This is a genomic window from Bacteroidota bacterium, assembly GCA_018266835.1.
GTDB lineage: Bacteria > Bacteroidota > Ignavibacteria > Tepidaquicellales > Tepidaquicellaceae > JAFDZO01.
The window spans coordinates 888,146-945,816 of the sequence record JAFDZP010000002.1; the positions used below are offsets into that span (position 1 = coordinate 888,146).

At 35.9% G+C, this 57,671-nt stretch carries 41 protein-coding genes (2 of these 41 running past the window's edge); 24 read left to right on the plus strand and 17 right to left on the minus strand.

Going from position 1 to position 57,671, the window contains the following annotated elements:
• On the minus strand, nucleotides 1-1,033 hold the 5' portion of the coding sequence (locus JST55_05715; GenBank protein MBS1492982.1) for a hypothetical protein. It extends 212 nt beyond the left edge of the window; the window shows 1,033 of its 1,245 coding nt (coding positions 1-1,033); it begins with the start codon at nucleotides 1,031-1,033; its stop codon lies off the left edge, out of view.
• Nucleotides 1,034-1,056: 23 nt separating this feature from the next.
• Nucleotides 1,057-2,490, minus strand: coding sequence for an aldo/keto reductase (locus tag JST55_05720; GenBank protein ID MBS1492983.1), 1,434 nt, complete (start codon nucleotides 2,488-2,490; stop codon nucleotides 1,057-1,059).
• Nucleotides 2,491-2,974: 484 nt separating this feature from the next.
• Between JST55_05720 and JST55_05725 the strand changes: the two genes are divergently transcribed.
• The 9 genes from JST55_05725 (at nucleotide 2,975) to surE (ending at nucleotide 12,761) form a co-directional block, all read left to right on the plus strand.
• Entirely contained in the window at nucleotides 2,975-3,787 is an 813-nt protein-coding gene (locus JST55_05725) for an enoyl-CoA hydratase/isomerase family protein (GenBank protein ID MBS1492984.1), read from the plus strand.
• Nucleotides 3,784-5,418: a trypsin-like peptidase domain-containing protein gene (locus JST55_05730; GenBank protein MBS1492985.1), complete on the plus strand. Its 1,635-nt coding sequence runs from the start codon at nucleotides 3,784-3,786 to the stop codon at nucleotides 5,416-5,418. Before JST55_05725 ends, JST55_05730 begins: the two co-directional genes overlap by 4 nt.
• 173 nt (nucleotides 5,419-5,591) lie before the next feature.
• Nucleotides 5,592-7,355 (plus strand): succinate dehydrogenase flavoprotein subunit, encoded by a 1,764-nt coding sequence (locus JST55_05735; GenBank protein ID MBS1492986.1) that lies wholly within the window; start codon nucleotides 5,592-5,594, stop codon nucleotides 7,353-7,355.
• Nucleotides 7,356-7,388: 33 nt separating this feature from the next.
• Complete coding sequence (locus JST55_05740; protein ID MBS1492987.1) at nucleotides 7,389-8,156, plus strand: hypothetical protein; 768 nt, start codon at nucleotides 7,389-7,391, stop codon at nucleotides 8,154-8,156.
• Nucleotides 8,157-8,195: 39 nt separating this feature from the next.
• Complete coding sequence (locus JST55_05745; protein MBS1492988.1) at nucleotides 8,196-8,906, plus strand: succinate dehydrogenase iron-sulfur subunit; 711 nt, start codon at nucleotides 8,196-8,198, stop codon at nucleotides 8,904-8,906.
• Nucleotides 8,907-9,003: 97 nt separating this feature from the next.
• Nucleotides 9,004-10,251: a hypothetical protein gene (locus tag JST55_05750; protein ID MBS1492989.1), complete on the plus strand. Its 1,248-nt coding sequence runs from the start codon at nucleotides 9,004-9,006 to the stop codon at nucleotides 10,249-10,251.
• A gap of 2 nt (nucleotides 10,252-10,253) precedes the next feature.
• Nucleotides 10,254-11,279, plus strand: a complete 1,026-nt coding sequence (gene obgE / locus JST55_05755) for a GTPase ObgE (GenBank protein ID MBS1492990.1) — start codon at nucleotides 10,254-10,256, stop codon at nucleotides 11,277-11,279.
• The gene (locus tag JST55_05760) at nucleotides 11,263-11,952 is read left to right on the plus strand and encodes an FkbM family methyltransferase (GenBank protein MBS1492991.1); all 690 of its coding nucleotides are present in this window, start codon (nucleotides 11,263-11,265) and stop codon (nucleotides 11,950-11,952) included. The genes obgE and JST55_05760 overlap by 17 nt, the downstream gene beginning before the upstream one ends.
• A gap of 5 nt (nucleotides 11,953-11,957) precedes the next feature.
• Nucleotides 11,958-12,761, plus strand: coding sequence for a 5'/3'-nucleotidase SurE (gene surE, locus JST55_05765; protein MBS1492992.1), 804 nt, complete (start codon nucleotides 11,958-11,960; stop codon nucleotides 12,759-12,761).
• 75 nt (nucleotides 12,762-12,836) lie between these two features.
• Here surE and JST55_05770 read toward each other — a convergent pair whose 3' ends face one another.
• Nucleotides 12,837-14,408 (minus strand): hypothetical protein, encoded by a 1,572-nt coding sequence (locus JST55_05770; protein MBS1492993.1) that lies wholly within the window; start codon nucleotides 14,406-14,408, stop codon nucleotides 12,837-12,839.
• A 187-nt stretch (nucleotides 14,409-14,595) separates the two neighbouring features.
• Nucleotides 14,596-15,876, minus strand: a complete 1,281-nt coding sequence (locus JST55_05775; protein ID MBS1492994.1) for a citrate (Si)-synthase — start codon at nucleotides 15,874-15,876, stop codon at nucleotides 14,596-14,598.
• 723 nt (nucleotides 15,877-16,599) lie between these two features.
• On the opposite strand from JST55_05775, the gene JST55_05780 reads away from it, so the two are divergent.
• The 5 genes from JST55_05780 to JST55_05800 all read left to right on the plus strand — a co-directional run bounded on the left by JST55_05780 (nucleotide 16,600) and on the right by JST55_05800 (nucleotide 20,166).
• Complete coding sequence (locus JST55_05780; protein MBS1492995.1) at nucleotides 16,600-17,274, plus strand: metal-dependent hydrolase; 675 nt, start codon at nucleotides 16,600-16,602, stop codon at nucleotides 17,272-17,274.
• A 32-nt stretch (nucleotides 17,275-17,306) separates the two neighbouring features.
• Nucleotides 17,307-18,155, plus strand: a complete 849-nt coding sequence (locus JST55_05785) for an AAA family ATPase (protein MBS1492996.1) — start codon at nucleotides 17,307-17,309, stop codon at nucleotides 18,153-18,155.
• Nucleotides 18,156-18,340: 185 nt separating this feature from the next.
• Nucleotides 18,341-19,231: a ParB/RepB/Spo0J family partition protein gene (locus JST55_05790; GenBank protein ID MBS1492997.1), complete on the plus strand. Its 891-nt coding sequence runs from the start codon at nucleotides 18,341-18,343 to the stop codon at nucleotides 19,229-19,231.
• Nucleotides 19,232-19,276: 45 nt separating this feature from the next.
• On the plus strand, nucleotides 19,277-19,654 hold the full coding sequence (locus JST55_05795; GenBank protein ID MBS1492998.1) for a RidA family protein: 378 nt from the start codon (nucleotides 19,277-19,279) through the stop codon (nucleotides 19,652-19,654).
• Between the two features lie 44 nt (nucleotides 19,655-19,698).
• Nucleotides 19,699-20,166 carry an SRPBCC domain-containing protein gene (locus JST55_05800; protein ID MBS1492999.1) on the plus strand — a complete coding sequence of 156 codons (468 nt, stop codon included), beginning with the start codon at nucleotides 19,699-19,701 and terminating at the stop codon, nucleotides 20,164-20,166.
• An 80-nt stretch (nucleotides 20,167-20,246) separates the two neighbouring features.
• Here JST55_05800 and rpsT read toward each other — a convergent pair whose 3' ends face one another.
• Nucleotides 20,247-20,504: a 30S ribosomal protein S20 gene (rpsT, locus tag JST55_05805; protein ID MBS1493000.1), complete on the minus strand. Its 258-nt coding sequence runs from the start codon at nucleotides 20,502-20,504 to the stop codon at nucleotides 20,247-20,249.
• Between the two features lie 159 nt (nucleotides 20,505-20,663).
• Between rpsT and JST55_05810 the strand changes: the two genes are divergently transcribed.
• Genes JST55_05810 through JST55_05820 form a run of 3 tightly spaced genes read left to right on the plus strand, consistent with a single transcriptional unit; the run spans nucleotide 20,664 to nucleotide 25,081 of the window.
• Nucleotides 20,664-24,206 (plus strand): hypothetical protein, encoded by a 3,543-nt coding sequence (locus JST55_05810; GenBank protein MBS1493001.1) that lies wholly within the window; start codon nucleotides 20,664-20,666, stop codon nucleotides 24,204-24,206.
• Between the two features lie 42 nt (nucleotides 24,207-24,248).
• Entirely contained in the window at nucleotides 24,249-24,593 is a 345-nt protein-coding gene (locus JST55_05815; GenBank protein ID MBS1493002.1) for a hypothetical protein, read from the plus strand.
• On the plus strand, nucleotides 24,593-25,081 hold the full coding sequence (locus tag JST55_05820; GenBank protein MBS1493003.1) for a hypothetical protein: 489 nt from the start codon (nucleotides 24,593-24,595) through the stop codon (nucleotides 25,079-25,081). Before JST55_05815 ends, JST55_05820 begins: the two co-directional genes overlap by 1 nt.
• A gap of 1 nt (nucleotide 25,082) precedes the next feature.
• Here JST55_05820 and JST55_05825 read toward each other — a convergent pair whose 3' ends face one another.
• From JST55_05825 to JST55_05865, 9 genes are all read right to left on the minus strand, one after another.
• A complete protein-coding gene (locus JST55_05825) occupies nucleotides 25,083-25,460 on the minus strand; it encodes a VOC family protein (GenBank protein MBS1493004.1) in 378 nt (125 codons plus the stop codon).
• 8 nt (nucleotides 25,461-25,468) lie between these two features.
• Nucleotides 25,469-26,926, minus strand: coding sequence for a glycosyltransferase family 39 protein (locus JST55_05830; protein MBS1493005.1), 1,458 nt, complete (start codon nucleotides 26,924-26,926; stop codon nucleotides 25,469-25,471).
• 108 nt (nucleotides 26,927-27,034) lie between these two features.
• Nucleotides 27,035-28,654, minus strand: a complete 1,620-nt coding sequence (locus JST55_05835; protein ID MBS1493006.1) for an Rne/Rng family ribonuclease — start codon at nucleotides 28,652-28,654, stop codon at nucleotides 27,035-27,037.
• 150 nt (nucleotides 28,655-28,804) lie between these two features.
• Nucleotides 28,805-30,127: a transcription termination factor Rho gene (rho, locus tag JST55_05840; protein ID MBS1493007.1), complete on the minus strand. Its 1,323-nt coding sequence runs from the start codon at nucleotides 30,125-30,127 to the stop codon at nucleotides 28,805-28,807.
• A gap of 189 nt (nucleotides 30,128-30,316) precedes the next feature.
• Complete coding sequence (locus JST55_05845; GenBank protein MBS1493008.1) at nucleotides 30,317-31,423, minus strand: MFS transporter; 1,107 nt, start codon at nucleotides 31,421-31,423, stop codon at nucleotides 30,317-30,319.
• Nucleotides 31,424-31,758: 335 nt separating this feature from the next.
• A complete protein-coding gene (locus JST55_05850; protein ID MBS1493009.1) occupies nucleotides 31,759-32,967 on the minus strand; it encodes a T9SS type A sorting domain-containing protein in 1,209 nt (402 codons plus the stop codon).
• 114 nt (nucleotides 32,968-33,081) lie between these two features.
• On the minus strand, nucleotides 33,082-35,541 hold the full coding sequence (locus tag JST55_05855; protein ID MBS1493010.1) for a proprotein convertase P-domain-containing protein: 2,460 nt from the start codon (nucleotides 35,539-35,541) through the stop codon (nucleotides 33,082-33,084).
• A complete protein-coding gene (locus JST55_05860; protein ID MBS1493011.1) occupies nucleotides 35,531-35,737 on the minus strand; it encodes a hypothetical protein in 207 nt (68 codons plus the stop codon). The genes JST55_05855 and JST55_05860 overlap by 11 nt, the downstream gene beginning before the upstream one ends.
• Before the next feature lie 185 nt (nucleotides 35,738-35,922).
• Nucleotides 35,923-38,688 carry a hypothetical protein gene (locus JST55_05865; protein MBS1493012.1) on the minus strand — a complete coding sequence of 922 codons (2,766 nt, stop codon included), beginning with the start codon at nucleotides 38,686-38,688 and terminating at the stop codon, nucleotides 35,923-35,925.
• Between the two features lie 210 nt (nucleotides 38,689-38,898).
• Between JST55_05865 and JST55_05870 the strand changes: the two genes are divergently transcribed.
• Genes JST55_05870 through JST55_05885 form a run of 4 tightly spaced genes read left to right on the plus strand, consistent with a single transcriptional unit; the run spans nucleotide 38,899 to nucleotide 43,914 of the window.
• On the plus strand, nucleotides 38,899-40,374 hold the full coding sequence (locus JST55_05870) for a hypothetical protein (GenBank protein ID MBS1493013.1): 1,476 nt from the start codon (nucleotides 38,899-38,901) through the stop codon (nucleotides 40,372-40,374).
• Entirely contained in the window at nucleotides 40,367-41,821 is a 1,455-nt protein-coding gene (locus JST55_05875; GenBank protein ID MBS1493014.1) for a hypothetical protein, read from the plus strand. The genes JST55_05870 and JST55_05875 overlap by 8 nt, the downstream gene beginning before the upstream one ends.
• The gene (locus JST55_05880) at nucleotides 41,818-42,459 is read left to right on the plus strand and encodes a YceH family protein (protein ID MBS1493015.1); all 642 of its coding nucleotides are present in this window, start codon (nucleotides 41,818-41,820) and stop codon (nucleotides 42,457-42,459) included. Before JST55_05875 ends, JST55_05880 begins: the two co-directional genes overlap by 4 nt.
• Nucleotides 42,460-42,462: 3 nt before the next feature.
• The gene (locus JST55_05885; protein ID MBS1493016.1) at nucleotides 42,463-43,914 is read left to right on the plus strand and encodes a hypothetical protein; all 1,452 of its coding nucleotides are present in this window, start codon (nucleotides 42,463-42,465) and stop codon (nucleotides 43,912-43,914) included.
• Here the strand turns inward: JST55_05885 and JST55_05890 are convergent, their stop codons facing one another.
• Nucleotides 43,915-48,459, minus strand: coding sequence for a hypothetical protein (locus JST55_05890; protein ID MBS1493017.1), 4,545 nt, complete (start codon nucleotides 48,457-48,459; stop codon nucleotides 43,915-43,917).
• A 319-nt stretch (nucleotides 48,460-48,778) separates the two neighbouring features.
• Nucleotides 48,779-53,368: a hypothetical protein gene (locus JST55_05895; GenBank protein ID MBS1493018.1), complete on the minus strand. Its 4,590-nt coding sequence runs from the start codon at nucleotides 53,366-53,368 to the stop codon at nucleotides 48,779-48,781.
• Nucleotides 53,369-53,630: 262 nt separating this feature from the next.
• Here JST55_05895 and JST55_05900 point away from each other — a divergent pair, with 262 nt between their 5' ends.
• Nucleotides 53,631-55,028: a cysteine--tRNA ligase gene (locus JST55_05900; GenBank protein MBS1493019.1), complete on the plus strand. Its 1,398-nt coding sequence runs from the start codon at nucleotides 53,631-53,633 to the stop codon at nucleotides 55,026-55,028.
• Between the two features lies 1 nt (nucleotide 55,029).
• On the opposite strand, the gene kynU is transcribed toward JST55_05900, so the two are convergent.
• Nucleotides 55,030-56,295: a kynureninase gene (gene kynU / locus JST55_05905; GenBank protein ID MBS1493020.1), complete on the minus strand. Its 1,266-nt coding sequence runs from the start codon at nucleotides 56,293-56,295 to the stop codon at nucleotides 55,030-55,032.
• 831 nt (nucleotides 56,296-57,126) lie between these two features.
• Between kynU and JST55_05910 the strand changes: the two genes are divergently transcribed.
• Nucleotides 57,127-57,606 carry a 2-C-methyl-D-erythritol 2,4-cyclodiphosphate synthase gene (locus tag JST55_05910; protein ID MBS1493021.1) on the plus strand — a complete coding sequence of 160 codons (480 nt, stop codon included), beginning with the start codon at nucleotides 57,127-57,129 and terminating at the stop codon, nucleotides 57,604-57,606.
• Nucleotides 57,603-57,671, plus strand: partial view of a hypothetical protein gene (locus JST55_05915; protein ID MBS1493022.1) — the beginning only. 231 nt of this gene lie beyond the right edge of the window; 69 of the gene's 300 nt are visible here — the first part of the coding sequence; its start codon is at nucleotides 57,603-57,605; the stop codon falls past the right edge of the window. The genes JST55_05910 and JST55_05915 overlap by 4 nt, the downstream gene beginning before the upstream one ends.

Sequence of the window (57,671 nt, forward strand, 5' to 3'; positions counted from 1 at the left end):
TCAGAATATAAAAAATCGTTCCTGCTCCGCTTTTAGTCCTGTTAATTATATTTGTAAATAAATCGTAAATCTTTTTCTCGTCAATGTTTGACGATGCAAACTTTGTAAGCATTGTATCTTTATATACTGTGATTTTATACTTCTGAAATTCTTCTTTTATTTTTTGCTCGAAGACAAAATCTTTAACAGGATTTTCAATTATCACTCCGCCGGTTTTTGCAAACTCGTATGAAACACTTTTTATCTTTGCTCTCCATCCACGATTGTTTTCAGTTCCTGATTTAAAATCAGATTCAACATCGTCCTCTTTTCCTATAGAAAATTTAAGAAGAAAATCTTTTTTTGAATTTTCAATCGATGCCTGCATGTCAGATTTATCATTGGTAAGAGGAAGAATAACCGAGAAGCTTTCATTTGAGTTTAGCACATCGTTTAAATCAGAAGATTTAAAATCAGTAATGTTGTTTAATATGAGGCAAACATCCGATGCATCTCTTTTTATTTTATCGGTGTAATTCAGCTTTATATTGCCGACAGTTTTCTTTAAGCTGTCTTTCTTAAAAAATATATCAGCACTGATGTTTCGTGTTTTCGGGTCTTCATTGATAGTTTCTTCAAGTCCGTAAAAGCGAAGCATGTTAGTCAGGTTCGTTGTAACTTCTATGGTGCTGAGGTCAAGCGGAATTGCAACATCTTTCGCAAACCATAAGTCGGGATTTACCTTCTCATTCTTTTTATCATTCTTCTTATCATTCTTCTTATCATTCTTCTTGTCGTTCTTATCCTGCTTTTCGTTCTTGTCATCTTTTATCCACTCTTTCTTAATCCCGAATGAATAAAATATAGTATCAATTTCCGTTGGTATCTTTTTTCTTAACTCTTCATCTGTAAATTTCTTATCGGTTATTTTTGTAATGATAGTTTCGTTTGAACTTTCAGATCTACCTAAATAAAAATACAGCAGTACTCCGGATACAACAACCAGAGATGCTATTAAAATTATTTTTGTTTTCAGTTCTTTGAAAGGTATCATTTCAGTTAATACAGTTAATACAATTAATTTATATGGTCAGCTATTTCGCTTTTTATTTTTTTAAATACGGAAATTGTTTCAGGAAGTTTTTTCAAACCTAAAATTTTCACTGAGTCATCTACATATTTTTCTTTTCTTGCCCCGATTAACACTGTGGATACTCCCTCTGTTGAAGAAATAAGCAGCATTGTTTTTTGCGAGAGAGTTAAGCTGTGATATTCTTCCGGAATAATTGAGTTTATAATCGCGTGTATCTTCGCATTACGGGAGTTTGCATTTATTTTATAATACGTCGAAATAAAATTAAATAATTTATAACTCTCCGCTAAATATTTTGCAAAAAATTCTTTGGCGCTGGCATCCTCGACCTGAGTATTAAAAAAATCAGTGAGAAAGTTTATTCTCGGAGCAAAGTTATATTCTATGTTATCGTTGAAATGCTCCAGCGTTCCGAAAAATTTCCAGTTCTCATCAATAAGTTTTCCGAATGAAAGATATTTCTTAGCCTTTTCTAAATCCTCACTTGCTTCCATATCAACTAATTTTTCATCTATGATATCCTGCTCCATTAACATTACAAGCTTATTCTGTTTTACAAAATCATTTTCAACATAAGCGCCTGTTACTTCAAAGTCAGCTAAACGAAGAAGACCTTTTGCAGTAATAGCATTCAGAGGTCTGTTTATTAATACATCTAAGTTATTTTCTTTTGCGAGTTCAAGAACGGTCTTCGTTCCGCTGTTTTGATTTTTAGTCAGAGCTGCGCCGCTCTCTATTAAATTAAAAGGAAGCTGAATACATTTAAAATTATTTTCAGGACTGATTTCATTGGCAATCTGCAATACTTTCTCCAGTGAAGTAAAGTTATATTCATTATGAAAACCCGGGAAAGAGTTGGAAGAAATTCCGTAAGATTTTATTTTGCCTTCATTAACTTTCTCTTCAAGAAAAGCAAAAGCATTTTTTATTCTTCTGTAATATTCTTCTCTTGCGTCTTCAAGTTTCATATCTGAGTGCTCTGCCCATCCGAGAAAATATTCGGGATTATGAAGCAGGTACACATCAACATAATCCATTTGAAGTCTTCCTAGCTGTTCATCCAACTGATGCTGCAAAAATTCAGGATGAATGCAGTGCCAAAGTCTTTCAGCATACTCAACAACTTCGGGAAAAGGTTTGCCTTCTTCTTTTCTTGTCAAAGCAGTTTTATAATTTGAGCCCTGAATGTATCCTGCTTTTGTTACAACAGTAAGATCTCCACTTTTAATTTTATTCTCTTCAATCAGCTTGGTGACTACCTGACCGACAAGTATTTCACTTTTGCCGTCTGCATAATTTGCCGATGTATCTATTAACGTAATTCCTTCTAAAATAGCTTTTTCAAGTGATTTTCTGTGTTCTTCAACTCTAAAATCAATTCTATAACAGCCGAAGCCGAGTATTGGGAAATTTTTCATTTTTTAAAATATAAAGAGTATTTTGAAAATTAAATTCAAAAACCCGCTTGTTTAAATTTGAAGTATTTAAAAATCAAAGCTGCAAATTTTGTAAGAAATAAATTTTGTAAAAACATGCACCGAAACTATCGCCCCCTCGTAAGTTATTTCTTAAAACATTATTTAAACAAGAACGGCAGTTTTTAAAATTTTTTGAATTTTCAAGTATTGAAAAAGAACTTCATTAATTTACAAATCGTCATGCACTTTTCAAATTCAAACGGACCTATTACTATATATATGGAAACATTTTAAAAATCCTCTTGACAGAAAATTGTAACCCATCCTAAAGGGATGGGGGTACTGTATTAATTAAACCAATTTGAATTTTTTGGGTGTGATGGACTCGTCTATTTCACCTTCTATTCTTCATTGTAATTAAAAATCAATAACCTTAATTTCATTTTTTACAATCATTCCACATTTTTATCTAGATTCTAATATAATGAGCGATAAATCTTACCTTTCAGCTTCTTACAATAATATACTTGTTTCTGAAATTGAAAATAAAAGCGGACTTAAAGTCGGCTTGATACAACTCAACCGACCCGATGTCTTGAATGCATTAAAAGTTGAACTGATGAAAGAAGTTGTAGGCACAATGGAAAATTTTGACAGAGATGAAGAAATAGGCTGCATAGTATTAACCGGTAATGCGCGGGCTTTTGCCGCAGGCGCAGATATAAAAGAAATGGCAGATGCTACTGCAATTGAAATGCAGCTAAGCAATCAGTTTGCACGATGGGATAAAATAAGAAAAATAAGAAAACCTATAATTGCTGCAGTAAGCGGATTCGCATTAGGCGGTGGCTGTGAGCTGGCAATGAGCTGTGATATGATAATAGCTGCACAAAGCGCAAAGTTCGGCCAGCCGGAAATAAACTTAGGTGTAATCCCCGGAGCAGGCGGCACTCAAAGATTAACTAAGGCAATCGGAAAAGCGCGCGCAATGGAAATGATTCTCACCGGAAGAATGATGTCTGCCAAAGATATGTTTGAAGCGGGACTTGTTACCCGCGTAGTTGAAGATGAAGTATACTTAGATGAAGCAATTGAGCTCGGTAAAGAAATTGCATCAAAGCCGGCAGTTGCTGTAATGCTCGGCAAAGAGTGTGTATCACGTTCATTGGATCTTACAATTGAGACCGGTCTTGAGTTTGAAAGAAAAAATTTCTACTTACTTTTTGCAACAGAAGATAAGTTTGAAGGCATGAATGCATTTGTTGAAAAAAGAAAAGCTGAGTGGAAAGGAAAATGATTTTAAATTTCAGATTTAAGATTTCAGATTTAAGATTTACTATTTTAGGAATATTCTTTATTCTTTTCATAGCTACTGGTATTTCGCTTGCTCAGGAAAAAAATGTAACAGATAATCAGGGACCGAAAGACGGAGACTTTAATGCGCAGGAAATTATTGAAAATAATAAGGCAGCGCTGGTTTCAATCTGGTATCATACCTCTGATAACTATAATTATTATACATATACTAACAGAGATACGACTTTATTGAACGGCAGCGGATTTATTTTCCGAGCCGACGGATTAATAGGAACTAACTTTCACGTTGTTGAAAGAATTGACAGCTTAATTGTAAAAACAAGCGACGGTAATTTTTATTACGCTCAGATAGTTTTAATAGATGAGAAAAACGATTTTGCGATTTTAAAAATAGTTTCTGAAGACAGTTTAAATTTTCAGACAATAAATTTTGGGAACTCAGATGATGTAAAGCAAGGACAAGATGTTTATGCAATTGGAAGTCCTTTAGGATTTGAATACACAATATCACAGGGAATTGTAGCAGCAATAAGGAGTAACGAGAAGGTTGATTTCACTGACCCGATAACATATATGCCCGTTGTTAAGACTTTTGAAAAAGTTATTCAGATAACGGCAGCAATTTCTCCCGGTAACAGCGGAGGAGCTCTTTTCAATTCAAAAGGTGAAGTGATAGGTATTACAACTTATACTTACATGGGTTACGGCAATCTTAACTTTGCCGTCGCAATAAATGCTTTTAAAAGAACTGCGGCTCTAATCGGCACAGGTAACATTGCCGATAATGAGGAGTTAAAAGCCAAGAAAGAAGAGAGTCTGTTTAACTCAAATTACAGAATTGCGGGTAATCTGAAATCACAGTTGAGTTACGAATGGTATTACTCCAAATGGAAAGATACTATGAAAGTGATTGATACTTTCGCCGTAAGAAAAGATTCAGCAAACAGAATCAATCTTGCAAAGGCTGAAAGTTATTATTTCAAATGTATTGAAATGCACCCCGATACTTTTTACGTGTACAGAGATTTGCTTGATTTATATGTGATGACGGATTCATATACTAAAGCAGAAGATTTATTTAAGACTGTAAGGGAAAGATTTACATCGGATAGTCTGGTTAACTCATTAAGCTCTTCGCTTGCAAGCGCTTATTCTTCTTCGAAAGATTATAAGAAGGCATTAACCTTCTATGAAAAAATGCAAAGGGCTGATACGTCGGATAATTTTATAAGATATTCCATCGCAAACATTTATGATTTGATGGGCGATTATAAAAAAGCGGAAAAGAGTTATAAAGAAGTAATCGGAAGGGATTCAAGTAATACAAGCGCATATGTAGGACTTGGTAAAATCTATTATGAGAAGTATAAAGATTATGATAAGGCGAAGAAAATTCTTGAGAACGCTTACGACCGTGAAATGACATTGTACGGCACAACACCTTACAATATTGATTTACTGTACTACTTAGGTATGATTGCAGTTAAAGAAGGAAGGAAGTTTGATGCAATACTTGCATATATGGATTTGAAAAGTGTATACGGTTCCGGAATTGACGATAACAAAAAGAAAGCTGACCTTTATAAAGCTATAAAGAATTTAGACGAATAAATTAATTCATCTGTTCTCCTTACGAACAGCCTGTCCCGATTTAGCGGGATCCTCTTTCGTAAGGTAGTTTCCCAACGGGGACGTTGGGAAACAGGAGAAAATTTTAAACGAATAAAATTTATATAAAATATAAAAAGAAATTTTTAAAATAATCACAAAGGTAATTTTATAAAATCATGGTACAAAATTTTGACGTTGTTATAATCGGTGCAGGAGGCGCGGGGCTTCGCGCAGCTGTAGAAATTCCGAAAGAATATTCATGCGCAGTTCTATCAAAAGTTTTCCCGCCGCGTTCCCATACAGGAACAGCCCAGGGCGGTGTCTGCGCAGCGCTGGCAAACATGGAAGATGATTCATGGGAGAACCATGCATACGATACTGTAAAAGGAAGCGATTATCTCGGCGACCAGGACTGCATTGAAGTTATGTGCAAAGATGCTATAAGAGCTATCATGGAGCTTGAACACATGGGTATGCCGTTCTCAAGAAATGAAGACGGAAAAATCGCTCAGAGATTTTTCGGCGGGCACACAAGACCTGTTGACCCGAATGAACCTAACGGAAAAAGAGTCGCTGTAAAACGCTCATGCTACTCAGCCGATAGAACAGGACACGTAATGCTTCACACCCTATATGAAACTTGTATAAAGAATCACGTAAATTTCTTCTCGGAATATTTTGTAACAGATTTAATTGTAGAAGACGGAGTTTGCAAAGGTGTAGTTGCAATGGATATTGCAACGAGTGAAATTCACACCTTCCACGCTAAGGCAGTTATATTTGCAACAGGCGGTTACGGAAGAGTTTTCAGAATTACATCTAACGCTCACGTAGGAACAGGCGACGGTTATGCATTATGTTATAACAACGGATTGCCATTGGAAGATATGGAATTCTTCCAGTTCCACCCGACGGGATTATGGAAGCTTGGAATACTTGTCAGCGAAGCTGCAAGAGGTGAAGGCGGAATATTAAAGAATAAAGACGGCGAGAGATTCATGGCGCGCTACGCTCCGACTGTTATGGACTTGGCACCTAGAGACATGGTATCACGCGCAATTATTTCAGAGATAAGAGAAGGACGCGGAATAAGAGGAAGTGACGGAACAGATTACGTTTACCTTGATGTATCACACTTAGGAAAAGAAGTTATTGATGATAAGCTCCCGGAAATTACCGGCTTTGCAAGAACATACTTAGGCGTTGAGCCGACAAAAGAACCTATTCCGATTCAGCCTACTGCTCACTACGCTATGGGTGGTATACCTACAAATGTAAACGGTGAAGTTTTATTAAATGAAAAAGGCGATACAGTTAAAGGACTTTATGCTGCCGGTGAATGCGCATGCGTTTCAGTTCACGGCGCAAACAGACTCGGAACAAACTCATTACTGGACTTAGTTGTATTCGGAAGAAGAACAGGAAAGGCAGTAACGGAATTTGTGAAGAACAATGATTACGCACCGATGCCTGCCGATGCTGCAGAGAAATCAAAAAAGATAATCAACGATATATTCAATAAATCAGGAAGCGAAAAAGTTGTAACACTCAGAACTGAACTGCAGGATACAATGATGGTTGACTGCGGAGTTTTCAGGAACGAAGCTGACTTAAGAAGAATGGTTGAGAAAGTAAAAGAGATAAAAGAGAGAGCAAAGAATATTTCTATTCAGGATAAAGGAAAAGTATTTAATACGGATTTAATAGAAGCTATCGAGCTTGATAACTTAATTGTTACAGCAGAAGCAACTGTTAACAGCGCTTATGCAAGACAGGAATCACGCGGCGCGCATACAAGAGAAGATTTTCCGAAGAGAGACGATGTAAACTGGATGAAGCATACATTTGCTTTCAAGAATCCTGAAGGCGGAGAACCGATATTGAAATACAAACCGGTTACTCTTACAAGATTTACACCAATGGAAAGAAAGTATTAAAAAGAAGTACTAATAAATTATCAACCCCAATAAATGAAGTTAAGTCTTGTTTTAGTTTTTTTATCGTTCTTTAGCATAACCTTTGCGCAAAGTGATACAGCGTATTTTAAAGTCGGCAATTACAAATTCAGAGCAATTCATGTCGATTCGAATTATACAACGACATTGAGAGTTACCGAAGGTAACGATGTAATTTACAAAGGCGAATTTGAAGAAAGGATTGATACTGTAACTGCAGTAGATTTCAATAAGGACGGGAATAAAACAATTCTGTTTAATGTTTATACCGGCGGTGCGCATTGCTGCAATACATTATACGCCTGTAAAATAAAAAACGACAAGCTGGTTTTTACGGATAGTTTATTTACCGCAGATGCATATTTTGAAATTCAGGATTTGAATAAAAACGGTAAGTATCAGATGATAACTTACAATATGATGTTTGCGTATGCGTTCACAAATTTTGCAGAGACACGAGCGCCTGTTTTAGTTTATACAGTAGAGAACGGAAGGTTCAAAGAAATCACAAAAAATTATCCTGTGCTGGTTCGTTCTCAGATTGATGAATGGCAAAGTGACTTAGAAGTTTTCTTAGACAGTAATTACAAATGTGAAGCAGAAGGTGATGAAACATTCAATACGGATGCAGGCTCGGTGAAAACTATACTTGCAGCTATTACAGCAAATTATTATACGCTCGGAGAAGTTTACAAAGGATATGAGCTGATTGATAAAACGTACCAATGCCCGGATAAAGAGAAATTTATTCAGACGTTAAAAGAAGATTACAAGTTGAAATAAATAATTGAAATAAAAATTTATCATTAATATATTATTATAATGGATATCACAGTAAAAATTTTGAGATACAACCCTGAAAAAGATTCACAGCCGTATTTTCAGGACTTCAATCTTAAGGGCATAAGCGGAGATTGGAGACTTCTCGATGTTCTTCACGAGATAAAATGGAAACACGACGGGACTCTTACGTTCAGGCGTTCATGCGCTCACGGAATCTGTGGAAGCGATGGAATGAAGATCAACGGCAAGAACAGACTTGCTTGCTCACTTCTTTTGAAAGATATGAATACAAACAAGCCTATTACAATTGAACCGCTGCCATCACTGCCGATAATAAAAGATTTAGTAGTGGATATGTCCAGCTTCTTCCAGAAATATGAAGTAATAAAACCATATCTGATAAACAAAACACCGCCGCCGCCAAACAGCGAGAGACTGCAATCGAATGAAGATGCAGAGATGCTGTTTGAATCAGCGAAGTGTATTCTATGCGCATGCTGCACAACATCATGCCCTTCCACATGGACAAATGAAAATTATCTTGGACCCGCAGCATTGCTAAAAGCATACAGATTTGCTTTTGATACAAGGGATGATGCGCATGGGGAAAGACTTGATATCATAGATAACCCTGACGGTATATGGAGATGCCACACAATATTTAACTGTATCGAAGCATGTCCGAAGGAAATTAATATCACGTGGCATATTTCTCAATTGAAGAAAAGAATTTCAACGAAGGAAGCTTAAGAATTACTTTCGTAACGCACTTAAATTTTAAGCCCGTTCGCGGGCTTTTTTATTAAAAAGTATTTGTTTTAAATATTAAGCAATAAGATTAAAAAAGATGTTTGAAAGTCTTGTAAAAGAAAAAACAAATTCGGAAAAAAGTAAAATAAGACTGCTCTCACCTGTATCAAGAAATACAGTAGCGAAGAGCGAGCTATCACCATTCATCAAAAATTTTATTTTTAATGAAACTCAGGAAATAACTGAAAGCGATTATCTTGATGAGCTGATTGAGAAAGGCGTAAAGCTGCAGTTTAATTTTACGCTGAGACCTAAGTGGACTTTATTGAATTACGTTTACGGCAGTATAGAATCAAAGTCCGATAACGAGATAAGACATAAGCTAAAAGTATTTACCTTTTACAAATTTTACCCGGATACAATATTAAATTATCTTGATGAGGAAACTCATTTATATGTATCAAGAAACAAAATCGAATTGTTATTAAAAGATACGAATGAAGTTTTATACAATAAGCTTACCAATGAGATTTCAGGTGTAAAGATAAAGAATTTTCTGGTCAATATTTTCAAGCTTAAGTACGATGATGAAAGCAAAATTAATTTAGAGTCTTCCATTCCCTTTTCATTTATAAAGATTTTTCTGGAAGATAAAGAGTATGATGATTTACTGAAAAAGTTTGATGTCATTCCTAATTTAAAAGATACTACTTTAGTTTCTTATAAGGATATCATAAAAGTCCTTACCGATAAATATACAGTTCACGATGAGAAACATACAGAGAAGCATGAAGAGACAAATGAAAAAAATGTTCAGAGGAAAGAAGATAAGCATGAAGAAATATTTGAGCCGATAACTATTACACAGGATAATATAAAAGAAGAGTTAAAAAACGAAGAAAAAAAGATTGAGATTGATATTCCTAAGAAAGAGATAAAAGCACCTAAGAAGGAAATTAATTATACTAAATACGATATATACTCTGATGATTTAATTAAAGAACGCGACGCGAAAGAAAAAGAAGAGGAAGAGAATATTTCAGAGAAGGATAAGGAAGTTTTTGCAGAGACCCATGATAACGATATAGGCGACCAGTACGAAATAAAAAGACTCTTCACTGAAAAAGAACTGAACGTTATAAGAGATAAAGTTTACGCCGGAAGCAAAACGGCAATGAAGAATTCATTCAGAACTCTTGCCGGAATAAACAACTGGAAAGAAGCGGCTTCTCATTTAAAAGATTTATACAACGAAAATAAAGTACACATTTATCACAAGCCGGTGGTAAAATTTACCGATGCTTTACAGGAGCATTTCACAAATAAAGCAAACAATCAGGGATAACAATGTTTTTAGATCACGCAAAAATTTTTATTAAGTCCGGAGACGGCGGCAACGGAGTTGTAAGTTTTCGCAGGGAGAAGTTCGTTCCTAAAGGCGGACCAAACGGCGGAGACGGCGGAAGAGGCGGAGATATAATCTTCAAAGCAAATGCACAGCTCTCTACTTTAATTGACTTCTCGTACAAAAGACATTACAAGGCAGGAAGAGGAAAGCATGGCGAAGGCGGACTGAAGACAGGCAAAGATGCAGAAGACGTGATAATACAAGTCCCCTGCGGCAGCATAATAAAAGATGAAACAACAGGTGAAGTGCTTGCCGACCTTACAAAAGACGGCGAAGAAAAAATTGTACTCAAAGGCGGACGAGGCGGAAGAGGAAATAATCACTTCAAGACATCGACTGTACAGGCACCGCGATATGCAGAGCAAGGAAGAGACGGCAAAGAAGCTAATGTTATAATTGAATTAAAACTGATAGCTGATGTAGGTTTGGTTGGATTTCCAAATGCTGGCAAGTCAACATTGATTTCTAACATCTCTGCAGCGAAGCCAAAGATAGCGGACTATCCGTTTACTACATTAGTCCCTAATCTCGGAATTGTTCGATACAAGGAATATGAGTCATTCGTTGTTGCTGATATCCCGGGAATTATAGAGGGAGCATCTGACGGAAAAGGATTAGGGATTCAATTCTTAAAACACATCGAACGCACAAAGATTTTATTATTCTTAATAGATACAACTAACTTAATTGAAGCAAGCACTAAGAAAGAATTTTTGAAGGAGTATAAGACTTTATTAAAAGAACTGGAGAATTACTCTGAAGAGCTTATAAAGAAACCAAGAATAATCTGCTTCACAAAAATTGATGCAATCCCCGATGAACTGAAAAAGAAAATACAGAAAATTAAAACCGATGAAACGAAATTATTAATATCATCTGTAAGCGGCGAAGGATTGGACAAACTAAAAGATTTACTATGGACAAAAATTCAGGAACTTAAAGAACACGATGAACAAGCTGTTTGAAATTTATGAAAGTGAAAAGCTCGATGTAAAAGTTGTTTGTGAAGTCGGTGTATATTATCCGGAAACATCAAAACTCAAAGAATTTATTGATAGAGGGATACAGGCAATATTAGTAGAAGCTGACCCGATATGTGTTGAAAAAATTCATTCGTATTTCAAAGGCAAAAATATCAAAGTTTTTCCTTTCGCAGTCTGGGATAAGGAAGAGACTGTAACGCTTTACCGCTCGCAGGCATCAACATTTCTTGAAGGAATAAATGAAAGTCCCGCCATAATAAACGATAATTACAAACCTGATAAAAAAGACAGCTTCACTGCTGAAGCGAAATTATTCAGCACTATGGATGCCGGAGACATTGATATACTTTCAATTGATATCGAAGGAGCTGAATGGTTTGTGCTTAAGCATTTAGTCTCGCGTCCTAAGCTGATTAACATAGAGCTCCGCGCAGGTAAATATTCCAATCCATATAAGAATGAAATTGAAAACTGGCTGAACACTAACAACTATAAACTCTTAATTCACGATGATACAGACAGCATTTTTTATAAAGAGGGAGCATTGCAAATATCATCTACTGATAAAATCTCTAACTCTATTGGCAACATTGGAACTGAGTTAAACCACTCAATACAAAAATTAAAAAGAACAATTTTCAAAAAGGATAAATAAGCTCCATGCAAAAAGTACAGAAGAAAAAAGTAACGAAGAATAAAAAACCTGTTATACTTATTTCAAACGATGACGGAATAGAATCACCCGGCATAAACACACTTGCAAAAGAAATCAGCAAGTTTGCCGAAGTATATGTTGCAGCACCGCATACACAGCAGAGCGCTGCGGGGCACGCGATAACGGTTTCAAGTCCGATAAGAGCAACTAAGATTTACAAGAACAATAAATTTTTCGGCTATGCAGTTGAAGGCACTCCCGCCGATAGTGTAAAGCTTGCAACAAGAAATTTATATGCAGATAAAAAATTTGACCTTTGCATCTCGGGCATAAACCAGGGAGCAAACACTGCTATCAATATAATTTACTCAGGAACAGTCTCTGCCGCTACAGAAGCAACTATACTCGGCATTCCTTCTATAGCTGTTTCACTGGGAAGTTTTTCATTTACAGATTTTAAACCATCGGCAAAATTCGCTGCTAAGATTGCAAAGATTGTCTTGCAAAAAGGACTGCCGAAAGGAACTTTGCTCAATGTAAACATACCTGCCGTTCCTGAAAGTAAAATCAGAGGTGTATTGATTACCAAGCAGGGAAAATCTGACTGGGACGACTTCTATGAGAAACGTTTAGACCCGAATAAAAGACCTTACTACTGGTTAGTCGGCGACCATATCTTATCTGATAAGACAAATGATTTAGACCATAAAGCAATACAGGAAAATTATATTTCCATTACTCCTATACAATACGATCTGACTGATTATAAAATGCTGGATGAACTTCAGGACTGGAAAATAAAAAAGTGACATAAAGAATTAAATTAAAGAAGCAAGGAGAGATGTCTGGACACCTCTCCTAACTTTTGCACGATTCAATTGTTATCAGTGGTCCTTTTTAGGTTTATCGTGCTTATCACCTTTCGGATTATCTTTTGGCCTGTCATTTCCTGACGGCCTTGAATCTCTGTTTTCCTTTTTAGGATTTCCCGGAGACTTATCTCTTTTAAAATCCTTATTAGGATTACCCTTTTGTTTATCTTCTTTGTTTCTCTTCACTTCTTTCTTAGGCTGTTCTTTATTTCCTTTGTCTTTATTACTTCTTTCTTTATTAAAGTTTCCGTCATTATTTTTAGGAGCTTTCTCCCTTTTTTCAAATTTTTGATTTCCTCTCTTTTCACCGTATTTCATTTTAGAATCATCAATCATCTTCTTTCTTTCTTCTTTTTTGTTTTCTTTAAATCCTTCTTTCATCCCTTTGTTATCGTGCTGCTGCTTATCCATATTGGGCACGTTTTGCTTACCGATATCTTCAACTTTGTTCTTATTTCCGGCCGAGTTGTTTCTGTTTTCTCTGTTCCAGACTTCCTGAAAATTATTGAATTTCTCAGGTGAACTTACAACAATATTTCTGTTCTTGTTTCCTTTTACCTTTGTAAAAATCGGTGCAAAAGTATTTATACTGTTGTTTTCAATCCATGTATTCTTAAAGCCTTCATTCATCGTTACAACTTTATACGGAGCAATTGGTCTACCCGAGATTCTTTCTATCTCAGTAAACTCAGGACCATGATTACAAATCACTCTGTCTCTTACAAATATTCCGTTGAGCTTTTTCATGCCTTTAACTTTTATTTTATCAACATAAACATGTTCATAAACAACGGGCTCAACAAAATATCTTTTTTCTACTACTACATAACGGTCTTCGTAAACCGGAACCGGCTGTATTACATTATTGACAACATATACATCAGGCGGAACAGGAGTCCACGCTATATTATCATCGTCTTCTCTCCAGTCAACCCATGCTGGTGAACGGACTCTTCCGGGAACCCATACCCATCCCATTGTTGGTGAGTATGCCCATCTTCCGTAGTGGTGAACTACTTCTTCGTATGGAGTAGGAGCTTTAAAGTACCAGCCTTCGTCAGATGCTATCCATTGACCGTTTGTATAAGGTCTGTACATTGGTGCAGCAGCAACAACAGTAGGTTCATCTGTTACCACAGGAGTACCTGTAGAAATTGAAACTGCCATCGATGGGTCCGGTCTCCATACAAAAAATGCTCCAACATTTACATCAGCTGCTACAGCATCATTCACTCCGAATAATTGGCTGAAAGTCATATGCGGAAATGATGAACTTCTGTCTTTTAATATTTCGTTAAGTTCGTCTGATTGTTCTCCTGCTGAAGTAGGCTCTTCAGATTTCAGATCTTTTGATGTCACTTCAATCCACTCGCCATGCGGTGCAAGTTCATCATAAAACTGTTTATAATCTACGGTCATTAAATCTTCATGGGATTCATTTATATCAGATTGTGCAACCGTATCTTTTGCAACTGCTTGATCATTTTGCTGTTCTGTATAGCTCGAACTTTTACAGGAAAAAGAAATTGCGCAAAGCAGTATGCTTAGGGCAAAGAGAGTATTTTTTAAATTTAGATTTTTCATTAAATCCTCCTTATTAGTACAAATTGGTACAAATAAAGAAGCCATCTATATGCCGAACAAATCGCGGATAATCAATGAAAATTGAATGATATACAGAGAGGTGTTTGAAAGAATGTATAAATTACGACAATTATGACAGAGAGAAAGCTATAAAGCTCTCTCCCCGTCTATAATAATCATAAATTTATTATACAGCTGAGTGTTTTTTCACGAAGTTAGTTGTCACAGATTTCGGTCTTACGATGGAAGCATTCATGCCTCTTGCAAGAATTAACTGAGCTGACATTCCAAGAATTCTTGAAACGCTGAATACTACAGTGTAATATTCGAACTCTTTTAATCCATAGTGATAAAGCATTGAACCGCTGCCTGCGTCTACATTTGGCCATGGATCTTTTGCTTTGCCCTGTTGAATTAAGATCTGCGGAACCAATTCAAATAATTGTTTTACAATTTTGAATATCTCATCATCCGGAATATATTTATTTCCGAAATCTAAGAAAGCAATAAATCTCGGGTCGGTTACTCTTAATACTGCGTGACCGTATCCCGGAATTACTCTTCCGCTTTGTAAAAGCTTATTGCAATAATCTTTTACTTCTTCGTCAGATGGCGAGTGACCAAAATCGTTTCTCATCTTTACGATGAAGTTAAGACATTCCTGATTTGCTAATCCGTGTAATGGACCTGCAAGTCCGTTAAGTCCTGCGCTGATTGCATAGTATGCATCGGATAAAGCAGAACCAACAGTATATGTTGTAAATGCTGAAACGTTTCCGCCTTCATGGTCTGAGTGGAGCACCATATATAATCTCATAAGGTCTGCAAGCTTTCCGTTATCATCCTGAATGCCAAGCATCTTTGCATAGTTTGCTGCCCAGTCAAGATTTTTATCGGGAGCGATCATATCACCCTTATTGAATCTTTTTCTGTAAACATACGCTGCAAGAACAGGAACTCTTGCGATAATGTTTAAGCAGTCTTCAAGCATAAATTCCCATAGGTTTCCTTTTGCTGCGCCTGTGCTGTAAGCTTTTCTGAATTCAGATTCATATTCCATTGCAAGCACACCGGTATTGAACATTACCATAGGATGAGTATCTGCAGGTAATGCGTTGAGCATATCGATAACGTATTGCGGCAGTGTTGCTCTTGAAGATAATTCTTCCTGTAAGTCTTTGAGCTCTTCAGCGTTAGGAAGTTCGCCGATGAGTAATAAGTAAAATACTTCTTCAGGCAGTTTATCCGTAAGTTCAAGAATCGGAATCCCTCTGATAATTAAACCTGTATCTAAACCAACTTCTGATGTATCGCATACTAATCCTTTCACACCGCGCATGCCGCCGTAAAGCTGGTCAATTGTAACTTCACTGATAATTCTCGTACCGTGATCTTTTACAATTGATTTCGCTTCGTCTCTCAATGCAGGGAGTAAAGAAGACAATTTTTTCTTTAATAAATTTCCCATATGATTATTTAATATTAATAGTGTATAGTTTTGTAGACAGCAATAAATATACTCGTTTTAAAAAATATTAAAAAGTTACGTTTTTATACCAAACTTATTCAATTACGGATTACGAATTTCAAATTACGAACTGTTGTCTATACCCTTATAACAACCAATGTTACATTATTGTCACATTCTGGAACACTGATACTGTGTTAATTAAATAGTAGCATTTGATACCGCCCCCTCAATCCCCATCCTTATAAAGGAGGGGGGAAGCTATATTAAAAGGCGGAAAATAGTCGGGTTTTCTATAACTCCGTTGTTGTTTTTTCAATACTTGCATTTTTATTTTTCAAAAAAAGTCGGGTTTTGGTCGGGTTTTTCTGCAAAATAAGAATCCATCTTTGTCAAAACTAATCCAACCAAATTTAATATATCTTTGTTCTCCGTCCCAAACTCCTGTTTGGGACGGAACTGTAATGTCAAACTCTGTTTGACTGCGAAACGGAGTTTCGCGCCCAAAGCATTCCCAAACGGAGTTTGGGAATGAGAACAATATTCTGGCCTGACAGGATTAATCCGCCATGCCGGATTGTCAGGTCGCCAAAACAAAAATACTAACTCTAGATCTATATTCAAAACCTTTCCTCCCTATACCTACTAATAGGGAGAAATAATGTTTTAGACTTTAATAAATTTCAATTTAATGGTAACTTGAAAACCTAAACAATAGAAATTATGGGCAAAATAATATTTCACGGACATTCCTTTCTGGAAATTAAGACAGGAAATCATACTATATTAATAGACCCGTTTATTTCGGGAAATCCAAAGTGCGACGTTAAACCTGATGACGTAAAATGCGACTATATTATTTTATCTCACGGACACGGCGACCACTTTGGTGACTGCATTGCTCTTGCTGAAAAAAATAATGCTACAATAATTGCAACTGCCGAGCTTGCCGATTACGTAGGTGAAAAAGTGAAGTCGCACGGAATGAATTTAGGAGGCGGATATAACTTTGATTTTGGCAGAGTAAAACTTACTTTGGCTCATCATTCTTCTTCAACTCCCGACGGAAAATATGCGGGTGACCCAGCGGGAATAATTTTATCTGTCGAAGGAAAATGCATCTATCATGCAGGCGATACGGCTTTGTTCTACGATATGAAACTCATCGGCGAAACTAATAATATTGATATCGCTTTTCTGCCAATCGGTGATAATTACACAATGGGAATTGATGACGCAGTGAAGGCAGCAGAATATCTGAATCCTAAAATGATTGTACCGATACACTACAATACGTTCCCTGTGATTACCATAGATGAAAATGATTTCAAAAGAAAAATTGAATCCATCGGAAAGAAGTGCACAATATTGGCACCGGGCGAGTCAATCGATTTTTAAGAGAATTTTAAACGACTACCACTTACTATTTAATGACAAAAATAATAGCTATAGCTAATCAAAAAGGCGGAGTAGGAAAAACCACAACTGCAGTGAACCTTGCTGCATCGGTTGCAACGCTCGGAAAGAAAGTCCTTATGATTGATTCCGACCCTCAGGCAAATGCAACTACCGGCGTGGGAATTCAGCCCGTTGATGACGGTAATACAATTTACGAAGTTTTAGTTACAGATAAAAAAGCATCGAACTGCATTAAGGCTACTCCGATTCCGAACTTTGATTTAATTCCTTCAACTATAAATTTAGTCGCAGCAGAGCTTGAACTGATTGAGATTGCTTCACGCGAAAGAGTCCTGAAAAACAAACTGGATAGTTTTCTTAATAGTGATGAAGGCAAAGAAGGTGGACAACCAGACGGAAAACCAAAATACGATTTTATATTTATTGACTGTCCCCCATCGCTTGGACTGATAACTCTTAATGCATTAACGGCAGCTAACTCAGTTATGATTCCTGTTCAGTGCGAGTATTATGCATTGGAAGGATTATCACAGTTACTCAATACAATCAAGAACGTAAAAAATTCTTTCAATCCTGATTTAAACATCGAAGGATATTTAATGACGATGTTTGATTCACGTTTACGATTATCAAATCAGGTTGAAGCGGAATTAAATAAATTTTTCGGAGAGAAAGTTTTTAAGAATAAGATTTTCAGAAATGTAAAAATCGGTGAAGCTCCAAGTTACGGCAAACCGGTTTTAACTTACGACCCGACTTCTACCGGCGCTATGAACTACATAGACTTAGGAAGAGAATTACTTCAGAAAAACGGAATGGCGCTGGAAACAAGCGTGCCGGGATATCAGCACCCGTTTTAGAAAAAAGTATAAAGTAGCAAGTATAAAGTAGTAAGTAGAAAGTAGAATGTAAAATTGCCACGGCTTTTAAGCCGTGGAGGAAAACAAAACTAAAAATAGGCTTTAGCCAAATCTGTACTTGCCCTAAAACGCTTGGCAATTAAAAATAAAAATTTAATTTACACGTAATACAAAAAAGTTATCTTATGGAAAGAAATACAGGATTGGGAAAAGGACTATCTGCCTTATTTACCGAGAGAAATATTGACCCGAATATAAAGCCCGATGGCGGTGATAATAAATCATCCGTGATGGAAATTGAACTGGAGAAGATTAAGGTAAATCCTTTGCAGCCCCGTGTTAATTTCAATGAAGAGAAACTTGAAGAGCTTTCAGAGTCAATAAAAACTAACGGAATTATTCAGCCGATAACCGTCCGCCGCACTAAGGACATGACGGGCTATGAATTAATTTCCGGTGAAAGAAGATTAAGAGCAACAATGAAAGCAGGACTGAAAAAAATCCCTGCCTATGTTTATGAAAGACCGGTTGACTCAGACCAGAACATGCTTGAGCTTGCATTGATTGAAAATATTCAGAGAGATGATCTTAACGCAATGGAATTATCCGATACGTATCAGAAATTGCTTGATGACTATAATTTAACTCAGGAAGATGTTGCAAAAAGAGTTTCAAAAAGCAGAGCGGCTGTAGCAAATTATTTAAGGCTGCAGAAGCTTACTCCCGAAGTAAAAGTTTCTTTAAGGGATAATAAAATCAGTGAAGGGCATGCAAGAATTTTGCTAAGACTTGAAAATCCCGATGAACAAAAACTTCTATGGAGAAAAACTATTGAAGAGAATTTATCGGTAAGAAAACTTGAAGACCTCACCAAAGGCGATATAAAACCTAAAGGAAAAAGAAAAACTGCAAAGATAGATTTCAGTGATTCATATATAAAAGATATAGAAACAAAACTGATGAGATTTTTCGGAACACGCGTAAAAGTTAACACAAAGAAAAATAATTCCGGTGAAATTATAATTGAGTATTACAGCGATGACGATTTAGAGAGAATAATTGATAAATGTAATTAGTACTATTAATTAAAAAAATTCATCCAACAAATTAACCCAACTCTTATGCAAAGAATAATAAATACAGAAGGCGCTCCGAAACCAATCGGACCATATTCTCAGGCAGTAAATTTCAGAAGATTAATATTTACATCCGGCCAGGTAGCACTTAACGAGCACGGAGTAATTGCAACTGAAGATATAAAAGAGCAGACAAGAATTGTAATAGAGAACTTAAGAAAAATTTTACAGGCAGGCGGCTCATCTTTATTTAACGTTGTGAAGACAACGGTGTTCTTAAAAGATATGAATGACTTTGCTCAGATGAATGAAGTGTATGACGAATTTTTCGGAAAGGTTCTTCCTGCAAGAAGCACAGTGGAAGTTGCGCGTCTTCCGAAAGATGCAAAGGTAGAAATAGAAGTAATAGCGTTTATAAATTAATTTTGTAATTTAAAGCAGTACAATTTTTCAATCTAATATATATAATGAGCAGTCCAACTTACAACAAGTTACATGAAAAATTGGGGGAAGGTACAATCAGTTTTACAGTCGGCACAACAATTAAAAAAGATGTGCAGACGGTATGGGAACATATCTGCAAAGCAGACCTGGTAAAAAAATATTTTACAACGGATGCGCAGAGGGATTTAGATAAAGGCGGTGAAGTGATATGGATATGGGGAGATGAAGGCGCATTAATAAACGTGCTGGAAATTTACCCGAACGAAAAAATTGTTTTTGAGTGGAATGCTTACAAAGCGGAATATAAAGTAACGACGGAATTTATTCTGGAAGATATGAAATCTTATACTCGTTTGAAAATAAAAGAAAGAGGATGGTATAATGATGAACAGGGAATAAAAAGCGCTCTTGCAAATAATGGCGGCTGGACTGAATTTGTAAATGCTCTTAAAATATTTTTAGAGCACAACATAGCATTCTTAAAAAGCTAAAATAAATATAGAATAATTTTTAAAAACAAAAATGCCTCAATATAAATATATCGAGGCATTTTCTATTTATAAAATAAAAATTATGCTAATTTGTTTACGCGCTTTGCAAGTTTAGATTTCGCATTTGCAGCTTTATTCTTGTGAATAACGCCTTTTACTGCTGCTCTATCTAAAATAGCTACTGTTTTCTTTAATTCTTCAATAGCTGCAGTCTTATCTTTTGAGGTTACAACTCTTTTTGTTGAACCTTTAATAAGAGCTTTTACTTTTTTGTTCTTATCAGTTCTTTTTACCGTCTGTCTTGCTCTTTTCTGAGCGGATTTATGTCTTAATGGCATTTAAATAAGGTTATTTTTTTGACAAGAAATAATTTACCGATTATTTCAAAATTATTCAATCCATTTCTTTAACCTAAGTTAATCTGTAAAATTGCGATTTTGGAACAAAATACAAAGTAATGTATTGAAAGGTAAACAATCATTGAATATTTTCTTAAAATGCCCGTAAAGCGATTCACTATAATATTATTCACCTTGCTGTGCCTCTCACCGGCTTTTGCTCAGCAAAATAACAATAATAAAGTTTATAACGCAAAGGTCACCTTTCAGGATACGCTTATCAATACCGGCAATAAGTTTCTTATTCAATTTTCCGATATACTCACTTTAGATGACAAAATTATTTTAAAACCTTCCGACGACTACACTTTTAATTTTCGTGAAGGAACCGTTTTACTAAACAAAAATCTTTTTAAGAAATACGCGCTTGATACTTTCAGGGTTTATGATTTAAAAGTCGAGTACGATATCTTCCCTTACAATTTCAAAGATGAATATTCCAATTTTGAATTTACAAATGTACGTGACTCAGTAACAGGTGATACAATTCAGATAGCAACACAGAAAAAAGATTTTGTCGAAAGCTTATTTGAAGGAACCGATTTGGAAAAATCAGGTAGTTTGTTTCGCGGATTTACAGTCGGTTCAAATCGTGACCTAAGCTTAAACTCCGGCTTTCGCTTGCAGCTTAACGGAAAACTTTCCAATGATATAGAAATCGTTGCTGCACTTACTGATGAAAATACTCCTATACAGCCCGAAGGCAATACACAAAAATTACAGGAGCTTGATAAAGTCTTCATTGAACTGCGAAGCAAAAATGTAACTGGAACGCTTGGCGATATCAATGTGGATTTTACCAATACTGAGTTCGCAAATTTTACTCGAAAAATCCAAGGTGTTAAAGGATATCTCGATTACGGACTCGGAGACATTCAGCTTACAGGCGCGATAAGCAGAGGAAAGTTCAATACGAATAAATTCAACGGTATTGACGGAGTTCAGGGACCTTACAGACTCATCGGCAAAGAAAACGAGACGAATATTCTTGTACTCTCAGGTTCGGAAAGAGTTTACATAGACGGAATTGCAATGGTGCGCGGCGACCAGGCAGATTATACAATCGATTACGGCATAGGTGAAATTACTTTTACAAGCAGAAGAATTATTACCAATGCTACGCGTATTACAGTGGACTTTGAATACTCCGACAGGAAATATTCACGTTCACTTATTTCAGGCAGAAACCAATGGAATTTTCTCGACGATAAAATTTTTCTCAAAGCTTCCTATATAAATGAGAATGACAACGAAAACAAAACCATAGATTTTGATCTGACCGATAGCGACAGGCAGATACTTTCACAGGCAGGGGCTGATAAAAACAAAGCAACTAAGTCAGGCGTCACTTATGCAGGAGTCGATTCACTCGGCAACAGTAAGGGATTATATATTCTTGTTGATACATTGGTAAATGGTGTGCGCGATACAGTTTATAGATACGCTCCGGGTAATCCCGATGCACTTTACAACGTTGCTTTTTCACTCGTAGGAAACGGGCTCGGAGACTACATAAAGAAAACAATTTACGAGTATACTTTCGTTGGTGTTAATCAGGGAAACTTTGCTCCGATAGTTTTTATTCCAATTCCCACAGCATATCAGATGGGTGATCTGAACTTAACTTATTTTTCTTCTCCCAAAAAAGAATTTTATATAAATGTTGAGTCAGCGTACTCTTTATTGAACCGGAATAAATTATCGGTTGACCCGTTCATCGATACGAAAGGTACTGCAATACTTGGAGAGGTCGGCTTCAGGAAAGAAAAAGCAAATATTTTTGGAATGAATTTCCATAGTCTGGAATTTGCATTCAAAGAAAGATATGTGAATGAATCATTTACTTCATTGGATAGAATAAATTCAGTTGAGTTCACACGCACTTATGATATTCAGGATTCATCCATAGCAACTGAAGAGCTCCGTGAAGGAAGATTAAACATTCAGCCCACTAAAAATTTTGAAATAAAGGGTTTGTTCGGCCAGCTTAAACGCGGAGATTTCTTCAATGCATTCCGCACTAATGCAGGTTTTGCTTTCAGAGATGATTCGTTGAGACTTCCGGAAATAACTTACAATGTGGATATCGTAAACTCGGATTATTATATAGATAATTCTACCAGCAGATGGATTAAGCAAAATGCTTCAATCAGTTATTTTAAAAATCTCCATCTGCAGAAAGATAATTTCACTAATCTGGAGTTCAAGGTAACGTATCAGGGTGAAAACAGGAACGATGCGTTCAGCCGGGTATTCGGAGACAGTGTAAAATTCGGAAGCTTTGCATTCAATGAAGTTAAGCCGCACATAGGAATTAATAATTTTCATAACTTAAGTTTGTATGCAGAGTATAATTTCCGCAATGATGATTTAACCGATTTGGGAGTGATGCAGAACGAATCAAAAACTTACACTCAGATTTACGGATTGAAATACAACGGGCTGCAATGGCTATCTTCTTCATTCGATATATCTATAAGAGATAAAAAATATTCACAGGCATATATTGATAAAGGAAACGCCGATAATCAGACGATATTAGTAAACTCATTAATGAGAATTGACCCGTTCAATTCAGGGATACAAACGGATTTACTCTATAATATTTCCAGTGAAAGAACTGCAAAGATAGAAAAATTATTTGTAAAAGTACCGGTAGGACAAGGGAACTATGTTTACCTTGGAGATTTAAACAGCAACGGAATTCAGGATGAAAATGAATTTCAGCTTGCAACAAACAACGATGGTGACTATGTAAAAATAAATCTGCCGACTGACCAGCTCTTCCCTATTGTAGATGTAAAAACTTCTGCAAGATTATTAATACGACCTTCAAGATTTTTATCTCTTAACAGCAATAACTTTTTCGGAGATGTTATAAATAATTTATCACTTGAATCGTATTACAGAATTGATGAGAAGAGTAAAAACTCAAATACTTCAGACTTATACTTTCTGCGCACAAGCACATTTTTAAACGACAGCAATACTCTTGCAGGTACGCAGGTCTTCCAGCAGGACGTGAATTTCTTTGAGTTCAATCCCGAGTATTCACTTAAGCTAAGATACATTCAGCAGAAAGGTTTTACTCAGTATACAAGCGGTAACGAAAGATTATTGAATATTCAGCGCTCGGCAAAACTTAAAGTCGGTTTAACGAAAGATGTAACAACAAATGTTGAGTATCTGAATAAGACTGACAGAAACATCGCTCCTGTTTCATCGGTGCGTAACCGGAATATTATTTCAGACGGAATTAACTTTGATTTTTCTTACAGGCCTATACAGGTTATTGAAAGCGGCTTTACGCTTAACTTTACTCGGGCAGATGATTTTTATCCGACACCTTCTAACAGCGCAGATATAAATCAGCAGATATTCAGAGTGATTTATTCCTTTGCTACACTCGGCAGAGTGAGAGTTGAGCTGGAAAGAGATGAGATAAGATTATCCAATTCGCAAATTACAATTCCGTTTGAGCTAACTAACGGAAAAGTTGACGGCAAGAGTTATTTCTGGCGAGGAATATTTGACTACAGCATCAGCAAAAATATTCAGGCATCATTCAATTACGACGGCAGAATAGAAGGCGACAGAAAAGTTGTGCATACAGGAAGAGCGGAAGTAAGAGCATTCTTCTAAAAATTCTCTATATTTTAATTAATAATTTTTGTAATTTTTTATATGAAAACATCCAGCGAAATAAAAAATAAAATTAGAATTACTGCTAAAAAAGCATCAATTCTTGCAATGAAAGAATTGAAAAGTTTCCCTAAATATTCTGATGTAAAAAATTTATTGTTAGAAGAAGTCGAGCTTTCAAGAGATAGATTGTTTTGGAATGTTACTCTTAGTTTCGATCCCTTTTTACCTACAAAACAAGGTGCACTCGGTTTAACAGATGTAATGAAAGTTCTTGGGACTAAAATTCAGGATATAAAATACAATCCACACCGTATATTTAAAATTTTTAAAGTTAATACTCAAACCGGTGAAGTGGAATCAATGAAGACGCGAAAGATAGCTTAATGAGTTATGAAAATATAAAATCTGTTCTTCTAGATACAAACTTGCTGTTCCTTTATTTAACAGGACTATATGATCAAAGTTTAATTGAGAAGGTATCAAGATTAAGCAACCATTTTGTTAATAATGATTACTTTATATTAAAAAACTCTCTTAAACGATATAATAATTTTATTACAACTCCACACATACTCACCGAAACTTCAAATTTTTTATTTCAAGGTAATATTAAGAAATTTCCAGGTTTATTAAAAAGAGTTGTCTCAACCTTGCAAGGATTTGAACAAATAAATCAGGAAAAAAACCAATTGATAAATTCTAAGTATTTTGAATCTTTTGGTATAACAGATACAGGGATTATAGAAATAGCCAAACAAAAAAAGACCATGATATTTACAATTGATTCAAAATTATGGGGAGAATTAAGAAATTTACAATTACCTTACGAAAACTTTAATAATATTAGGGGTAAAAATTATTTCCAAAAATAACTTACTCTTCATTCCTGCTATCGAGATATTGATTGAATGAAATTCTGTTTCCGAACGGGTCATGTACTCTCATTTCCAGTGAATTCCATGGAGTTTCATCAACACCCGGACGATTGTATTTATATTTCTTATCGAGCAATTCCTTATTATACGTTCTCACATCGTTTAGCTCGACAAAAACTTGTGAGCCAGGACAAGCATCTCCGTGATGTTCTGATAAATGTAATGTTACATATTCTCTGGAGACCTGCATATATACGGGAGCGTTACCATCGTCTCCGCGATTTTCCCAGTCAATTTTAAATCCGAGAAAATCAACATAGAACTCAACAGCTTTTTTATAATCAAAAATTCTGAAGATTGGTTTTACTTTATTCACTTATAAATTCAATTTAATTTCAGAATGAAATAGTCAACGTTATCAGCAATGACTTTATATTGTTTTTTTAATTCTTCAAAATTCTTTTTTTCTTCATCATTTTCAAGAACAGATTTTTCACCTGAAATAATTTTAGCTCCATTATTTTTTTTGTCTCTGATATTTTCAGAGTTAATCTTATCGGGATTTACAGCCCAGCCTTTTCTATCAGCCCTGTACAAAAACAGCGGGTCGCCATTGCATACTGTTATAATCAGATCGTTCTTATCAGATGATTTTTTTATTTCTTCAGACATTTTAAATAACGGCGAATCTATATCCTCGTTCTTATAAAAATTACTAATGCGTAAAAAGCTTAGTATAAGCGTAAAAACAAAAAATAAAATGAATACATACGAAAGCCAGTTTTTATTTTCCTGTGATGAAAAATCAGAAAGTTTTATAGGAAAGTATTTAGCAAATGCCTTTCCTGCAAATACTGCTGCCGGAAGTATAAACGGCAGTTGATAATATTCGTGGACCTGATTTCCCTTTGCAAGAAGCAGGATATAAAGCACTATGCTTAGCAGCCATACATCGAACAATCTCTCCCGGAAATTTTTTCTTTTAATAAATAAACCCATTACAAAAGGAATGAATGCTGCATAAGTGAAATGTCTTTCAGCTATGCTTTTAAAAAATACATCGTTATAAAATTTAAAGCTAAGGATTATATTAAGGTTTGACCATTTATCTTTTGAATCCCACACACCAAATGTTAAACCCGTTTCTTTTAACAGCTGGTTTGCATGGTAATACCAGAGTATAACCGGTATAAAAATCATAACAACCAGAAGCAGTAACTTCCAGTTAACAAATAATTTCCATTTATATTTTGTGTAAGCTAAAAACAATAACGGGAAACCGAGATAGAGACATGGAATTTTAATCAGCACTGCAAACACAACAAACAAATACGCATATATAAAATATTTCCAGTTCTCTTTATCAATCCACTCTGAAAAAAAATATATTCCGTAAACAGAGCACATAAGGAATGTTGTCTCAGGCATTACGGCACGATTGAAATAAATATTAAGCGGAATGATTCCGTATATCAATGCAGACCAGAGCCCTGCATTCTCTGAAATAAATTTTCTGACCAGTAAATAAATTCCGTAAAGTAAAAATAAAGAAGTTATAACAGAAAGTATTCTGCCGACTGCATCATTTACTCCTGTAAAATTATAGATAAGTGAAATTATATAGGGATATATATGAAACTCGGATTCAACATAGCCGGGAGTTGTTCCGCGCCAGTCAATTTGCGGATATAAAATATTATGACCTTCTTCATAAAAATTCTTTGCTATTGCAGCGGTATCTGCCTGTCGCCACGCATGCCAGCCCGATACCGGAAAAGCAATGTGATAAAGTCTAATTGCAAAACAAAATGCCAGTATATAAAATATTGTTTTACTCTTCATATAGTTTATCAACTTAAATAAAACAAAAAGGCTTATCAATAATAAAATTGATAAGCCTTTGACGATTATTGCGTTACGAAGCGGGAGCTTCGTAACGAGATCAAAAATCTATTGGTCGTACTCTTCTGTTACGTCCTTATTGTTATGTTTTTTTGAAATGATTTTTATATCATCGAATGCAAGTGATTCATCTGCTTCAAGCTTTATCTTTATAAAATACTTGAGTGACATTCTTCTTACTTTGCTGAACCAGCCTGATTCAAGATAAGTTTTCAGATAAGGATTTACTTTTAATGTAATGAAGAATCCGTTATCACCGCCTTTATAGCGCTGCAATATTCTTTCAAGACGCGTTAAGAATCCTGCGCGTGAAGAAATTCTTCCCGAACCTTTACACATCATACATGTATCCGATACAGAGTGAATGATTGTCTGGCGGATTCTTTGTCTGGTTATCTGGCAAAGTCCGAAATCACTTAAAGGAAGAACAGTTACTTTTGCTCTGTCCTTTCTGAATTCTTTTCTGACTTCTTCATAAAGTTTCTTTTTATTTCTGTCATCGTAAAGGTCGATAAAATCGATTACGATAATTCCACCGATATCTCTTAATCTTACCTGGCGTACAATTTCATTTGCAGCTTCGATGTTTGTTGCAAGTGAGTTCACTTCCTGGTCTTTCGACTTCGCATACTTGCCGCTGTTAACATCAACAACTGTCATCGCTTCAGTGGCTTCTATAATTATATAGCCGCCGTTTTTTAGCCAGACTTTCCTGCGCATGGTTTCCTGTATCTGCTTCTCTACATTGTAGGAATCAAACAAAGGCTGATTGCCGCTGTATAGCTGTACTCTCGGCAAAAATTCAGGTGAAGTTTCTTCAAGGTAAGTAACTATTTCCCTGTGAAGTTTTTTGGAATCAACAATAACTTTGTTAACATCTTCGCGGAATAAATCACGAATTACAGAGTTTAGTGTTGAAGCATCTTTATAAAGAAGCGTCGGTGGTTTTTCTGTTTTTAGCTTTGCGGAAATTTCATTCCAGGTATTGATGAGATTGTTTAAATCATCAAGGATAAGTTTATCCTCATTACCCTGAGCAACTGTGCGGATGATGATTCCAAATCCTTTAGGGAGTGCAGACCTTACTAGTGACCTGAGTCTTCTTTTCTCTTTTGAGTTAAATATCTTTTTAGATATACCTATGCGGCTGCCGAAAGGCATAAGAACAAGATATCTTCCCGGTATTGAAACTTTGGAAGTTACACGGAAGCCCTTCTTACCAACGGGTTCCTTGGTAATCTGAACGACAATATCCTGACCGCGTTCGAGATTAATTTCTTTTTGTGAATGTCTGTTTCCGTTGCGATGATCGTTTGACCTGTTACCGTTTGCACGGTTACCGTTGCTTTTGTTATCTGCCGGCTTTTGTTCCTCTTCTTCATCATCGTCTTCGTCGTCGAAGTCGGAGTCATCTCCGATAATGGAAGAGTATTCGTCAAGCGAATCGCTGATATCTGAAAAATGAAGGAAAGCGTCCTGCGGAAACCCCAAATCAATAAAAGCAGCCCTTATTCCGGGTATTACTTTTCCTGTCTTGCCTAGGTAAATATCACCTACATTTCTTTCTGTTTCCGGTGTTTCTAAAAAAAGTTCGGCTATTCTGCCGTCTTCCGTTATCGCTATCCTTGTCTCATCAGATGTCGCATTAATTAATATTTCTTTTTTCATCGTAAGTCGTGTTAGTTCAAATCATCAAATCAGATTGTGATAAGTAAAAATTGTTAAAAATCATAGTATTGAGGTTTTGTGCAAACCTTCTTTATTTTAGAGAACGATTTTTTTGTCTCTTTGCTTTTTAGAAAGAGATAATAAATCCTGTTAAGAATTCATTGAAGCGAGGAATTCTTTGTTTGATTTTGTTCCTCTCATTTTCTCGAGAAGGAATTCCATTGCTTCAACAGGGTTATATTCAGATAATAACTTTCTTAAGAGCCATACTCTTGTAAGAGTTTCGCTTGTCATAAGAAGTTCTTCTTTTCTTGTTCCCGATTTATTCAAATCGATTGCAGGGAATACTCTTCTATCGGATAGTCTTCTATCCAATACAATTTCCATATTACCTGTTCCTTTGAATTCTTCAAAGATAACTTCGTCCATTCTGCTGCCTGTTTCGATAAGCGCAGTAGCAATAATTGTTAAGCTGCCGCCTTCATCAATGTTTCTTGCAGCGCCGAAGAATCTTTTTGGCTTATGTAATGCGTTTGCATCCACACCGCCCGATAATATCTTTCCGCTGTGCGGAATAACTGTGTTGTGAGCTCTTGCAAGACGGGTAATACTATCAAGAAGTATTACAACATCTTTCTTTGCTTCGATAAGTCTTTTTGCTTTTTGCAGAACGATTTCAGAAACCTGAACGTGTCTTTCCGGTGGTTCGTCGAATGTTGAGCTAATTACTTCAGCATTAACGTGGCGTTCCATATCCGTTACTTCTTCAGGTCTTTCATCAATAAGTAAAACTATAAGGTGAACTTCAGGATGATTTTTTGTTATGCTGTTTGCAATCGTTTGCAGCAAAATTGTTTTACCGCTTTTCGGTGGTGAAACGATAAGACCTCTTTGACCTTTTCCTATAGGAGTAAATAAATCCATTATTCTCATTCCGTATTCACCGGGAGCAGTTTCAAGATTTAATTTTTCGTTAGGATATAAAGGTGTGAGGTTATCAAATAAAATTCTGTCTCTTATTGTATCAGGGCTCTCGAAGTTTACTGCTTCTACTTTAAGAAGAGCAAAAAATCTTTCGCCTTCTTTAGGAGGACGAACCTGGCCGCTGACTGTATCACCGGTTCTTAATAAAAATTTCTTTATCTGTGATGGAGAAACGTAAATATCGTCTGGTGAAGGAAGATAGTTATAATCTACTGAGCGTAAAAATCCGTATCCGTCGGGAAGCACTTCAAGTACTCCCACTGCATAGGCAAATCCGTCGTTCTTTGTTTGTGCTTCGATTATTTTAAAAATCAGTTCCTGCTTTTTGAGGTCGCTGTAACCTGCCACTCCGAGTCCTTTAGCAATCTCGATAAGTTCAGCAACTTTTTTTGATTTTAAGTCAGTAACATTTTTAGATTTTGCATCAGGCGTAAATCCATTTGAAGAAGATGCGGGTTTAGTTCTTGTGTCTGTTGTTTTCGTATCCATTGGTTAGTTTTGAATATCCTTTAGCGGGATTAAAATGATGGGGTAAATATTTATAAAATTATAAAATAGATTTTTTATAGGGCGATTAACAAATCTTAAAATTTAATAAGTAAGAAAGTAATAGATGAGTTAATTGATGTTAGGTTAAAACTATCACAAAACGTTAATAATTTCAAGGGATAAATTACATCAAGCCTCAATTTCCTTAATTCGCAGAAATCCGAAATAAACTGCTATTATAAGAGCGCCGGCTGCAGAAACTGCAAACGTTAATCCGGGTGTAAAGCTGCTCCATAAAAATCCTGCAAGAGCGCTTGCCAGCATCGTGAATATACTATTAAAAGAAAGAAAGAATCCTAAAGCGGTACCGGTTTGATTTTGTGGAACAAGGTTGGTTATCCATGCCTTCGAAATTCCTTCCGAAGATGCAGCAAAAACTCCGTAGATTATAAATACTATAACAATAAATATGAAACTAAGTTCCAGCGACATCATAAAGTACACAAGCGCGAATAAAAATAACCCGCCGATAAAAACTTTTTTCATCCCTAATTTATCTGCCAGTATTCCTATGGGATATGAAGCAATTGCAAATATAAAATTATAAAATATATAAGCTCCGATAACATACGTATCGTTATAGCCCATTGATTTTATTTTCAGCAATAAAAAAATATCGGAACTGTTCATCAAAGCAAAAAATAAAAATCCGATTACTATTTTTTTATATTCAGCGGGAGAGTTCTTCCAGTACTTTAAAAATGCAAGAAAATTATAACTTGGTTTCTCAGCCGGCGGAGGCATCTTCTTTTCTTTTATTAAAAAAGTAAGAAGCAGCCCAATCATTCCAGGAATGAATGCAATAAAAAACATTGTCTGGTAATCATCGGGCCTGTAATAAATATATACAAGCGCAAATATGGGACCTATAAAAGCACCCACTGTATCCATTGCTCTGTGAAGACCGAACACTTTACCTTTATTCTCTTTAGTTGTCTCAGCAGAGAGCATTGCATCACGCGCAGAAGTTCTTAATCCCTTTCCGAATCTATCGAATGTACGCGCAAAGAAAATCCACACAGGATGCACAAAAAGCGCAAACATTGGTTTTGTAATTGCGCTGAGGAAATAACCGCTCTGAATAAATATTAATCTTTTACCTGATGCATCGGAGAGTTTACCGAAATATCCTTTGCTTAGTCCGCTGGTAACATCTGCAAGACCTTCAAGAAGTCCGATAAGAAAAATGGAGAAGCCGATATTTTTAAGATAAACAGGGAGAATTGGATACAGCATTTCACTGGCTATATCATTGAACAAACTGACAAAGCAGAGAATCCATACTGTTCTTGTAAAAATTTTGGAAGCCAATGCCGGAGTTTTTTAGAAAGTAATTAAGGTCTTCCTAATATGTAATGTAGAATTTTAGTGAGTGAATATCAGAACAAATATAAGGAATGCAAATCCTACAGTGATTAAAATTTTTTCTTTCAAAAATTTTATTTCTTTCAAACTTTTTTTACTGTAGTCATACTGTTCTAAATTAATTTTCATTGCGGGGTATATTGGATTAAAAATTTAATAAATAATAGCGGACGCAATTCTCGTACGTCCGCTATCGGTTAAATAAATTATTTTACCAAAACCATTTTTTTACTGACTGATTCGTTGTCGGTCTGGATTCGGTAGATATACAATCCACTCGCAAATCCTGTGCCGTTAAAATCAATTGTGTAATACCCCGCCGGCTTAAGTTCGCCGTTTAGCAGACTTGAGACTTCTCTTCCCGTCATATCATATACTTTTAACATAACTTTAGAATCAATTGGAAGAGCAAAATTTATTTTAGTTGTCGGGTTGAAAGGGTTAGGATAATTCTGACTAATTTCAAATTTATTTGGCACGCCGACTTCAACTTCGTTAGCAAGGTCATAATATTTGTAATTACCGTTGAAATCAACCTGCTTCAATCTGTATTTATATTTTGCAGTTTGTAGATTCTTATCTTCAAAAGAATAATTAGTAGCTGTGTTTGAAGTCCCTGCTCCGTTTACAAATTTTACTTCACTCCATTGTAGTTCGTTTCCTGATTTTGTTCTTTCAACAGAAAATCCTTTGTTATTCTGTTCGCTTGCAGTAGTCCAGTTAAGCGTTACAATATTTCTGTTAACATTAGATACGAACGATGAAAGTTCAACAGGCAACGGAGTAGTATTAGAAGTCTGTGAATCATCTGTTAAAAGATTTCCTGATGCAAAGTTAGTTGCGTTTGCTGAAGGACAGTTTCTCATATTATCAAATCTTCCTGCTGTTAAAAATCCTGATGCAGCATTATCAATTGTAATTTGCGCAGTACCGTTTGCATTTAATACGAGCCATTTTAACTGAGCAATTTCTCTGTAAGCGTTCGTTACAACAAATCCGCTATCCGCATCGCCTGAGCCGATAAGTTCTGCAGGAGTATTCCATCCATTCGAGTTTACTGCCGATGATAACGCTAACGGTGAAATAACGTATGCGCTATCTGATGTTACCGCTGTTTTTTGTCTGATAGATGATGTGTATCCTGTTCCGTTTGTTGGACCTGTGAATACAACGCACTGACCAATAGCAGAAAGACTTCTGATATTACCAAAGCTTGCAGCAGACCATCTTACTCTGATGGTGCCCTGGTTAATTGTAAAATCGGAACCGCCTGCCCCAGTCCATCTGACCTGAAGGGAGACTTTCAGAGTGTCGGGACCTTGTTTAAGAATTTGTGTTCTGTACTGCACATTCCATTGGCTGTACCCGTCGCAGAAAACAAATAGGAGGCTTAGTAGTAAAAGTAGTTTCTTCATGTTAGTTTAATTAAGTTTGAGTTTAAATTTTCCAACTTAATCCTATTATCGGGATTAAAGTCTTTATTTTATTTTTAAATTAGTAGATGAAAAATTATACTTAGTTTTTTTTTATCAAGGGTGATTCGTCTGATGGCCGAATCCCGTATTAAAAATTGTGAAATCATTTCCGTTCACTGTTCCGTCGCCGTTTAAATCTGAAGCTAAGTAACCGTTCTGTCCGAACTGCTGATTGAACAATGTGAAATCATTTCCGTTAATTGCGCCGTCCTGATTTATGTCTCCGCTGTACATACACCATCTTCCATTAATTGATATCAGATCGTTTCCATAAACTGAACTGGGCCCTGAAAGAATATTATAAGTTGTAGTTCCTCCCTGAGTGAACGACTGGGCAAGCTTTGTCCAGACAGCTAAAGAATTTCGGTGGCGGATCTCTATATAATAAGAACCATTAAGAGCATTGGCAAAAAAAGTTGTGGCGTAACCAAACTGATTTTCATATCCAATAGCCGAATCCAGCGCATCATATGGTGATGAACCGCGGTGTAGAATATACCTTACTGTATCCTGCACTTGAGAAGAGCCTCCCCAAAAACCTCCCTGGTTTGCAGTAATATTGCATCCCATTAAATTTGGTTTAGAAGAAATATTATTAAACTGAAGTCCCCATCCGTAAACTCTTCCGGTATCTCCTGGCAGAGCATCATTTACTCTCAGCTTCCAGTTCCCTTTTGTATTTCGGTTAGCGAAAGCAGTATTCATTGTTGTAAAAGGTTTTATCTGCGGAAGAAATGAACAGAACCTGTCGTTTATTATAGATGAATCTGCCTGGTCATTAAAAATTGTAACATATTGTCCGCGTCTCATTGAATTTCCTTTTACCATTTCTACTGAATCCCCGGACGGTGAAATGAGATACACAGTTAAATCTTTTTCGTAAGTATGGTTTACAGCTAAAAATAAATTCACATCGCTTATTCCCATACAGTAGGGAATATTGATTGTATCATATCTAGAAGAACCGGAAGTTCCTGTCATAGGAATTCTGAAATTATCATTTGATACATACCACGCTGAAGGAAAATTAAAATTATCTCCCTTAACTAATGGTGATACAGGAAAATTTTTCGAAACTGCAACATAGCTTGAAGAAAATTCTGCGCCGTTACGAAGGTATAATTTAGGAGAGGTGGCGTTATTATTTTCTCCTCCGCCGTCAAAATTATAACAAACAACATCAAATGCAGAAGGCCTGTCTCCAAGATCCATAGACTTGAATAAAAAATCATTGATTTGTGACTGAGATTTTACATACCCTGCAATTCTTACTTCGTCTATATATCCCTGAAAAAAGTAATCTGATGCATATTGTCCAATATAAATAGAGTCTGTGCTGTTGACAATATTTCCCAATGAGTTTGTACCTGAACCTGCTGTATCTCCGTTAATATAATATTTATAGCTGCCGTTAGAGGCGTCATAGGAAAATGCAACATGTGTCCATTGCCCGGCGGGAGCAATTGCGCTATTCCCTGAAGGAAAATTTATGTTACTATTTATAGAGGCATACACCGAATTACCCGAACCAAGATAAAGTCGGTAGTTTGCGTTTACTGCTCCCTTACAAATAACCGTACCCAGATCCGAAAATGCTCCTGAGTATGTTTTCTCCGGGTAAATCCATGCCTCCATAGTTATTGCGCCGGTAGGACTAACATTCGTATTGTCAGGTCCTGCCAGATAATCGTGTGAACCTGTGAGGTGAATACTTTGATTGGGAAAAACCGTAACTGAAGGTTTTGAACCTATATCATATGCAGTAACTCCGTTATTTTTTACCGTGTGTGCAAATTTTGATCTATCCGAAACAAGAAAAGGTGTTCCGGAATTATCAATATCCTGAAAGGAGATATTTAAATTACATTTACTGTAGGCGGTGTTGCTGCTGCCCTGAATTGAAAAAGTATTTCTATAATTACTTGATACATCACTTTGAAAGAAATGACCAAGCCACATCCGCACATCATCCATGTAACCCGAAAATGAACCTAGTCCGCTCACTCCGCCATAGCTTCCGATTAAAAGAGAGTCAGTTCCTGTTCCTATTACTGAACCAGGATAAACCCTGTAATCAGAAGCGGCTAAAACACCGTCAACGTAAATCTCTCTTATTTTCACAGTAGGATTACCTGTTATAGTTGTATCTCTGAAAATCACAGCCAAATGATACCATCTGTTTAAGTTTAATGAGGGACCTGCAAGATCAGGGTCACTACCAACATCATTTAATGTTCTTACATACAGATGACTGCTGTAAGCCAGCTGATAGTCCTGATATTTATCTAATAACTGACTGTAAGACTGCGGATAAGCAGTCATGCATACCCACATTTCAAACATACCTTCATCTATATTTGTCAGATCGGATGAATTTGGAATTGCAAGATATGTATTAGCAGTACCATTAAACTTCCCCGCCTGATTCCACGTCATCTGGGCAAATGATACTGTATTCAAAAATAATAAACTGCATAGGGAGAAAAGAAAATATCCGGCAATTTTATTTATCATTTCTTTTTTCTTTTCTGTTAATTTTTTTTGTTTCTTTTTTAATTTTTACCTTAGCGGTAATTTTTTTATTTTTTGAAAGTGATTTTTTCTTCTTTTTATTTTGCTGCTCAAGCTCTTCAAAATAATACATAGCCCAATACACAGACATAGATAGATTTAAAAAATTGTAAAATGTTTCTTTTTTAATTTGTCTCATATCGGGAGATGAATTATTCTGAAATTAAATGAACACTTTTCATACTGAGCTTTTTTTATCGGGCAATTTTTTTTAAGTTTTTAATTTCTGTTACAATGGAAGCTAAACCCGGGTCTTTGTCTCAATCCCCGATAATAATAAAGAAAAGGCCGGGTTTAGTACTTACCATAGTTATCCCCAAAATCTTAAGGGTGCAGGCTCTGATGACCAAAGCCCGTACTGAACGATGTAAAATCATTTCCGTTAACTACACCGTCGTTATTTAAATCTGAGTTCAGATATCCTGTCTGACTGAATTCAGAACTGAACGTTGTAAAATCATTTCCGTTAATTATTCCGTCTCCGTTTATATCACCTGAATACATACACCACACTCCGTTTGAGAAGACTAAATTATTTCCGTAGGCTGCATTCTGCCCTGTGGTCAGATCTATTACTGAATAATTTCCAATCGGTAATGATTGCGATAATGCGCTCCAGGTTTCCAATGAGTTTCTATGTTTTATAGAAACATAATAAGAACCTGCGGGAGCATTTGCGAATGATACTGAATCATTGTCCTGTGAATTTACAACCTTTACCACAGAATCAATTTTCGAGTATGGTGCTGAAGAACTCCTTAAATAAATTCTTACAGTATCGCTTGAAAGTGTTGAACCGTTCCATAATCCCTGAATTGAAAAAATTACTTTTAAACTTACTTCGTTTGCAAAAATTACCGATGGCTTTATTACATTTAATAAACTTGTTAATGCCTGCGGTACATTTGTAGGCTTAGGTCTATTCAACTGGTCGCCTGTATTAAGTCCGTGACATGAGTTACAGGTTGCAATTTCTCCCGGCTGAAATGTTAGCCAGAATCTCTCTCTCACAATTCCTTTCTTCGATGTATCTGTCATCTGCCAGCTTAATGCCCTGCGAGACGGCACAAAAGCTGCGAGTGAGCCGTCAGGAAAAATTCTCACGCTTCCCTGGGGTTCGTTGGGGTGAAGCGGAGGATTTTTAGCCATAGGATCATGCAAAGGAAGAGCAATTGGTCTTCTTCCCGATAAAGGATTATTTATATCATTATTCGGTCCCATATATCCGCGGACCTGGTCTGCCTGAAAAATCTGTAAGTGAGAGATGTCATAAACTTTGCCGCTTGCTCCTATTGTCTGCGCATAGTTTCCGGGATGTGTTCCGTTAGTATCAACAACTCTTAAATTGAATGGCTGCTGCTTATCATGTCCGTCACGTGTTGTTACATCACGGCTGACTATCAATGATAGATTGTTCTGTGTTAAATAATTTTTCACCTGTGTTACAGTAAGTCCTGCATTCTGTATTGCTGTTGTTTCCTGTGCAGGCAGGCTTCCCGGATTAATAGGATTTGTAGTCGGAACGTTTCTTGCTACAACTTCGCACGGGTCAAGCTCCCATAAGCGGACAGCATTCATTACAACCAGTGTATCCGGATTGTAGAACTTAATATTTTTTGTTGGGATATTACTTGTTAGCAATGTGTTAGCTCTGTAGTAAGGAGCCGTTTCAGCTATCAGTGTTTTAAGTCTGAACGAATACTTACATTTTGAATAAATCGTATCGTGAGTTGCAGATACAGTCCCTATCTCTGCTTCAACTGAAGTTGTATCTGAATGCGCTGCTATAAGCGTTCCATTTACGAGCGGCTGAATATTTTTATATCTGCCGAATGTAAAGTTAGTGCGTGTTACATATGAGAGAGTAGTGTTATCTGCATTCAATGGAGTCCCCCCGGCTCCAAGTCCTGCATTAGTCATTTTAAAAATGTAACCTGCGCCATGCAAATTAAGCGAGGTGACTGCGTCGATTGCATAGTATGTTCCCGGATTGCTTGGGTCTTCTCTGATTTGTAAAACATTACCTACATAATTCCCCTGACCGAATCTGCTGATGCCGACAAGGTTAGGGTCATCGGTAAAACTCTTATTGAAGAAATAAAGCAGCTCATGTCTTCCGATGTGATTAATTGTTTCCATGTTTGTGCCGTTCTCATTGATATTCCACGGAAAGAAAATATTTGTTTCCTGTCCAGTTAAGTTAGGAGGTAGGATATCCGTTCTGCTTGACTGCGGCTCAGGAAATGATTCAATATCCTGATTGCCCGGTACATAACTTATCTGAGTTCTTAATGCATTCTGTGTTTCATCTGCAAAATCAAACGGATAAAGTTTATTTACACCCGGATGAGCATATTCATCATCAACGTTTCCATCTCTTCTTAAATGGTCCCATCTTGAAAAAATTACTCTGCCGTAACTATCGATAAAAGGAGCAAAATCACCTGAAGGTGAGTGGTCAAGCTGAAATAAATCTCCGCTGTTTTCGTCTAAGCTCCATAAACCTGTAGTTGTAGGCTGACCGTGATATTCATCATATTGCGGATAAAGAAATGCCATACCGTTTCTCGGCATATCTGTCGAAAAAATTATTCTGCCGTTAGTTCCGTAAATCGGGCTGACGTTATTGTAATTAAGAGGCTGATTATTTATTTTTCTTATAACAGGTGTCTGAGCCTGGCCAAGATTTGTAACTTCGTAAATCTGCCAGTAGTAATGATTATTCTGATGAAGGGAGGCAGGCGCCCCTATAATCATGCTGAAAAGCGCCTTTGTACCATCCCATGAAACTGAGGGCTCTCTGACGGCTATGGAATTCTGATCCTGAAATCCGTTAGCGCCTGTTGAACCGTATCCACAAATAGCGGTAATATTTTTTAATGTCCCGTCAGGGTAAAGAATATATAAGTCTCCGCCGCGTCTTACATTCTGTATATCTCCAAGATGATTTGCAAAAGGATCGCCCATAGCATTATGACCGCCAGCAGCCGGAACCTGAGTTACGAAAATTATTGGGTTTGGGAGAGCTTTTGAATCTGAATTCAAAAGCAGGATTGCTGTTAAGCCTATTAAGAAGATTTTAGAAATCATTTTTATTCTTGTTTAAAACTGATTCAAAAATATATTTATAAGGCTGCCATCACAAAGAGACTTTTTTTATTTTGTTTACAAAATTTCGGAGGTGTGAGTTCAAAAATTTGGAAAATAAGCCAAATATACAGTTTTTTGCCTCATTTTTGTGTTTGAATTGTTTTAATATTCAGCTATGGAAAAAAAAATCGGAATGTTTTGAAAATTTAGATGAAGAAAACCAACTTAATAGAAATACTTTCCACATTTACTTCAAAGGAGTTGAAAGAATTCGGTGACTTTATTGATTCACCTTATTTTAACAAGTCTAACAATGTAAATTTGTTGTTTTCTTATCTGAAAAAACTACATCCGGACTTTCCTAAAGAGAGTATAGAAAAGGAAATTGTTTTCAAAAAAGTGTTTAATAAAGATGAATATAACGACGGATTTATGAGGCTGCAGATACATACTCTGAATAAACTTGCCGAAGATTTTATTTCAATCAGCAAATTTCGGCAAAATAATTTTTTAAAAGACAGATTTTTACTAGAATATTATGTATTGGATAAAAAATCTCCGAAGCTGTTTGAACGAAAATTCAATTCCGTTAAAGAAAAAAATTCCAGAATAGAAATTAAAGATGCAGATTACTTTTTAAATGAATACGAAGTTGAAATTCTGTATGGCAAGTATAAATTTCTTATAGATGATAATATTCTGAATGTTACTGACCTCCCTAAAGAAGAGTATTTTAAAAAAATTGAATACTTAAAGGCTAATTTCTTTATTACAATTTTAAATCAGTACAGGTTTTTACTTAATACAAAATCGTTATTGAATGTAAGTTATGAAGATGATTTCAGGGAAGTCGTTATCGAATATCTGAATTCCCATCCTGATTACATGAATATACCTGTATTAAAGCTCCATTATCTTGAACTCATGCTGCTGCTTAAAGATGATGAAAAATATTATTTTGAATTGAAGTCACACCTAACCGATTATTTTACATCGTTCAGCTGGGGAGAGAAATTCAGCACAATGTGCATACTGGAAAATTTTTGTCTCTCTATGTTATATAAGGATAAAATGGAGTATCATGAAGAGAAGCATGCCCTGCATAAATTTATAATTGAGCATAAGCTGTTCTCTAAATACGAAGGCGGCAAAATAACCGATACTGATTTTCAGAATATTACATCTACCGGTATAAGACTCGGCAAGCTTGAGTGGGTTGAGAAATTCATTGCTGAATATAAAGATTATCTTGAGGATAAGGATAAAGAAAATGTAATGAATCTATGCTATACAAAATTGAGCATGCACAATAAAAATTTTGACAAAGCATTGGAATATTTAAACAGGATAACCGATATTGATGATGTAAACTACAAAGTCAGCAAAAAATGTATTACTCTTGAAATATATATTGAGAAAGGTCTCTTTGTAGAGGCATTAACATTCATTGACAACTTCAAACATTTTGTTGCCAACGATAACTTAATGACTGAAACCGACAAGGACAGGATGTCTAAATATATAAAATTCACAAATGACCTTATTAAAATTGTAACCAAAAAAGATCCTGCAGAGATACATTTTTTTAAAAAAGAACTTGATGAAACTAACAACGTTTATAATAAAAGGTGGCTCCTTAAAAAGGCTGAAGAATTAATTACTGATAAGAAAAAGAGCTATGCATAAAAGCAACTTAATAGAATTGCTGAAGATATTTACTGCAAAAGAATTTAAAGAATTCGGTGACTTTGTAAAATCTCCGTTCTACAACAAGAATGATAATGTCATAAATTTATATGCCTATATAAAAAAATATTTCCCTGATTTAGATAACGAGAACCTTGAGAAAGAAAAAGTATATGCCAAACTCACGGGTAAAAATGATTATAACGACGGCTTTATGCGGACCATCATTTTTAATCTGAACAAACTTGCAGAAGATTATCTTAGCTTAGTAAGTATCAAGCAAATTGAAAAAGATTTTGCATATCTGAATTACATATTTAATGATAAGGGTGCTGATAAGATTTTTGAAAAAAAATTCAGACAGGTATCCGATACTTTATCTAAAGAACAAATTAAAGATTATTTTTATTATTACTGTCTTTATCGCTTGCAGGGATTTACGCTTGCGTATAATTCAAAGACGCGGGCTTTCCTTAATAAAAAAGACTTCCATGCACAGGACGAAATTAATGCTCTGGATTCGCTATTAACATTTTATCTTCTTTCAGCTTTGCCTGAATACCGATTTTTTTATAATCAGGCGCACGTTGTAAACCTTAATCTTGAGTTTAGTTTCCTCGATGAAATTATAAGTTTTTTAAAGCGAAGCGGTTTCCATAAAAAAATTCCTGAGCTTAACTTATTTTTCAATGAGCTTCTGCTTGTAAAAGAAGGCGATGAGAAATATTTTTTTGCTGTGAAGGAAATTGCAATGAAGGAGATAGATAAATATGGATTCGGGATAAAATTCAATACCATCGGACTTCTTGCAAATACAGCAATAACTCAATATTATAACGGTAATGATAAATTTTTAAATGAAAGGTTTGAAATTTACAGCTTAATACTTGAAAAAGGTTTGTACAAAAAATTTGAGGACAGTTACTTTGATGATATGCTTTTTAAGAACATTGTTGCAACGGGTCTTCAGTTAAACAAAATGGAGTGGACTGAAAATTTTATTAAAGAATATATAGATAAACTTAACCCTGAAGACAGGGAAAATTCTTTAAATCTTAATCTTGCAAGATTAACTTTTTATAAAAAAGATTACGACACCGCTCTTAATCATTTAGCAATTATAAAAAATGTAAATCACATACATTATAAGACTGAAATAAAAATCCTTACGCTCATGATTTTTTACGAACAGGGTAAAAATGACGAAGTTGTTTCAGTAATAGATAGTTACCGTCATTTTCTTTCTAATGATACTTTGCTTCCCGATAACAGAAAAGAACGTAATTATAATTTTCTTAGATTTGTAAATGAGTTGATAAAAGCTAAAGAGAGCAGTTCCTTAAAAGCAGTTTACGATCTCGAGCATGAACTGAAAATAACTCCGAACACCTATGAAAAAGAATGGCTTAAACAGAAAACAATACAACTATCAAAACAATTTAAATGAAAGAAAAACTTTCAGCGGCTGAAGTGAGAGTGCTTGGCTGCTTAATGGAAAAATCGCTTACCACTCCCGAGTACTATCCGCTTACTCTTAATGCGCTTACGAATGCATGTAATCAGAAAAGTAACAGAAATCCTGTTGTTGAATATTCAGAAGAAGAGGTTATGAATGCTTTAAGTACTTTAACACAAAGAGGATTTGCCGGTAAAACAATTTCAGAAGGAGCGAGGGCAGTAAAATACAGATACGTGCTTCCCTATCCTTTTATGCTGAATGAAAAAGAGAAACCAATTATATGTGTGCTTCTTTTGAGAGGTGCACAAACATCAGGAGAGCTTAGAACAAGAACTGACAGAATGTATGACTTCCAATCTCTTGAAGAAGTTGAAAGCGTAATAGAAAATTTAAGAAACCGTGAAACAGGTCCGCTGGTAAAAATCCTTGAGCGTATGCCCGGACAAAAAGAAAACAGAGTAATGCATTTAATGGGAGACGATGAAGTTGAAAACAGTTATATTAAGGCTGAACCGAAAGCTGATTTGAATAAAAATCAGGAATTAGAGCAGGAGATAATTTCATTAAAAGAGCGAATAAACAAATTAGAAGAAAAGCTCGATAATTTTATAAAACAGTTCGAATAAAAAATGTATTCAAGCAGTCTAATAGATATTTTTAAGAATTTCACTCCCAAAGAAATAAAAGATTTCGAAGATTTCGTTGCATCTCCGTATTACAATAAAAATAAAAATGTTACTTCGTTATATAACCTTATAAAAACCGAGTATCCGGATTTCAACAAAGGAAATCTTACAAAAGAAAAAATATTTAAGAAGATTTATGCAGGCACAAAATATAATGACGGAACAATACGTCTGCTGATGTTTTATCTGCAGGAGATAGCCGAAAAATTTATTTCGGTCCGAAACTTTGAAACTAAGCCATATTCTTATGATGAGCATCTCCTATGGGGATTGAATGAGCGCGACCTTAATAAGATGTTTGAGAAAACATATAAAGGAATTCTCAAAAAACTTAACACCAGCAAGAAACAGTATGCTGAGTACTATTATAAGAGATTTGTAATCGAATACGAAAACCTTTCTTACTACTCAAAACTATATTTCGATAGAGACGAGAAGTATGTACAAAAGATGGATGTACCTGAAGTGTTCAACAATCTTACTCATTCATATCTTATAAGAACTTTCAAGTACTATCTTTACTTCCTGAACATAAAAATGAAATTCAATGTTACTCATAAATTCAAAGTATTTGAAGAATTAATTTACACACATAAGCCCGAAGATTATGAAAATGTTCCTCTGATTAACATGTATTATTATTGCCTGATGATGACTTTAAAACCTGATGAAGAAGAAAATTTTTACAAAGCAAAAAAATTACTTTTTGAAAAAGAAGATTCCTTTTTAGATGAAGATTATGTAGAGTTTTATATAAATCTTGAAAACTACTGCAAGCGTAAAGCTAAAATCGGTAAGCTTCATTATCAGGATGACTTGTTTGAAATATATCAGTCCGAAATTGATAAGAAAGCATATCTTTTCAGAGGCATGATGCCTGATTTATTCTATAAGAGTGTTGTTGATATCGGTCTGAGGCTTAAAAAATTTGACTGGACAAAAAAATTTATCACTCATTATAAACACGAACTTCCTGAAGCGTATAAAGAAAATACATACCTGCATTGCATGGGAGTTTATGAGTTTGCGGTAGATAATTTTGATAAGTCACTTGACTACATTTCAAAAGTAAAGTTTGATGAAATATATCAGAAGCTTGATATTAAATGCCTGCTTAATGCTTTATATTATGAACTTAAACTTGATTCTTCACTTGAATCCTCAATGGATACTTTCCGTCACTTTTTAAAGAACGATAAAATTGTAGCACCGGAACGTAAAGAACAGTTTTCCATCTTCAATAAAAATCTGGCAAAGTTGCTTAAGCTAAGACGTAAACCTGAAATGGAAGAGCTTGAGCTCTTCCATGATAATATCTCTTCAGGAAATTATTATAACAAAGACTGGATTCTTGATAAAGTAAATCAGCTTATAAAACAACAACAGCAGAGCTGATCACGGATGGCTGCTCTGCTTACCGAAACTTGCTGAGAAGGTTGTAAAGTCGTTACCGTTTACAACGTTGTCTCCGTTCAAATCTGCTCTCAGATATCCGCTAAGACCAAACTGCTGAGAGAAGGAAGTAAAGTCGTTACCGTTTACAAAGCCGTCCTGGTTTAAGTCACCGCTAACTATACAATATTTTCCATTTTTTAAAACTGTGCTGTTACCATACGACTGCGATTGCGCAGAAGTAAAATCATAGGACATTGAACTTCCTGCAGTATAACTTTCTCCGCCTGACTTTGTCCATGTTTCAAATGCGTTTCTGTATTTAACTGATAAATAATAAGTGCCTGAAGGAGTTGTACTGAAGAATGCTGTACCGGAAAATGTGACGCTGTCTATCAATATTTTAGATGAATCTAGTATTGCATAAGGAGCAAACGAATTTCTTAAATAAATTGTAACTGTATCTTTTTTATTAAGAGTGTTCGTAGATGTATTATATAGTCCATCAACAATGGCTGTAATATTAATAGATGATGCAAGAGGATTTACAGCAGCCGTCCAGTAAGAAAAAGCATTTATTCCTGAAAACGTTACATTGTTATTGGCAGTATCTTTTGCTCCTCCCATTGTAACCCAGTTAGTTCCTGCATTTGTAGAGCGATACAGCGATAATAGATTTTCATTGAGACCGTTCAGTTCTGTATTATCGTAATGATACGTGAGAGTCGCATTGAGATTTGTATTGTTAGCAGGAGAAATATTATAATACCTCTGAACGCTTCCTTGTCCGTTTATAGTGTATGTATTGTGACCTCTGCTTATAGTTGTCGTCCCTAAAACTTTATTTGTTGTAATCGTTGCCCCCAGTCCTGCAACATTTACTCCGTTTAATGAATCAAGATTTCGTGTTGTTGAAATTGTCGCATTAATTCCTCTTACAGTGCATCCCGGATTTTCCCTCAGGTAACCAACATTGCTGAGAATTATATTATTCTGATTGAGATTTAAAAAACCTGAAATGATATTTAAAGTATCGTTAACATTTAACGTGTTTGTTAAAGACGTTCCTGATGTATTATTTACATTCAGATTTTTATAAGCAATGTTTGTTGTGGAAATAGTTTGCTGACTCGTTCCGTTATATTCGATTGTGCTGTTTGCCGTGTTGAATGTACCGTTGTTAATAATAGTTGTTCCTACACCATTAAAATAAGCCTTGTAGGCGTTGAGATTCAGCAAGCCTCCGCTGTAAATTGTAATATTTCTGAACTGAAAATTCGAAGCAAGACTTACATTGCAGCCGTTAAGAAAATAACAATTAACCACATTCACTGTGCCGCTTCCGGATATGCTTGTAACTGAATCAAACTGAAAAGTTGTAACTGAAATTGTACCGTCATTCACTAAAGCTGCTGCATTGTAGGTAAAGACGCCGTTACCGTTAATGAAACTGTTTGAAGGAATCGTCATTAAACCTGTTGTTACAAACGTACCGTTATTAACTGCAAATGTTGTATTGTTTGAAAGTATAATGGAAGCAGGATTAAGGTTAGTTCCGTTACCTACACTTATACCACCTGATTGAATATTAAGAGTTCCATTGTTAGTAAATACTCCTACAATTGTGTTAAAGTTTGATGTCGTTTTGTTAATTGTACCGTTGTTAACCAGAGACGGCGCAAATGAAAAAGAATTGTTTGCATTAAAATTAAATACATTATTATTGTACATAATACCGGAACCAGAAAACTGAAGCTGCGACCAGTTCAATGTTCCATTATTTATAAACGTACCGCTGAGAGTTACAGTATTACTGTTTACAGTTGCCGTCGCGCCTGATTTTAAAACTGTTATATTTGAAACTCCGCCGCCCGTCCAGTTCAAAGTTGTATTAATGAACACTGTGTCAGTTCCTCCTAATGTTCCGCCTAAGTCAATCTGAGTAAAGGTTTTACTTGTGCCTGTATTAAAGTTAACTGTTCCGCCCGATAAAATCAGATTTGTTCCAATGCTTCCGATGGTTGTTCCTGAAGGAAAATTCACTGTAGCACCGTTTACCGTCAGATTCCCTAAATTGGTCAATGACATAGTTGAATTGAAATTGACATTTCCCGAGCTGGCTGTTGTAGTACCGGAAATATTAAATACAGAGGATGCACCGAATGTAACTGTCGGCGAAGTAAATGTAACAGCTCCTGCTCCTGAAATAGTACCGTTCATTACATAAGATGTAGTACCTGATGCCTGCCCGAATGACACTCCGCACGATGCCGATACACTGTATGTACCTGTATTCGTGAATGTGCCGGAGCTTGCAAATAGCACTAAGTTGCCTGAAGTGATATTTATTGTGCCTGAGTTATTTATTCCTCCCGTAAATACAGGCGAGCCGCTTGCATTTTTATTTAAAGTCACGGAATTATTTATGAGATTAGTACAAGTATAATTGAGAACAGGTGAAACATTAAAAATATTATTATTATTAATTGTTCCGGAACCTGATATACCTGTCTGAACCCAGTTAATTGTACCTGCGTTGTTTAAAGTTTTATTGTTGGTAAAATTACTGTTGATATCAATCACAGAACCGCTTAAAGCATTAAAAGGCCCTGAACCTGATAGCGTTCCTCCTGCAGCCATGTTTCCGTTCAGAACTATTGTATCGCTGCCTGCAATTGTTCCGTTTGTTGAAATAGATGTAAACTGAAACTTCTGGCCGGAATTAAAATTCATTATACCACCGCCTGTGATGTTTAAAGTAGGACCTATTGCAGGGACTACCACACCTGATTGTAAATTTAATGTTCCGCCGCTGGAAGCTATAGTACCTATATTGGTCAAAGTCATACCGGCGTTAAAAGTAAGGATGCCGCTTGTAGCTGAAGTTGTACCCGAAATATTATAAGTACTTCCCGGTAAAAAATTAACTGCAGTAGTATGAGTATAAAAATTGCCTGCTCCGCTTATTACACCCGAAACATTATATGTTATAAATGTAGAGTTACCCAGCTGAAAAAATGTTCCCGATGCTATATTAATTGTTCCCGCTATGCTGTAAGTGCCGCTCCCCGTTGAAAACATCAATGAGCCTGCATTAATATTTATTACTCCCGTTCCGAGATTGGTAAAATTTCCTGAATACTGGCTTGCCGTATTTGAATTTTTATTTATAGTACCGGAATTAACTGTTGTAAGAAAACAACTAAACGCAGTATTATTTATATTTAAAACAGAATTATTATAAAGAGTCCCCGTGCCAAAAATACTTGATAAGGTCCAGTTGATTGTGCCGTTATTAATAATAGATTTATCTATTGTAGGCGTGTTATTAAAAATTGTCATATAACTTCCCGGCTTTAATGTAATTGCTCCTGTCCCGGTAAATGTAGCAGTTGATACTGTAAGAGAATCACTAATACTAATGCTGTCAGCTCCGCTAAATGTGCCGCCATTCATTGTTACTTTCTGAAATGAAAAATTCGTTCCGGTATTTAAATTAAGTGCTCCGCCTAGCCCGACTGTAACTCTGGTGCCGTAAGTGCCGACTACAAGTCCGGAAGGCAACACAATTGTTCCTCCCTGTGGAGATAGATCTCCGATATTAGTCAAAGTCATTCCCGCTGTAAAAGTCATAGTTCCTGAGCCGGCAGAAGTAGTACCTGAAATATTGTAGATACAGGATGTGGAAAAATTAACAGCTGTTGTACTGCTGTTAACAGCGCCTGCTCCGGAAATTCCGGAGTTGACCGTGAATGTGGAAAAAGAATTATTTCCAAATTGAATCGTGCCTCCCGACTGGACACTGATTGTTCCACCAACAGTTACGCTGCCGGCACCGGAGGCTAATGTAATATTTCCCGACTGAATATTTATAGTACCCGAATTTGTAAAACTGCTAAAAAAAATATTCTGATTGTTCGTAGTTTTATTTATTGTGCCGTTGTTTACAAACGGAATGTTAACACTTGTTCCGAAATTGGTCTGACAGTTGAATACGTTATTGTTTGTAATTGTACCTGTACCTGAAATGCTGCCTGATATCCAGTTGAATGTTCCGCTGTTGCTTATGTTTCTGTTGTATGTAACTGTACTGGATGAATTGATAGCCGAACCGCCTGCATTAATATTTATTGTTCCCGCACCGCTTATTGTTCCGTTTTGAAAATCAGCTGATGCGCCTGAAGGAATATTAATATCTCCTGCGCCGCTGATATTTCCTGTTACTGTAAGGTCGTTGCCTGCCCCATTAAATAAATTAAGAGCTTGTCCTGCATCAAGAGTTAATATGCCGGCAACAACTAACTGGTCAACTGAAAGACCGACATCAAGCGATACTGTTGTGCCATTGCTGATTGTTATAACATTCACACCTGCTGTTGGTGTTCCGGAAGGAGCACTCCAGGTATGAGAAGCGGTGTCATATTTCTGCCAGATAGCAACATTGCTCCAGTTGCCGCTTGCTATTGACCTGTAATCATTCTGCTGCTGAGCAAAAGATGTCTGTAAAAAAATGACTATAAAAATTGCAATAAGGGAGAAGAAAAGCAATTTTTTTAAAACAAATTTTAAGAGAAGTTTTTGAATCATTATGAACTTGTTTTCTGAATTTTATTCAAAATATCAATAAAGCATTATGCGATTCAAAGAAGGTTTTTTTTAAATGTTTTAAATATTTTATACAAACGAAAGCAAAACTTATACTAACTATATTAATTATATATAAGTTATAATTTTAGAATAGTTGAAATTTTGTTGTACAAAATTAATCTGGAAAGATTTTTTTGATTGTTTGAGAAAATTTCAAACAGCTTACTATCACGGTAAGCTGTTGAAATAATTGAAGGAGAAAAACGAATTAATTTTAAATTTAAGGATGACTGCTCTGCTTCCCAAAGCTAGCTGAAAATGTCGTGAAGTCATTTCCGTTTACTATATTATCACCGTTCAGATCTGCGCGTAAATATCCTGTCTGTCCAAACTGCTGAGAGAAGGAAGTGAAATCGTTTCCGTTTACAAAGCCGTCCTGATTTAAGTCACCGCTGATGATGCAATACTTTCCGTTCTTAAGAATTGTACTGTTGCTGTATGACTGGGATTGCGCTGTTGTAAAATCGTATGACATTGAACTTCCTGCTGTGTAATTTTCACCGCCTGATTTTGTCCACGTCTCCAATGCGTTTCTATATTTTAAAGATAAATAATAAGTCCCCGTCGGAGTTGTATTAAAAAATGCAGTAGCAGAAAAAGTAACTGTATCTAAAATAATCTTCGATGAATCCAGTATAGCGTATGGCGCAGAAGAATTTCTCAAATACACTGTTACTGTATCTCTTTTATTAAGTGTGTTAGTTGATGTATTATAAATCCCATCAATTATTGCAGTAATATTAATTGAAGAAGCTAATGGATTTATACCCGCAGTCCAGTATGAAAAAGCATTGATACCCTGCTGGATAATATTATTGTTTGCAGTGTCTTTCGCTCCGCCATTTATCGCCCAGTTAGTCCCTGCATTTGTCGAACGAAAGAGCGAAAGTAAATTTTTATTCAATCCGTTAAGCTCATAGTTATCGTAATGATAAGTCAGTGTTGCGTTTAGTCCCGTGTTATTAGCAGGAGAAATATTATAATATCTCAGCACAGTTCCGCTTCCGTTGATAGAATAATTTGTAAATCCTCTGGTGATTGTTGTGTTGCCTAAATCCGCAGTTGAAGTAATCGTTGCTCCAAGTCCCGCAACATTTAAATTATTGGGACTTGTAATCGTTCTTGTAGTTGTAATATTTCCCGTTGTACCCCTCACAGTTGCGCCCGGTGATTCAACGAGATATCCGGTTGAGCCAAGTGAGACAGAATTATTTACCACATTCAAAAATCCTGATATAATTTTCAAAGTATCGTTCACCGTTGTCGTTCCCGAAGTAAATGAAGTACCTGCGGAATTATTAATAAATAAATTTTTATATACGATATTTGAATTTGAAATTAGTTGAGCGTTGCTGCCGTTATATTCTATCGTGCTGTTGTTTGTATTTAATGTGCCTGAGTTACTTATCACAGTTCCTGTTCCGTTCACTAAAGCTTTGTAGCCGTTCAATATAAAATTCCCGCCGCTTAAAATATTAATATTTTTAAACTGTAAATTTGAACCCAATGAAACATTGCAGCCATTGAGAAATGAAGTTGTGGTATTGACTGTACCGCTTCCTGATAAAGTTGTTACCGAATCAAATTGTAAAGTACTTATCGATATTGTTCCGTCAACAACAAAAGCCGGACTGTTAACAGTAAGCGCTCCGTTGCCAGTCAAAATGCCTGTTGCAGGTAAGTTAATTGTACCGTAAGAAACATATGTTCCGTTATTTTCACTTAACGTGGTACCGGGAGCAATATTGATAGTTCCAAAATTAGAGCCGCTTACTATATTAATTCCGCCGAGATTTATATTCATCACAGAATTATTTATAAAGCTTCCTGCTATTGAATTAAATCCCGCAGTGGTTTTATTAAGAGTTCCGTTATTCACCAGCGGACAAATTATACTGTGTGCAGCAACTGCATTAATATTGAAAATATTATTATTGTATATTGTACCTGTTCCTGAAATACTGTTCTGAGTCCAGTTAATCGTACCGTTATTTATAAGTGTTCCGCCTAATGTTACGCCGTTTAAATTTATAGTTCCTGTTCCTCCGTTTTTTACAACTACAATTGCAGGAGAGTTTATTGCGTTGTTAGTCCAGTTGAATGCTGAGCTGATGTAAGTTGTATCCGTTCCGCCTATTGAACCCCCTAAATCTAACTGATTAAATGTACGTGATCTTCCTGTGTTAAAATTTACTAGTCCCGATGAAATTACTAAATTTGAACTCATTGCTCCTATGAGAATTCCTGCAGGAAAATTAACGGTAGCTCCTGATACAACCAGAGTTCCTAAATTTGTAAGTGTCATTGAGGAGTTCAAATTAACCGTTCCAGTTGATGCCGTTGTTGTTCCTGAAATATTATATACAGAGCTTGATGTAAAATTAATTGTCGACATTCCCAAAACAACTTTCCCCGCTCCTGTAATAGTACCTGAAACTGATTCCGTTAAATTGCCTCCGTTTTGTCCCATACTAAGAACACATGAGGATGCAACATTATAAATTCCGCTTTGAGTAAAAGCACCGGCATTAGGAGATAGAAATAAAGTACCGGCAGTGATATTAACTGTTCCTGAATTATTCATTCCTCCTGCTAAGTTGGGATTTGTATTGGTACCTTTATTAACTGTTCCAAAATTATTTATTAAAGGATTACAAGTATAGTTTGCTCCTGTAGAAATATTAAAAATGTTATTGTTATTTATAACTCCGCCGCCCACAATTCCTGTCTGTGTCCATGTCAGAGTTCCGGAATTATTTACAGTTTTAGTTATTACAACTCCGTTATTATTTATATCCATTGTGGAGCCGGATAAAATATTAACAGGTCCTGTACCTGATAAAGTACCTCCTGAGCAAACCATACTTCCGTTTACTTTTATTGTATCACTACCGTTCAATGTACCTGAACATGTAACAGAAGTGAACTGAAATGTCTGACCCGAATTAAAATTTATCTGTCCTCCTCCTGTTAAAGATAAAGATGAACCGATTGAAGGAATCACTAATCCGGGCTGTAGATTTATTGTGCCGCCTATAGTCGCAAGTGACCCGATGTTAACCATCGTCATTGCAGAATTAAATGTAATACTACCATAGTTACCTGTTGTTGCTCCTGTAATATTATAAACAGCGCCGGCTAAAAAATTTATGTTTGATGAACTGCCCGAAAATCCGCCCGCTCCATTGATATTTGCTGTTACATTAAAAGTAGCATTGGAAGAATTTCCTAATTGCATATTTGTTCCTGAGGATAGATTAATTGTTCCTGCGACTGAATACGTACCTGAATTTATTGAAGCCAGAATTGAACCGCTGGTTATGTTTATAATACTGCCGGGATTATTGGTAAAATTTCCAATCCACTGGGTAAGATTAGGAGATGATTTATTTACAGTACCCGAATTTATAATTCCCACATAACTGCTGTTGGCAGTATTCGTCATATTTATAACTGAATTATTATAAATATTTCCGGTTCCGAACAAACTGTTAGCGGTCCAGTTTATTGTACCATTATTTATAAACGGCTTATCAATATTTCCGCCGTTATTAAAAATAGTACATATACCTCCCGACTTCAGAGTAATTACACCTGTTCCTGACATTACCCCTGTTGAAAAAATCAGAGAATCACTTACAGTTACACTATCACTACCTGTTAATGTACCACCGGTAAAAGTGATTTTTTGAAAATTGAACGTTTGTCCTGTATTAAGATTTAATTGTCCCCCGCCCGTAAAAGTTATATTAGTGCCGACTCCTCCTATAAGCAAACCTGAAGGTAAATTTATTGTCCCACCGGAAGGAGAAAGATTTCCGATATTTATCAAAGTCATTCCCGGAGTGAACGTCATTGTTCCGGTTGCAGCATTAGTTACACCTGTAATATTGTATATGCAGGATGTTGAAAAGTTTACAGTAGTACTAAATCCTAAAACTGTTCCTGCTCCAGAAATAGATGCGTTGACAGTGAAAGCAGTAGATGAAGCTTGTCCTAATTGCAAAGTTCCGCCGGAAGAAACTGTTATTGTTCCTCCTAAAGTTGATGAGCCTGAAGCCTGACCTAGAGTTACATTACCTGATGTAATATTCATTGTCCCGGAATTTATAAAAGCTCCGAAAAAAATATTCTGGTTATTGGTACTCTTAGTAAATGTTGAGTTGTTAGTTACAGTCGGATAAAATGCTGCGCCGAAGGAACACTGGTCATTAAATACATTGTTGTTATTTATTGCTCCTGTCCCCTGAACTGTTCCGCCGGTCCAGCTTATTGTGCCTGAATTGTTTACAGTTCTGTTTAGATTTATTGAATTAGTTGTAAACTTTAATGTTCCGCCTGCGGCAACTGTAATTAATCCTGTTCCTGAAACGGTTCCCCCTTGAAAATCCATTGAAGCTCCTGAAAAAATATTTATATCGGCAGCTCCGTTAACCGTTCCCAGTATTTTTAAATCATCACCGGGTCCGTCGCTTAAGTTTAGTGGAATTCCCGAATTTAGTGTTAGTGTTCCGTTCACCACAAGCTGATCCATAGATGCTGCAATGTCATATGCAACAGTATGAGCAAATGCGATTGTAATTACATTTCCAGATGCGCTTGGCGCGCTTGCAACATTTTTCCATGTGTGAGTTGTAGTATCAAACATCTGCCATATTCCCGGATTTGACCAGTTCCCGCTTGATATGGTTGCATAGTCATTTTGCTGCTGAGCAAAAGATGTCTGAAAAATTAAAGCGACAAAAATAATTACCAGGGATATAATAAATTTTTGTTTTACAAAGTTAAAAATGATTTGTTGAAAGTTCATATCGAGTTTTATTCATTTAATTGCATTCAAAATATTTATATGTAGCAGGGTTATCAAAGAAAGTTTTTCAGTGATGTTGATGATTCAGCAAGTGATTTAAGTCAAAAAGTGCATTTTTCTATCATATTATTAACTTTTTTTACTAAAAAGCGTTTTAGTAAATGTTAATGGAAAGATTTTGCTGATTGTTTTCAGGATTTTTTGATTCGACTTACATTTATTATTACTCATATTTAATTTTGTAAATAATTAAAACGATAACGTGTTAAAATTTTATAATACTGCTTCAAGAACCATTGAGGACTTCAATCCTATTGAACAAGGCAAAGTGCGAATGTACTGCTGCGGTCCGACTGTTTACGGATACCAGCACATCGGGAATTTCCGTTCGTTTTTCTTTGAAGACATCTTAAAAAGAGTTTTGATATACAACGGCTACGATGTAAATCACGTAATGAACATTACTGACGTAGGCCATCTGACTTCAGATGAAGATACCGGTGATGATAAAATGGAAAAGAAAGCTGCCGAAGAAGGCAAGACAGTATGGGAAGTCGCAAAGTTTTTCACAGATATTTTTATGAGCGATATGAAGCTGCTTAATATTATTCCCGCCAATACTTTCCCGAGAGCAACTGAATATATACAGGAACAAATTGATATGGTGAAAGCACTTGAAACAAAAGGATATACATATATTACATCTGACGGAGTTTATTACGATACATCTAAGTTTCCCGATTACGGTAAAATGGCCCGACTTGATATAGAAGGTCTTCGCGCAGGCGAACGCGTTGAATTTTCAGAGGAGAAAAGAAACCCAACTGATTTTTCTGTCTGGAAATTTTCCAATAAAGATTCACAAAGACAAATGGAATGGGACTCTCCCTGGGGAATAGGATTTCCCGGGTGGCACCTGGAATGCTCGGCAATGGCAAAGAAGTTACTCGGAAATCATTTTGATATTCATTGCGGCGGAGTTGACCACATACCTGTTCATCATACAAATGAGATAGCACAGTCGGAAGTCGCTAACGGAGAAAAATATGTTAACTACTGGATACACGGTGAATTTCTTTTAATGGGCGATGAGAAGATGTCGAAATCAAAAGGCGGCACGCTTACTCTCTCACGATTGAAAGAAGAAGGTTTTGACCCTATGCATTACAGATATTTTTTACTGAACGCCCACTACAGAAAAAAATTGAACTTCAGTGAAGAAGGCTTGCAGGGAGCAAAGAACGCCTATGAAAAATTAAGAGAAAGAATTTTATCTCTTAAAGAAAAAGCTGCTAATGAAAACGCATCCGACAAACCTAATGATTACAAAGAAAAGTTCATTGATAAAATAAATAACGACTTAGGAATAACTGAAGCGCTTGCAGTGCTATGGAATATGCTGAAGGATGATACATTATCTGCAAAGCAAAGACTTGAACTGGCATTTGATTTCGATAAAGTGTTCGGATTACAGCTTGATAAAATTGCTAAGACTGAAAGCAGTGATATTCCTGATGAAATAAAATCACTTGCCGAGCAAAGACTTCAGGCAAAGAAAGATAAAAACTTCGCTCTCTCCGACGAGCTGAGAAATAAAATAAAAGAACTCGGCTATGAGTTGAAAGATACAAAAGACGGTTATGAAGTGAAGAGGGTGTGATTTACGAAATCACACCCTTCACTATCTCAACGAACTCCCAGACTTCCTCGAACTTATTATATAATGGAGTTGGTGCTATTCTTATTACATCAGGTTCACGCCAGTCGCAGATTACATCACTTGAAATTAATTTATTGAACACCTCTTTACCGTTTCCGAAAAATCTAAGTGAGAGCTGACAACCACGCTGCTCAGGGTCAGACGGAGTTAAGATTTCCAGCTTCTCTGTTAACTTATTTTCATTCAATAAATATTCCAGATAACCGGTAAGCTTTTTGCTCTTCTCTCTTAAATTATTAATTCCTGCTTCTTCAAATATATCAAGTGATGCTTTGAGTGATGCTAATTGCAATATCGGCGGATTGCTTAGCTGCCAGCTTTCCACAGTGGGAATAGGAACGAAGTCAGGCTTCATTAAAAATCTTGTCTGCTTGTCATTTCCCCACCAGCCTTCAAAGCGCGGAATGTTTTTATCTGCATGATGCCTTTCATGAACAAATGCTCCGGCAATTGCACCGGGACCACCATTAACATATTTATAATTGCACCATACAGCGAAGTCAACGTCCCAGTCATGGAGCTGAACGTCGATATTTCCTGCGGCATGAGCTAAGTCAAATCCCACCATACATCCTTTTTTATGTCCCGCCTCAGTAATTTTTTTCAGGTCGAATAACTGTCCCGTATAATAATTTACTCCGGCAAACATAACCAAAGCAATTTCATCTCCCTGCTTTTCAATTACATCAAGTATGTCTTCCGTTTTTATGTATGTTTCGCCCTGCTTAGGAAAAATTTCAATGAGTGAGCTTTCATCGTATCCATGAAATCTTAGCTGAGACTTCACTGCATACTGGTCAGAAGGGAAAGCTGTTCCTTCTATAAAAATTTTATTACGTTCCTTCGTTGGTCTGTAAAACGAGACCATCATTAAATGAAGATTAACGGAGAGCGTATTCATGTTAACGACTTCATTCTCTTTAGCTCCAACTAAGTGTGCAGTCTGCTTTGTAAGAAATTCATGATACGGCAGCCAAGGATTGCGGGCTTCCGTCACGCCTTCAATGCCCATCAGTTCCCAGTCCTTTAGCTCCTGCTCAACACATGCACGGACTGTCTTCGGCTGAAGTCCAAGCGAGTTCCCGCAGAAATAAATCTGTTCCTTTTTATCTTTATTTACCGGAATATAAAATCTATCACGGTAATTTTTTAGCGAGTCATTTGCGTCCTGCTGAACAGCAAAATTTTTATCTGTTGAATAATTCATTTAATGTGATTTTGAAAGCAAAGTTAAGATTGTCATCTTTCAGTTTCAAGTTTCAAATAACGAGTTACAAATTGTCACATTATTGTTACATTTCTCGATGTTGTTTTTTCAATACCGTTTATTTTTATTTTCAAAAATTGATGAATTTTTGATGGGTTTTCTGTAAAATAAAAAGTAGTAAGAGCATACTCGTTTAAATATTGTCACATTATTGTAACATTTTAATTTAGAGACCTAACAGGATTGAAACCTATCGGCTAATGTAATTCGCCTTGGCGAGTCACAATTGTTTCAAACCACCTCCTCAGTCCCCCTCCTTGTAAAGGAGGGGGAAGCTTGTGTGAAAATTTACTTCTTCTCGGATTAATATATTACAAATCTACCTCCCCCTTAATCCCTCCCGCCTTGGGCAGGACAAGCTTTCCTTGTAAAGGAGGGGGAAACATTGTGGCGCCGCTCCCTTCTACAATATTTGCTAAATCTGTTTTTACAATACTCCCGTATTTTATTTTATAATTTTTGATGAATTTTTGACGGGTTTTTATTGAATTCAGAATGTAGAATTCAAAAAATTGTTACATTATTGTAACATTTTTAATTTAAAATATTTTCCCGGATTTATTACTGTTATTAAAAAATTTGGTTAAAATTTCATAATTCATAATTCATAATTCATAATTCTAAATTTTCATGTAATTTACAAACTTCTATTATCTTTTCAAAGAATTTCTTCCCTATTAGTAGGGCAGAATAATTTTTAAAGGCACGGGAATTGTTTCTTCATTAACTATTAGAAAAAATGTTTTTATCTTTATAAAATCTTCAAAACTAATGGCAAATTTTCGCGTCGGCTTTGGTTACGATGTTCACAGACTTGTAAAAGGAAGGAAACTTATTCTGGGCGGAGTAGAAATCCCGCACACAAAAGGACTTGAAGGCCACTCAGATGCAGACGTTCTTCTTCACGCAATATGCGATGCAATACTCGGAGCATGCGGATACAAAGATATCGGGCATCAGTTCCCCAATACAGATGACAAGTTCAAAGATATCTCAAGCTTAATTTTACTCGAGCAATCGTATAAGCTGATAAAGAAAAAGAAATATAAAATTGAAAATATTGATTGCGCCATAATTCTTGAAGAACCGAAAATTTACAAATACACTGAGCAGATGAAAGAAAAAATTTCTAAGATCCTTAAAACCAAAAACATCTCGATAAAAGCTACAACCTCTGAAGGGTTAGGATTTGTGGGAGCTAAAAAAGGATGCTCCGCATACTGCACAGCACTTTTATATAAATCAAAATGAGTTACACTTACCACGAAGTTACCGACATAATAAATTCTCAAAAACCTTTCTTGGAAAGTAAATAT

What these genes read in the sequence shown, in the direction of transcription:
- JST55_05845 (MBS1493008.1), bottom strand. Translation starts at nt 31,423, where the DNA reads ATGCTGTATCCAATTCTCCCTGTTTATCTTAAAAATATCGGCTTCTCC.
- JST55_05820 (MBS1493003.1), top strand. Translation starts at nt 24,593, where the DNA reads ATGAGTTATGAAAATATAAAATCTGTTCTTCTAGATACAAACTTGCTG.
- JST55_05720 (MBS1492983.1), bottom strand. Translation starts at nt 2,490, where the DNA reads ATGAAAAATTTCCCAATACTCGGCTTCGGCTGTTATAGAATTGATTTT.
- JST55_05810 (MBS1493001.1), top strand. Translation starts at nt 20,664, where the DNA reads ATGCCCGTAAAGCGATTCACTATAATATTATTCACCTTGCTGTGCCTC.
- JST55_05855 (MBS1493010.1), bottom strand. Translation starts at nt 35,541, where the DNA reads ATGATAAATAAAATTGCCGGATATTTTCTTTTCTCCCTATGCAGTTTA.
- JST55_05785 (MBS1492996.1), top strand. Translation starts at nt 17,307, where the DNA reads ATGACAAAAATAATAGCTATAGCTAATCAAAAAGGCGGAGTAGGAAAA.
- JST55_05860 (MBS1493011.1), bottom strand. Translation starts at nt 35,737, where the DNA reads ATGAGACAAATTAAAAAAGAAACATTTTACAATTTTTTAAATCTATCT.
- rpsT (MBS1493000.1), bottom strand. Translation starts at nt 20,504, where the DNA reads ATGCCATTAAGACATAAATCCGCTCAGAAAAGAGCAAGACAGACGGTA.
- JST55_05910 (MBS1493021.1), top strand. Translation starts at nt 57,127, where the DNA reads ATGGCAAATTTTCGCGTCGGCTTTGGTTACGATGTTCACAGACTTGTA.
- surE (MBS1492992.1), top strand. Translation starts at nt 11,958, where the DNA reads ATGCAAAAAGTACAGAAGAAAAAAGTAACGAAGAATAAAAAACCTGTT.
- JST55_05795 (MBS1492998.1), top strand. Translation starts at nt 19,277, where the DNA reads ATGCAAAGAATAATAAATACAGAAGGCGCTCCGAAACCAATCGGACCA.
- obgE (MBS1492990.1), top strand. Translation starts at nt 10,254, where the DNA reads ATGTTTTTAGATCACGCAAAAATTTTTATTAAGTCCGGAGACGGCGGC.
- JST55_05835 (MBS1493006.1), bottom strand. Translation starts at nt 28,654, where the DNA reads ATGAAAAAAGAAATATTAATTAATGCGACATCTGATGAGACAAGGATA.
- JST55_05775 (MBS1492994.1), bottom strand. Translation starts at nt 15,876, where the DNA reads ATGGGAAATTTATTAAAGAAAAAATTGTCTTCTTTACTCCCTGCATTG.
- JST55_05730 (MBS1492985.1), top strand. Translation starts at nt 3,784, where the DNA reads ATGATTTTAAATTTCAGATTTAAGATTTCAGATTTAAGATTTACTATT.
- JST55_05740 (MBS1492987.1), top strand. Translation starts at nt 7,389, where the DNA reads ATGAAGTTAAGTCTTGTTTTAGTTTTTTTATCGTTCTTTAGCATAACC.
- JST55_05750 (MBS1492989.1), top strand. Translation starts at nt 9,004, where the DNA reads ATGTTTGAAAGTCTTGTAAAAGAAAAAACAAATTCGGAAAAAAGTAAA.
- JST55_05850 (MBS1493009.1), bottom strand. Translation starts at nt 32,967, where the DNA reads ATGAAGAAACTACTTTTACTACTAAGCCTCCTATTTGTTTTCTGCGAC.
- JST55_05875 (MBS1493014.1), top strand. Translation starts at nt 40,367, where the DNA reads ATGCATAAAAGCAACTTAATAGAATTGCTGAAGATATTTACTGCAAAA.
- JST55_05725 (MBS1492984.1), top strand. Translation starts at nt 2,975, where the DNA reads ATGAGCGATAAATCTTACCTTTCAGCTTCTTACAATAATATACTTGTT.
- JST55_05760 (MBS1492991.1), top strand. Translation starts at nt 11,263, where the DNA reads ATGAACAAGCTGTTTGAAATTTATGAAAGTGAAAAGCTCGATGTAAAA.
- JST55_05800 (MBS1492999.1), top strand. Translation starts at nt 19,699, where the DNA reads ATGAGCAGTCCAACTTACAACAAGTTACATGAAAAATTGGGGGAAGGT.
- JST55_05790 (MBS1492997.1), top strand. Translation starts at nt 18,341, where the DNA reads ATGGAAAGAAATACAGGATTGGGAAAAGGACTATCTGCCTTATTTACC.
- JST55_05865 (MBS1493012.1), bottom strand. Translation starts at nt 38,688, where the DNA reads ATGATTTCTAAAATCTTCTTAATAGGCTTAACAGCAATCCTGCTTTTG.
- JST55_05885 (MBS1493016.1), top strand. Translation starts at nt 42,463, where the DNA reads ATGTATTCAAGCAGTCTAATAGATATTTTTAAGAATTTCACTCCCAAA.
- JST55_05870 (MBS1493013.1), top strand. Translation starts at nt 38,899, where the DNA reads ATGAAGAAAACCAACTTAATAGAAATACTTTCCACATTTACTTCAAAG.
- JST55_05880 (MBS1493015.1), top strand. Translation starts at nt 41,818, where the DNA reads ATGAAAGAAAAACTTTCAGCGGCTGAAGTGAGAGTGCTTGGCTGCTTA.
- JST55_05815 (MBS1493002.1), top strand. Translation starts at nt 24,249, where the DNA reads ATGAAAACATCCAGCGAAATAAAAAATAAAATTAGAATTACTGCTAAA.
- JST55_05830 (MBS1493005.1), bottom strand. Translation starts at nt 26,926, where the DNA reads ATGAAGAGTAAAACAATATTTTATATACTGGCATTTTGTTTTGCAATT.
- rho (MBS1493007.1), bottom strand. Translation starts at nt 30,127, where the DNA reads ATGGATACGAAAACAACAGACACAAGAACTAAACCCGCATCTTCTTCA.
- kynU (MBS1493020.1), bottom strand. Translation starts at nt 56,295, where the DNA reads ATGAATTATTCAACAGATAAAAATTTTGCTGTTCAGCAGGACGCAAAT.
- JST55_05895 (MBS1493018.1), bottom strand. Translation starts at nt 53,368, where the DNA reads ATGAACTTTCAACAAATCATTTTTAACTTTGTAAAACAAAAATTTATT.
- JST55_05780 (MBS1492995.1), top strand. Translation starts at nt 16,600, where the DNA reads ATGGGCAAAATAATATTTCACGGACATTCCTTTCTGGAAATTAAGACA.
- JST55_05745 (MBS1492988.1), top strand. Translation starts at nt 8,196, where the DNA reads ATGGATATCACAGTAAAAATTTTGAGATACAACCCTGAAAAAGATTCA.
- JST55_05770 (MBS1492993.1), bottom strand. Translation starts at nt 14,408, where the DNA reads ATGAAAAATCTAAATTTAAAAAATACTCTCTTTGCCCTAAGCATACTG.